Annotated in this window: 47 protein-coding genes and 1 riboswitch (1 of these 48 running past the window's edge); of the genes, 32 read left to right on the top strand and 15 right to left on the bottom strand. The window is 44.8% G+C overall.

The features are described 5' to 3' along the window. From uvsE to M3629_RS26120, 11 genes are all read left to right on the top strand, one after another. Positions 1 to 835, top strand: partial view of a UV DNA damage repair endonuclease UvsE gene (gene uvsE, locus M3629_RS26170; protein WP_251511571.1) — the 3' portion only. Its footprint begins 167 nt before the window's first position; the window shows 835 of its 1,002 coding nt (coding positions 168-1,002); the start codon falls outside the window, past its left edge; the stop codon is at positions 833 to 835. 109 nt (positions 836 to 944) lie between these two features. Beyond that, positions 945 to 1,808 (top strand): inositol monophosphatase family protein, encoded by an 864-nt coding sequence (locus tag M3629_RS26165; RefSeq protein WP_244159478.1) that lies wholly within the window; start codon positions 945 to 947, stop codon positions 1,806 to 1,808. A gap of 291 nt (positions 1,809 to 2,099) precedes the next feature. Next, a complete protein-coding gene (locus tag M3629_RS26160; protein WP_251511570.1) occupies positions 2,100 to 2,417 on the top strand; it encodes a hypothetical protein in 318 nt (105 codons plus the stop codon). Positions 2,418 to 2,686: 269 nt separating this feature from the next. Beyond that, a complete protein-coding gene (locus M3629_RS26155; protein ID WP_251511567.1) occupies positions 2,687 to 4,012 on the top strand; it encodes a stalk domain-containing protein in 1,326 nt (441 codons plus the stop codon). Positions 4,013 to 4,449: 437 nt separating this feature from the next. Further along, on the top strand, positions 4,450 to 6,237 hold the full coding sequence (locus tag M3629_RS26150) for a sensor histidine kinase (protein ID WP_251511564.1): 1,788 nt from the start codon (positions 4,450 to 4,452) through the stop codon (positions 6,235 to 6,237). Then, positions 6,212 to 7,765: a response regulator transcription factor gene (locus M3629_RS26145; RefSeq protein WP_251511561.1), complete on the top strand. Its 1,554-nt coding sequence runs from the start codon at positions 6,212 to 6,214 to the stop codon at positions 7,763 to 7,765. Before M3629_RS26150 ends, M3629_RS26145 begins: the two co-directional genes overlap by 26 nt. Positions 7,766 to 8,021: 256 nt before the next feature. Further along, positions 8,022 to 9,311: an ABC transporter substrate-binding protein gene (locus M3629_RS26140; RefSeq protein WP_251511558.1), complete on the top strand. Its 1,290-nt coding sequence runs from the start codon at positions 8,022 to 8,024 to the stop codon at positions 9,309 to 9,311. 139 nt (positions 9,312 to 9,450) lie between these two features. Further along, positions 9,451 to 10,353 (top strand): carbohydrate ABC transporter permease, encoded by a 903-nt coding sequence (locus tag M3629_RS26135; RefSeq protein WP_251511726.1) that lies wholly within the window; start codon positions 9,451 to 9,453, stop codon positions 10,351 to 10,353. A gap of 2 nt (positions 10,354 to 10,355) precedes the next feature. Further along, positions 10,356 to 11,195 carry a carbohydrate ABC transporter permease gene (locus tag M3629_RS26130; protein WP_090924547.1) on the top strand — a complete coding sequence of 280 codons (840 nt, stop codon included), beginning with the start codon at positions 10,356 to 10,358 and terminating at the stop codon, positions 11,193 to 11,195. 178 nt (positions 11,196 to 11,373) lie between these two features. Continuing rightward, the gene (locus tag M3629_RS26125) at positions 11,374 to 12,549 is read left to right on the top strand and encodes a rhamnogalacturonan acetylesterase (RefSeq protein WP_353056781.1); all 1,176 of its coding nucleotides are present in this window, start codon (positions 11,374 to 11,376) and stop codon (positions 12,547 to 12,549) included. 314 nt (positions 12,550 to 12,863) lie between these two features. After that, the gene (locus M3629_RS26120; RefSeq protein ID WP_251511556.1) at positions 12,864 to 13,259 is read left to right on the top strand and encodes a sensory rhodopsin transducer; all 396 of its coding nucleotides are present in this window, start codon (positions 12,864 to 12,866) and stop codon (positions 13,257 to 13,259) included. Positions 13,260 to 13,400: 141 nt separating this feature from the next. Here the strand turns inward: M3629_RS26120 and M3629_RS26115 are convergent, their stop codons facing one another. From M3629_RS26115 to M3629_RS26100, 4 genes are all read right to left on the bottom strand, one after another. Beyond that, positions 13,401 to 14,555 (bottom strand): Ger(x)C family spore germination protein, encoded by a 1,155-nt coding sequence (locus tag M3629_RS26115; protein WP_251511553.1) that lies wholly within the window; start codon positions 14,553 to 14,555, stop codon positions 13,401 to 13,403. Next, entirely contained in the window at positions 14,555 to 16,030 is a 1,476-nt protein-coding gene (locus M3629_RS26110; protein ID WP_251511541.1) for a spore germination protein, read from the bottom strand. Before M3629_RS26110 ends, M3629_RS26115 begins: the two co-directional genes overlap by 1 nt. Then, the gene (locus M3629_RS26105) at positions 16,005 to 17,120 is read right to left on the bottom strand and encodes a GerAB/ArcD/ProY family transporter (protein ID WP_251511524.1); all 1,116 of its coding nucleotides are present in this window, start codon (positions 17,118 to 17,120) and stop codon (positions 16,005 to 16,007) included. Before M3629_RS26105 ends, M3629_RS26110 begins: the two co-directional genes overlap by 26 nt. A gap of 129 nt (positions 17,121 to 17,249) precedes the next feature. After that, positions 17,250 to 18,185, bottom strand: coding sequence for a DMT family transporter (locus M3629_RS26100; protein WP_251511523.1), 936 nt, complete (start codon positions 18,183 to 18,185; stop codon positions 17,250 to 17,252). Positions 18,186 to 18,346: 161 nt separating this feature from the next. Between M3629_RS26100 and M3629_RS26095 the strand changes: the two genes are divergently transcribed. Continuing rightward, positions 18,347 to 19,738, top strand: a complete 1,392-nt coding sequence (locus M3629_RS26095) for a PLP-dependent aminotransferase family protein (RefSeq protein ID WP_251511521.1) — start codon at positions 18,347 to 18,349, stop codon at positions 19,736 to 19,738. Positions 19,739 to 19,806: 68 nt separating this feature from the next. Here the strand turns inward: M3629_RS26095 and M3629_RS26090 are convergent, their stop codons facing one another. Further along, on the bottom strand, positions 19,807 to 21,123 hold the full coding sequence (locus M3629_RS26090) for a glutamate-1-semialdehyde 2,1-aminomutase (RefSeq protein WP_251511518.1): 1,317 nt from the start codon (positions 21,121 to 21,123) through the stop codon (positions 19,807 to 19,809). A gap of 183 nt (positions 21,124 to 21,306) precedes the next feature. Continuing rightward, a complete protein-coding gene (locus M3629_RS26085) occupies positions 21,307 to 22,347 on the bottom strand; it encodes an LCP family protein (protein WP_251511516.1) in 1,041 nt (346 codons plus the stop codon). A 228-nt stretch (positions 22,348 to 22,575) separates the two neighbouring features. On the opposite strand from M3629_RS26085, the gene M3629_RS26080 reads away from it, so the two are divergent. The 4 genes from M3629_RS26080 (at position 22,576) to bcp (ending at position 25,745) form a co-directional block, all read left to right on the top strand. Further along, positions 22,576 to 23,622, top strand: a complete 1,047-nt coding sequence (locus tag M3629_RS26080) for an ABC transporter ATP-binding protein (protein WP_251511515.1) — start codon at positions 22,576 to 22,578, stop codon at positions 23,620 to 23,622. Between the two features lies 1 nt (position 23,623). Next, the gene (locus tag M3629_RS26075) at positions 23,624 to 24,418 is read left to right on the top strand and encodes an ABC transporter permease (protein ID WP_251511514.1); all 795 of its coding nucleotides are present in this window, start codon (positions 23,624 to 23,626) and stop codon (positions 24,416 to 24,418) included. Positions 24,419 to 24,422: 4 nt separating this feature from the next. Next, on the top strand, positions 24,423 to 25,208 hold the full coding sequence (locus tag M3629_RS26070) for an ABC transporter permease (protein ID WP_251511513.1): 786 nt from the start codon (positions 24,423 to 24,425) through the stop codon (positions 25,206 to 25,208). A gap of 72 nt (positions 25,209 to 25,280) precedes the next feature. After that, positions 25,281 to 25,745: a thioredoxin-dependent thiol peroxidase gene (gene bcp, locus M3629_RS26065; protein WP_251511512.1), complete on the top strand. Its 465-nt coding sequence runs from the start codon at positions 25,281 to 25,283 to the stop codon at positions 25,743 to 25,745. 113 nt (positions 25,746 to 25,858) lie between these two features. On the opposite strand, the gene M3629_RS26060 is transcribed toward bcp, so the two are convergent. The 6 genes from M3629_RS26060 to M3629_RS26035 form a co-directional block, all read right to left on the bottom strand. Further along, positions 25,859 to 26,983, bottom strand: a complete 1,125-nt coding sequence (locus M3629_RS26060) for a GerAB/ArcD/ProY family transporter (protein ID WP_251511510.1) — start codon at positions 26,981 to 26,983, stop codon at positions 25,859 to 25,861. Positions 26,984 to 27,008: 25 nt separating this feature from the next. Then, positions 27,009 to 28,118 (bottom strand): GerAB/ArcD/ProY family transporter, encoded by a 1,110-nt coding sequence (locus tag M3629_RS26055; RefSeq protein WP_251511507.1) that lies wholly within the window; start codon positions 28,116 to 28,118, stop codon positions 27,009 to 27,011. 19 nt (positions 28,119 to 28,137) lie between these two features. Continuing rightward, complete coding sequence (locus M3629_RS26050; RefSeq protein ID WP_154960370.1) at positions 28,138 to 28,374, bottom strand: hypothetical protein; 237 nt, start codon at positions 28,372 to 28,374, stop codon at positions 28,138 to 28,140. A gap of 6 nt (positions 28,375 to 28,380) precedes the next feature. Then, positions 28,381 to 29,580 carry a Ger(x)C family spore germination protein gene (locus M3629_RS26045; protein WP_154960369.1) on the bottom strand — a complete coding sequence of 400 codons (1,200 nt, stop codon included), beginning with the start codon at positions 29,578 to 29,580 and terminating at the stop codon, positions 28,381 to 28,383. 20 nt (positions 29,581 to 29,600) lie between these two features. Further along, entirely contained in the window at positions 29,601 to 31,115 is a 1,515-nt protein-coding gene (locus tag M3629_RS26040; protein ID WP_251511504.1) for a spore germination protein, read from the bottom strand. Between the two features lie 174 nt (positions 31,116 to 31,289). Continuing rightward, positions 31,290 to 31,946, bottom strand: a complete 657-nt coding sequence (locus M3629_RS26035; protein WP_251511501.1) for a DedA family protein — start codon at positions 31,944 to 31,946, stop codon at positions 31,290 to 31,292. Between the two features lie 252 nt (positions 31,947 to 32,198). Between M3629_RS26035 and M3629_RS26030 the strand changes: the two genes are divergently transcribed. The 9 genes from M3629_RS26030 (at position 32,199) to M3629_RS25990 (ending at position 48,284) form a co-directional block, all read left to right on the top strand. After that, positions 32,199 to 33,503 (top strand): polysaccharide deacetylase, encoded by a 1,305-nt coding sequence (locus tag M3629_RS26030; protein ID WP_251511498.1) that lies wholly within the window; start codon positions 32,199 to 32,201, stop codon positions 33,501 to 33,503. A gap of 104 nt (positions 33,504 to 33,607) precedes the next feature. Beyond that, a complete protein-coding gene (locus tag M3629_RS26025) occupies positions 33,608 to 34,594 on the top strand; it encodes an AAA family ATPase (protein ID WP_353056780.1) in 987 nt (328 codons plus the stop codon). 389 nt (positions 34,595 to 34,983) lie between these two features. Next, the gene (locus M3629_RS26020) at positions 34,984 to 36,072 is read left to right on the top strand and encodes a DUF58 domain-containing protein (protein ID WP_251511495.1); all 1,089 of its coding nucleotides are present in this window, start codon (positions 34,984 to 34,986) and stop codon (positions 36,070 to 36,072) included. Next, a complete protein-coding gene (locus tag M3629_RS26015) occupies positions 36,023 to 38,623 on the top strand; it encodes a DUF4129 domain-containing transglutaminase family protein (RefSeq protein WP_251511493.1) in 2,601 nt (866 codons plus the stop codon). The genes M3629_RS26020 and M3629_RS26015 overlap by 50 nt, the downstream gene beginning before the upstream one ends. 689 nt (positions 38,624 to 39,312) lie before the next feature. Next, positions 39,313 to 40,851, top strand: coding sequence for a glutamine-hydrolyzing GMP synthase (gene guaA / locus M3629_RS26010; RefSeq protein WP_090924524.1), 1,539 nt, complete (start codon positions 39,313 to 39,315; stop codon positions 40,849 to 40,851). Positions 40,852 to 41,224: 373 nt separating this feature from the next. Beyond that, a complete protein-coding gene (locus M3629_RS26005) occupies positions 41,225 to 42,772 on the top strand; it encodes a type I restriction-modification system subunit M (RefSeq protein WP_251511491.1) in 1,548 nt (515 codons plus the stop codon). After that, positions 42,769 to 44,010 carry a restriction endonuclease subunit S gene (locus M3629_RS26000; protein WP_251511488.1) on the top strand — a complete coding sequence of 414 codons (1,242 nt, stop codon included), beginning with the start codon at positions 42,769 to 42,771 and terminating at the stop codon, positions 44,008 to 44,010. Before M3629_RS26005 ends, M3629_RS26000 begins: the two co-directional genes overlap by 4 nt. Position 44,011: 1 nt before the next feature. Then, complete coding sequence (locus M3629_RS25995; RefSeq protein WP_251511485.1) at positions 44,012 to 45,151, top strand: AAA family ATPase; 1,140 nt, start codon at positions 44,012 to 44,014, stop codon at positions 45,149 to 45,151. Positions 45,152 to 45,185: 34 nt separating this feature from the next. Further along, complete coding sequence (locus M3629_RS25990; RefSeq protein ID WP_251511482.1) at positions 45,186 to 48,284, top strand: type I restriction endonuclease subunit R; 3,099 nt, start codon at positions 45,186 to 45,188, stop codon at positions 48,282 to 48,284. 111 nt (positions 48,285 to 48,395) lie between these two features. Here the strand turns inward: M3629_RS25990 and M3629_RS25985 are convergent, their stop codons facing one another. Further along, a complete protein-coding gene (locus M3629_RS25985; RefSeq protein WP_251511479.1) occupies positions 48,396 to 48,740 on the bottom strand; it encodes a helix-turn-helix domain-containing protein in 345 nt (114 codons plus the stop codon). Positions 48,741 to 49,098: 358 nt separating this feature from the next. On the opposite strand from M3629_RS25985, the gene M3629_RS25980 reads away from it, so the two are divergent. The 6 genes from M3629_RS25980 to M3629_RS25955 all read left to right on the top strand — a co-directional run bounded on the left by M3629_RS25980 (position 49,099) and on the right by M3629_RS25955 (position 53,263). Next, the gene (locus M3629_RS25980) at positions 49,099 to 49,413 is read left to right on the top strand and encodes a hypothetical protein (protein WP_251511477.1); all 315 of its coding nucleotides are present in this window, start codon (positions 49,099 to 49,101) and stop codon (positions 49,411 to 49,413) included. Continuing rightward, the gene (locus M3629_RS25975) at positions 49,410 to 50,483 is read left to right on the top strand and encodes a helicase HerA domain-containing protein (RefSeq protein WP_251511475.1); all 1,074 of its coding nucleotides are present in this window, start codon (positions 49,410 to 49,412) and stop codon (positions 50,481 to 50,483) included. Before M3629_RS25980 ends, M3629_RS25975 begins: the two co-directional genes overlap by 4 nt. After that, the gene (locus tag M3629_RS25970) at positions 50,484 to 51,080 is read left to right on the top strand and encodes a hypothetical protein (RefSeq protein ID WP_251511473.1); all 597 of its coding nucleotides are present in this window, start codon (positions 50,484 to 50,486) and stop codon (positions 51,078 to 51,080) included. A gap of 137 nt (positions 51,081 to 51,217) precedes the next feature. Continuing rightward, complete coding sequence (locus M3629_RS25965) at positions 51,218 to 51,832, top strand: replication protein (protein WP_251511471.1); 615 nt, start codon at positions 51,218 to 51,220, stop codon at positions 51,830 to 51,832. After that, entirely contained in the window at positions 51,825 to 52,028 is a 204-nt protein-coding gene (locus M3629_RS25960; RefSeq protein WP_016819295.1) for a DUF3173 family protein, read from the top strand. Before M3629_RS25965 ends, M3629_RS25960 begins: the two co-directional genes overlap by 8 nt. A gap of 2 nt (positions 52,029 to 52,030) precedes the next feature. Beyond that, the gene (locus tag M3629_RS25955; RefSeq protein WP_251511469.1) at positions 52,031 to 53,263 is read left to right on the top strand and encodes a tyrosine-type recombinase/integrase; all 1,233 of its coding nucleotides are present in this window, start codon (positions 52,031 to 52,033) and stop codon (positions 53,261 to 53,263) included. A gap of 275 nt (positions 53,264 to 53,538) precedes the next feature. On the opposite strand, the gene dgt is transcribed toward M3629_RS25955, so the two are convergent. Continuing rightward, on the bottom strand, positions 53,539 to 55,020 hold the full coding sequence (dgt, locus tag M3629_RS25950) for a dGTP triphosphohydrolase (RefSeq protein WP_251511467.1): 1,482 nt from the start codon (positions 55,018 to 55,020) through the stop codon (positions 53,539 to 53,541). Between the two features lie 431 nt (positions 55,021 to 55,451). After that, positions 55,452 to 55,551, top strand: a riboswitch (purine riboswitch). Positions 55,552 to 55,734: 183 nt separating this feature from the next. Between dgt and M3629_RS25945 the strand changes: the two genes are divergently transcribed. Continuing rightward, the gene (locus M3629_RS25945; RefSeq protein ID WP_251511465.1) at positions 55,735 to 57,111 is read left to right on the top strand and encodes an NCS2 family permease; all 1,377 of its coding nucleotides are present in this window, start codon (positions 55,735 to 55,737) and stop codon (positions 57,109 to 57,111) included. Between the two features lie 295 nt (positions 57,112 to 57,406). Here the strand turns inward: M3629_RS25945 and M3629_RS25940 are convergent. Then, positions 57,407 to 57,671: hypothetical protein (locus M3629_RS25940; protein WP_251511462.1), on the bottom strand; the 265-nt coding region annotated here is incomplete at its 5' end.

Below are 57,671 nucleotides of genomic sequence, written 5' to 3'. Positions count from 1 at the left end.
CCGGCACAACAAAGGTAGCCATATTCATGTATATCGCTTTTCTTCGAAATTAATTCCACTGGCTACCCATGAAGATTTGAGTGACTGGGACCCGTTTCCGGCACTGAAACCGGATTTCGAAGCCATTGGCGACTTCGTGAAGGAAAATCAGATGCGCGTATCCTTTCATCCGGATCATTTTACCGTACTAAGCACCCCTCGCGAAGAGGTGTTGCGTAACTCGATGAAGGATCTTCGTCATCATGTCCGAATGCTGGATGCCATGGGCCTCAATGCGACAGCCAAGAACAATATTCATATCGGTGGTGCATACGGGGACAAGCCCTCGGCTGCACGGCGTTTTGAGGATAATTTTTTGAAGCTGGACCGAGACATCCAGGAGCGACTGACGCTTGAAAATGATGATAAAACCTTCAATTCACCTGAGACACTGGCGGTATGTCAGAACCTCGGGTTGCCAATGGTACTGGATATTCATCACCAGTGGGTGAACAACGAAGGCGAGCAACCATGGGAGCTGTGGCCGGATATTTTAAAGACCTGGCAATCACCGCTGGCCCAGGCCGACGCATCGCCGGATCGACCTCTAGTCCCCAAAATCCATGTATCCAGCCCGAAGAGCGAAAAGGACCCTCGTGGTCATGCGGATGGAGTGGAGGTTGAGCCCATACTTGATTTTCTGCGCCATATTGCAGCGGATACACCGGCCCTTGATGTCATGATCGAGGCGAAGCGCAAGGATGAAGCCCTGGTGCAGCTGATGCAGAAACTGGCCTTTTATCAGGATGAAGGTGTTGAATGGGTGGACGAGTCCACGGTACGAATTCATCCGTGAAGCCAAAAGGGGCTTGGACAGCAAGAAACTTTACGAATCCTCAGACGTATACTTCTAAAAAGTATTTTTAACTTTTTCGTAGATTGATATAGAAAGTAGAGTGAACGCTTTGAGTGAAAAGGAAAAGGTACCTTATGTCGTGACAAGCAAAAGCTATACTGCCGTTGCCATTAATGCTGCGTCCAAAGCGGGCGAGTGGATCAAGAGCCGTCTGGGTACAGTAAGTGAACTCGGAACGAAGTATTCTCCTCAGGATCTGGTGACCGAAGTGGATAAAGGGGCAGAGCAGATGATTCGCCGCCTGATTCTGACCCATTTTCCAGACCACGCTATTCTCGGGGAAGAGGGAGTTGAACCGGGGCCGGAAGCTTCAGCAAGAGCGCTGAAAGAAGCAGCAGAGGAAGAGTACCTCTGGATTGTTGATCCGGTGGATGGAACGACGAATTTTGTGCACGGATTCCCATTCTATTCGGTGTCTATTGCGCTTGCGCATAAGGGTGAAGTGATTGTGGGTGTCATCTACGATCCTTCCCGAGACGAATTGTTTGTTGCGGAAAAGGGAAAAGGAGCCTATGTGCACGGAAACCGGATGACGGTATCGGGTGAGGAAACCCTAACGCAGAGCCTCGTGGCGGTAGGCTTCCCGGCGGATACAACGTTTGCGTTGCCACTGAATATGGCCGCTGTTCAAGCTCTTGCTCCGCAGGTACGCAATCTGCGTGCAGGCGGGTCAGCTGCCATTCATCTGGCTTATGTTGCTGCTGGTCGCCTGAGTGCTTACACGGAAGTTGGCCTCAAGCCCTGGGATATTGCTGCAGGTGCGCTACTCGTTGCGGAATCCGGTGGTAAGGTGACCGATACGATCGGAACACCATATACGCTAGCCGTGAATCATATCGTTGCCAGCAATGGCAAGATTCATGAGGCGTTGACGGATGTACTTAAAGAAGCTAAGGCTACCGGACTGGAGTAATCTGAAGGCAGCTTTGGTTTGGTATAAGTTACTTATATAATTTGAACTATTCTTTTACACGTTAACGAAGGGGACAGAAAAAACCTGGAAAAGCGAAGCGTTCGCCTAAAAGCTTTCTGCAAGAAAGTTGCATCGGAAGCATACGCTTATCACCGGATTATTCCCTTTGGAAAAGGGAATTCAAAAAATCTGGGGATAACAGCTACCCTCAAGGCTATTCTGTCATCGGAGTGGACTGTGTAAAATCTTTAGTTTAACTTATATACTATTATATCAAAGGAGCGAATAACGATGGATGAATCCAAAGAACTGGAACGACGGCTTAGCGACATGCTGACGGAAGGAGATATGGAAGCGTCCGGTGATGCTGAAGAGCAAGAACGTCAGCTCATTCCTCCGAAGTACGAGGTGCGTATTCAGACAGAACGAGATCCGATTGTGGAGGAAACGTTAAAGTTTCGTACGATGGCTCGTGAACTGGATGATCGATATGACCGGTATTTGGATCGTGCTACCGGACAGAAATCGAAGGCGGACGGCGGACTGAAGCCAGGTCAGCGTGCGGATCGAGAGCAAGTTAGAAATTCAGGATCGGATAGCGAAGCGTAACATACAGGAAACATATGAACATTAATGGACATACCATCATAAGGATATACATTCTCAATAGGATTGCTCTCATACGATAGAGACGGATTCTAAAAATAATAGACTTCCCGGCATAGGGAAGTCTATTATTTTGCGCGCACATTTAGGCAAGAGGACAAAGCTATATTTGTAGTGATAGAATAGAGGTACACAAGCATATGTCATCGGAATGAATGGTGTACTATACAATCGTGTAAATGCTGGATTTAACTAAAGGAGTGTTCACAAGAATGAAGCGTAAACGTATTTGGAAAAACACCGCCGCAGGGCTGAGTGCCAGCATGCTGGCAGGTATGCTGCTACTTACGCCGTCCACATTACCGGCACATGCTGCCGATGCCAAAACGGGCGTATTACCTGTGGCTTCAAATGAAGCATCGCTTACGGCAACCAAGAAAGATGCTACTGCGGTAACCAAAGAGTTCCGGATCGTCACATTGGGTGATTCTATTACCGTAGGATATGAGCCCAAAATGACTACGTTGCCTTACGGTTACGTTGAGCGTTTGCAAGAACAAGGCTTGCTCCATGGGCGCACACAAGTAGATAACTTCGGCATCGCTGGACTTAAAACGAGCGGTTTGAAGAACTTCACCGATGCGATTAAGGAAAGCAAGACGCTGACTTCTGAAGCCATTCAACCGAGTCTGCCTGATCCAAGAGTGGGACAGATCGGAGCTAATACGGCTGCGATCCGTGAAAGCATTGCACAGGCTAACCTCGTTGCGATGACGATTGGCGGCAATGATGTTTCGGAGCTCCTTGGTACAGCGACTACGATGAGCGACCAAGAGCTGCAAGAGAAAGTGAAAGAGCTGCTATCAACGTATACAACCAATGTTACTGCTATCATTAATGATATTCATGAGATTAATCCATCTGCCCGGATTGTTATTGCTGACCAGTATCAGCCGATGCCGGAAGTAGCGGGCAAAGAGCTGTATGCCAAGCTGATGCAGGCTTCCCAAGGATTCACACAAACGATTGATGGCATTGCTGCTCAGTTCACGGCTAAGGGTGCAGATGTGAAAGTAGCCCATGTAGCCAAAGATTTTGTGGGCGGTGAAGGCACGATGACACATATGATCAAAAATCGTGATTTCCACCCGAATCAGCTTGGATATGCTGCTATTGCTGAAGAGTTTGCGAAAACAATCTGGGGCGACTACACGAAACTGACCGCGCCAGATGCAGGCCAGCCGATGAACATCATCGTAAGTGGCAAGATGTTGAACACACCGTATAAACCGGTTATTCGTAACGGCAAAAACTTCGTCGCGATCCAGGATATCGTAAATGCGGTGGGTGCCAAAACCGTTTGGGATAACAAAACGTCAACGGCAACCATTACCTACGGTGACCGCACAGTAGCTGTGAAGATCGGAGCGAATGCCGTGAAAGTGAACGGCGCATCCGTTGCAGTGGACACTCCGGCCTTCCTGAACAAAGTAGGCAAAGAAGCCAAAACGTATGTACCTGTGGCTATGGTAGCCGAAGGTCTGGGCTTTGATGTGCAGTATATCGCGAAGCTCAAAACGGTATTTGTAAATCCATAAAGTTTTTAATAGGGTTAAAAGTGATAAGGTGAACTCGTAAGGAGTGACCTTTATTCCAAAGATATCATGAGTGGCGAGGAGGGACTTGTTCCTGACTCGTCATTTTTTTGTTTTTGTGCTATACCTAACATTGCTCTCCTGAGTAACGCAACTCTCCTGGCATTATAATTCACTCACACGCTAACCAACGTTGCCACGTAGATAAACAAGTTCCACTAAAAAGTGTTATAGTCAGCTATCTTGATGATTGTATACCTTCTCAGATGACCCAAAATGTTGTATAAATATGACTTGTCATCCGACCATGGATGTGTAAATATGAAAATAACTTACAAGTAAACTGCATATGCAACCCAATTCAGACCCTTATCAGCTTCATCGTAGGCCGGTATCCCTCTAATCCAGCAACCCTTCGCCAAGCAAAGGAGCGCTCCCGAGTGAGTAAATTTAAAAACGCTTTCACCACACTACCCATTCACCACAAAACGATGTTGCTGATTGGATTTTTAATGCTGATCAGCTTTGCTTTCTACGTATCTGTCATGCAGTACGTGTTAAATATTTATGACCGCCAGATCTATGAGAAGTCTTCACAGGTGCTGAATATGTCTTCGGTTGGTATCGAGAACAAGCTACGCGAGTTATCCAATCTGTCCTTCAAAGTAATGTCGGATGAGCCACTGCAACAGTATCTATTGCAACTGGAGAAGGCGGAGACCGGATATGAGCGGAATAGTCTTCGTAAAAAGATTACAAACCGACTCGTTGCCTACGCTGGTTCCGAGAAATATGTGTACTCCATGATCTTTATCGACAACGATAACAATGTCATGGCGGCAGGTAATCGGGAAGGCATCTCAGAAGCGAAGCAACAGGAATTGATTTCGCTCGGTGAGCAATATTCAGGTTCCAACGTCTGGCTGGCAAGTGGGGATCAACAGGCGAGGCTACTATCGGTTAGACAGGTGAAGTCTTTTACAGGCGGAGCATTTACGCTGGATAAACTGGGAACCCTCATTATCCGTGTGCGGCTGGATCGGATCGTCCAGGATCAGATGCAGGAACCAGCGGAGGACTCGCAGTTGCTGATCGTTGATGGGACGGAAGTCATCTACCCAACCGAATCCACCGTAAGCAAATCCGAAATTGCGGAAGAAATGAAGCGGACTCAACCTTACGGAATTGCTACGTTGGAGCAGGGTAAATATTTTGTTGCAAGAGCCCATTCATCCTATACCAGCTGGAATTATTTATATACCACGCCATTTGATCAGATGTTCAAACAGATTCAATTTGTCAAACAGTTAGTCATGGTCATTTTTATTATGATCTTTCTGGTGGCTCTTGTGATTGGAGCTAAATTCTCTCGCAGTATCACCCATCCGATTGCGCGATTAATCAAAAAAATGCGTAATATTGAAAAAGGGGATCTGGATAAACTGGAGGAGGCAGCCCTGGGCAACATTCCCGTATCTCCGCAAAATGAAGTCGGACTTCTACATCGAACGTTTAAAATGATGTTACAACGGATTCGAGAGCTAATAGATGAGAATTATGCGAAGCAGCTCGTCATTCGTGAAACAGAATTGAAAGCGCTTCAAGCGCAGATTAACCCACACTTTTTATACAATACGCTCGAATCTATTAACTGGCTTGCCAAAGTGCAGAAACAGCATCAAATCTCCGAGATGGTCGAAGCGCTTGGATTCCTTCTGCGCAGTTCGGTCAATATGTCCGAGAAGTGGATTACGCTGGAACGGGAGCTGGATATCGTGCGCAGTTACGTGACTATTCAGCGTACCCGGTTTGAGGAAAGACTTGATTTTGACATGGATATTGCACCTGAGGTCGGAACAGCTCGAATTCCCAAGTTGACATTACAGCCGCTTGTAGAGAATGCCATTCACTATGCGCTTGAACCAAGCATCGAACCTTGCCAGATTCGAATTCGTGGCAGAGCAGAAGGGGAGCATATTCGGATTGAAGTCGAGGATAACGGGCCGGGTATGACCTCCGAATTCATGGAACGTTTGCAAGAAGGACAGATTCAGACCAGAAGGCAGGGCATAGGGCTTACCAATATTCAGGAACGTCTTAGGCTGACCTTTGGTGATGAAGGTACCATGAGCATAAGCAGCAAGCCTGGATCAGGAACTGTAGTATCGATCAGCATACCTTGGATCAGAGAGGACGATGACGATGTACAAAGTAATGCTCGTAGATGATGAACGTGTCATATTGGAGGGGATTTCTCAGGTGGTTGACTGGGAGGCTGCAGGGACAGAACTTGTGGATACGGCCAGAAATGGAGTGGAAGCACTGGGTAAAATCGAAAGCGCCAAACCCGATATCATCATTACGGACATTTCGATGCCGGGTCTGGATGGTCTGGGTCTAATCGAGAAGGCTTCCGAAGCTTATCCCGCCGTACGTTTCATCATGTTATCCGGCTACAAGGAGTTTGAGTATGCTCGCAAGGCGATGCAATATGGGGTAAAGCATTATCTGCTCAAACCTTGCAACGAGAGTCAGATTCATGATGCCTTGGTTGAGTTGTTACAAGAGCGCCAGGATGCGCAGGTTAAAGAACATGTGGCAGGAGAGATCAAGCAGCGTCTGCAGCGAGTGCTTCCCCATGTGAAGGAACAGTTTCTGCTGGAGTTCATGACCAATCGTACGTATGGGCCCGTGGATTTGGCGTATTACCAGGATTTATTCAATCTGGAGCTTCAACAAAATAGAGTCCGTTTACTGTTGCTTCGGATTGTGGATGAGCATGATTACAGCCATTTATTTGCGATAAAAAATATAGCTTCTGACCTGCTGCCTGAGATTCTGTTAAGCACAACGATTGAAGGCAAGCTATTGATTGTGCTGGCTGAACCAGAGGATGTACATATACTAAAGGAGCGGATTGAAGCGGTTCGCGAGACATTTACGCGTCTGTACAGATTAGAGCTAACGGCTGCGCTCAGCGAAGCGGATCATATGACCCAGTCCCGGCGGTTGTTCCGCGAGGTGATGCAGTACTTGAATCATCGCTTTTTCATTGGAGAGGGCAAACTTATAACCAAGAATGACGTGGTGCTGGCAGGGGAGTGTGACGGTGTGAATGTGGAGCAGGATGCCGAGCAACTGTGCCAGTTAATTAAATCGGGGAATACGGAGGAGGCTGCGGCCGAGGTACATCGTCTGTTCGAGCAACTGGCAGACCAGAAGCTGGATATTGAGGTGACACGTGCTTATGTTGTGCAGTTATACTCTGCCATGATTCAAGTCTGCCCGCCTGAGGAGGCAACCGATTTCACGCAGCGGATGGCAGAACTGACGCATATGGATACGCTAGCTGATTTGAATACGTTTGTGGCAGAGAGTGCTGCCCGTTTAACCGCTGGTTATTATAAAAACTTCATCAGCCGGCAATCATCGGCGGTGGAGAAAATGATGGACATCGTAGACCGTCACTATGGTGAGGCTAACCTATCCTTGAGCGGAGTAGCAAATCAGATGTTATATATGAACCCCGACTATCTCGGCAAAATTTTCAAAAAAGTCACCGGTGAAAATTTCTCCAATTACGTTAATCGGCTGCGCATCGAACGGGCGTGTGAACATATCCGCAGGGGCGGGGATGTGAAGGTGTTTGAGCTGGCAGAACTGTTCGGTTTTGGAGGCAACTCGCAATATTTCAGTCAGGTATTCAAAAAATGGACCGGCATGACGCCTACGGAATACCGCAGATTCGGCATCTAACAGGGGATTAGAAATGGCAAAGCTATGATAATGTGAGGTCATACCGTATCTCAAGAGGAGGATAACCGGCGCTTGGAGCGTCAGGGATGTCCTCCTCTGTTTTTTGAACCAACAAGACGGTTTTGTGTATTCAACTTGGATCGTACTTTTGCGAAAATGACAATATCAAGTTTGTGAAAGCGTTATCAGTATATCGTTAACAAGATGGTGATAACCCGTTCACAATACCATATCAGCATAAAAAGGGGAGATTGGCATGGTGAAAAAGGCAATATTCCTGATGATGGCTGCGTTACTTGTGTTTACAGCAGCGTGTAGCTCAGGTGGAGGCAGCGAACAGGGGTCCGGGAGCAAGGGTGATTCGGTAAATCTTCGTATCGCATGGTGGGGCTCGGATACACGGCATGAATATACACAGAAGGTCATCGACCTATATAAAACGAAAAATCCAAACGTCAAAATTGATGTGGAATATGCTTCTTTTGACGACTACTGGAAAAAGCTCGCCCCGCAAGCCGCAGCCAACCAGCTGCCTGACATTATTCAGATGGATATTTCCTATATCAGCCAATATGCACAGAACGGTCAGCTTGAAGATCTCGCACCGTATCTGGGCAATCAGATCAAGGTGGATGATGTGGCCGAGAATGTCATCAGCACAGGTGTAATTAACGGCAAGCAATATGGTGTACCTGCCGGGGTTAACGTACTAGGGTTCCAATATGATCCTGCGTTGCTCAAGAAAGCTGGCGTAGATGCCATGCCTGAGAATCTGACATGGGAATCTTACGAAGCGCTTGGTAAACAAGCAGCAGAGAAGGGACTGTATCTGGATGGCGGCGTAGCTCCGGATATCTTCTTCCACTATTTCCTGCGTACCAAAGGCAAATCGCTCTACAACCCGGAAGGAACCGGGCTTGGATATGATGACGATGCTCTGTTCGTAGAGTTCTTCGGATTAATGCAACGCATGATCGAGCAGAAGGCAGCGCCATCACCGGATGTAGCTAACCAGACGAAAGGCATCATTGAAGAGTCGGATCTGGTGAAAGAAAAAGGCATCGGAGTATGGCAATGGTCGAACCAGTTTGTCGCTCTGCAACAGGTAGCTAACCGTCCGCTTGCCTTTGCACCAATGCCGGGACCGGATATGGAAAAAGGACTTTATATGCAACCAAGTATGTACTGGGGTGTAACGTCCAACTCCAAGGTGAAGGAAGAAGCAGCGAAGTTCATTAACTTCTGGGTGAATGACGAAGAAGCGAACAAACTGATCAAAGGGGAGCGCGGTGTGCCGATCTCCGGAAAAATCAAAGAGGCTATTGCTCCCGAACTGAGCGATGCAACGAAACAGGTATTTGAATTCGTGGCATCGATGGAGCCGAAAGCTTCTCCAATGAGCCCACCACCACCGGTTGGATCACCTGAGGTAATCTCCTCCTTGGCGGATGTAGTGGAAGAGCTGAACTTTGGCAAAATTACAGCCGAACAGGCAGCACAGACCTTCCGCAAAAATGCAGAATCCGTGCTTGCCAACAACAAATAACAATTGAATGATGGCTTGCTCGTCCCGCTTGCAGGGATGGACGGGAACCGGGCTGCTCGCTGAAGGCGAGGGCCTTTCCCCGTCCTGTCTGCAACATGAAGACGGTAGCAAGCTGATCCATGAAGGAGGTACGTTCCACTTGAGGCAGTATTCTTCGTTGCGCAGAAACTTGACGGGATATGCTTTTATCAGCCCATTTATTATTGGTTTTCTTGGATTTACGCTCATCCCGATGTTTGTTTCTCTCTACATGTCGTTCACGAGTTATAACCTGTTCACCTCTCCCAAATGGATCGGGATGGACAACTATACCAAGATGTTTTTTGATGATCCGAAATACTGGAATTCGGTTAAGGTTACGTTTTTATATGTATTTATCGGGGTGCCGTTAAGGCTGATTTTTGCCCTCTTTGTCGCAATGATTCTGAACACGGGCTCTCGAATGGTGGGAACGTATCGTACATTGTACTATCTGCCTTCCATCATCGGCGGTAGCGTGGCCGTATCCATTATGTGGCGTAACCTGTTCAGTAACGAAGGTGTCATTAACAGTGCGATGACCGCCATCGGCATTGGGCCAATCAGTTGGTTCGGTGACCCGGATGCGGCGCTTGTTATGCTGATTTCCCTGTCCGTGTGGCAGTTCGGTTCATCGATGCTGATCTTTCTGGCAGGACTCAAAAATATATCTCCCGAGATGTATGAGGCCGCAGGAGTGGATGGTGCGAATCCCATTCGGAAGTTTTTCAGCATTACGTTGCCATTGCTCAGTCCAATCGTGCTGTTCAATCTGATCATGCAGACAATCGGTGCATTTATGACCTTCGTGCCTGCGTACATCATCTCCAAAGGGGAGGGCGGCCCGATGGATGGTACGATGCTGTACTCGTTATATCTGTTCCGTCAGGCGTTTATGTTTAACAACATGGGTTATGCTTCTGCCATGGCTTGGGTGATGTTGATCATGATTGGTGTGCTTACAGCGGCTGTGTTCCTGACATCCAAGTTCTGGGTATTTTATGAATCTGAAGGAGGGAAGTAATCATGGTGTGGAGAAATGTAAAATGGCCAATCTATCACCTGTTCGTTGCCGCACTTGCCCTCCTGATGCTCTACCCGGTGCTGTGGATGTTATTCAGTTCTTTCAAGGAGAGTCGCACGATCTTTGTAACGGCAGAAAGCCTGTTTCCGACCGAATGGATCTGGTCCAACTATGTGGATGGCTGGAAAGGAACAGCCGGACGGCCATTTATGGATTACATCACCAATTCACTGATCATTGTGGTGATCTCTACCATTGGGGCAGTGCTGTCGTCGTCCCTGATTGCGTTTGGCTTTGCCAGACTGAATTTCAAAGGACGTACCTTCTGGTTCTCGCTGATGATGCTTACGCTGATGTTGCCGCATGACGTCGTATTGGTTCCGCAGTATATTATCTTTACCAAGCTGGGCTGGCTGAACACGATTCTGCCGATTGTGGTGCCTACTTTCTTCGGGATGCCGTTTTTCATCTTCCTGATGGTGCAGTTTATTCGCACGATTCCGAAAGAGCTGGATGAAGCCGCAACGATTGATGGCTGTAACAAGTTCAGGCTGTATATCCAGATCATCATGCCCCTGATCAAGTCTTCGCTGGCGACAGCGGCAATCTTCTCCTTTTACTGGAGATGGGAGGACTTGCTCGGACCGGTACTGTATTTGAACTCGCCTGACAAGTATACCGTATCCATGGCACTCAAAATGTTCCTCGATAGTGAATCTGCCTCCAACTGGGGTGCGATGTTCGCGATGTCGATAGTCAGTCTGGTGCCGGTTGTGGCTGTATTTTTCATCTTCCAGAAGCAGATTGTGCAAGGCATGAGTACGAGTGGTTTGAAGGGGTAACGAGGCGAGCAGCTATTGGGTGAGGACGCGCACGAAATAGGTAAGGTAGCCTGTTCCGCAACAAACAGCATATACATTGCAAGGAGGACACAAATTGCAGGAAGTACAGGGTAACGAAGGATTACGCGGGGGATATCATGTGGTGGACTCTGCGGACGAACAAGCGGATGAACAGAGTGTGACCTCCTGGAAGTTTAGCTTTGGCCCAAATGCAATTCTGGAAAAAGCAGATGGCTATTTGGCTGTTTCGTCAACAACGATATACGATGAGAGCCAAGGATTCGGATTTGAATCCGGTTCACTGGTGTATGAAAAGCAACGGGTTGAAGAGCAGGAAGATGGGGCGCCTTCTTCAAATGGGGGTTATCCATCGCAAGGGCAGGCAACAATGTCTGCCCGCTTGCGTTCCAGCTTTTGCATCCCGCTTAAGGCATCGTTTGTCGTCGATGTGCCCGACGGGACGTATCAGGTGTTATTGATTGCCGGAGATCCGCTTGCGGATACAATCACGCGTGTCAAAGCAGGAGAAGGCCGGCTGATGTTACCCACGATTCGCACGGTGGCTGGGCAATGCGCAGAAATGCGGTTTGCCGTTGTTGTTCGCGGGGGAAAGCTGCGTCTAACCTTCTCGGGACCTGCACCTCGGATCAATGCAATGGAAATAACGCTGGCCAATCAAACGATGACCGTGTTTCTCGCGGGCGATTCAACGGTAACAGATCAGCCAGAGAGCGGATACCCGTATTGCGGCTGGGGACAACTACTGCCTGCACAGTTCAAACATGATGTTGCCGTGGATAACCATGCACAGTCAGGGCGGAGTTCCCGTAGTTTTATTCATGAAGGCCGCTTGGATGCGATCATGAAGCGAATAAAACCGGATGACTTTTTGTTCATTCAATTTGGACATAACGACGAGAAGCCTGACCCGGAACGGGGGACAGATCCTTTTACCACTTATAAGCAGTATTTGAAAAAATATATTGATGCCGCACGCGAGGCTGAGGCGCGTCCGGTGCTGATCACACCAGTGCATCGCCGATACTTTGCGGAAGATGGCATATTGACCGATACACACGGCGATTATATCACTGCCGTACGTGAACTTGCGGCAGATGAAGAAGTGCCGCTAATCGATCTGGCCGAACGCAGCCGCCTGATGTTTGAGCAGGCGGGTGAAGAAGGAACCAAGGATGATTTTATGTGGGTGTTGCCTGGCGAATATATCAACTTCCCAACAGGGATGGAAGATAATACACATTTTCAGGAGCGAGGCGCAAGCCGCTTGGCAGAGCAGGTGGCTGAAGCTATCCGCGAGATGCATTTGCAACCATTGGAAATGTATTTGCGTTGAAACGCGAGCTATACAATTGCTTATATATTATAAGCGAGTAGAGCGAAGCAACGAGCGCAAAAAGTGGCCCAGCAAAGCGAAGGCCATGCTCTTTAAAAGCAGTGGAGGGTGAGCGAGGCAGCGAGGAGGGCGGAATCGGGAAAAGGGAGCAAAGCGCCCGCGTTTGGCACGGGATTTCCCCCTTGGAGGGGAATAGAAGAAATCCCGGACCAACAGCGGCCCAAAGCCCGATCCGCCCACCGAGCGTCCGCCCGCGAGCCACGTAATAGGTTTTAACTAGCACCATCTTCGCAATGAGCGAAAGGAGGAGAATCATGCCAGATCAATCAAGCCTTCCGAAATCCTCTTCCCACGGTCATACGTACTGGGTTATCCCGGATGGGTACATCCCGCCGGATAGCTCAGGTGCACTGGAGAGTCATGAGAGCATCTGTGTGTTAAACACGGGAGATGAGGATGCAACGCTGGAGATTACAATTTACTTTGAAGACCGCGATCCGCTGGAACATATGCAAGCGGAAGTCCCGGCTAGAAGAACAAAACATATCCGTACCGCATCGCTACGTGCCGGGGATGAAACTATCCCTTCCGGTGTACCATATGCGATCACGGTTTCAAGTAATGTACCCGTCATCATTCAGTACAGCCGCCTGGATACAACCCAGCCGGAACTGGCCTTAATGAGTGTCATGGCGTACCCTTTGGCATAAACGAAGTGAGCCAACAAAAAATAAATGAATATTGTACTGTGCCTTAATCATCTTGCCAAGCTAACAAGCACTGACCAAGCACAGAAAGACCTGTAATCTGCATCTGGTTTGATGCCGGATTACAGGTCTTTGCTCTTCGGTTTACTCCCCATATTTATACGTACTGGCATTCAGAATCTTCACGTCGACCTCAACTTTGCCGAGGTGAATACGAGCAAGGGGTTCTGCCCGCTGGGCAACCTCAGCTCTCCACCAATCGGGATGATGCCGGTAGAGTTGCTCTACAAGACCGAATGAATCTACTTTGCGCGCTTTGGTTGTGGCAAATGTGATCCGAATTTGAGCTTCCATCTGCTTGCCTGCCTCTTGCTCCATTACACGGGGAGAACGAAAAGAGCCATGATCCTCAGCAATCGTACCTTTCACCGAAGTGAACAGATCAAAGGTGATACCGCTAGCACTTTTTTTCGCCTTTATACGCGTTTTGGGTTTGTGAAGAGTCAAAGTAAGGTCAGGAGTACCGCCATGCTTCCCATAGACGTACAGCGGATATTGGTACACATGGTCATAATTTACGTAACGGGCGCCGTCTGCTTCGGCACCAGAGACTTTCCCCTGACTTTTTCCATTGCTCACGACGTAAAATCCATCCATTCGAATCAGCGGCGGGGTCTCTTCGCCGTTATGCCACGTCTGATTTTTAGTGGAAACGGAAGGCAGTAACACCACAGATGAAGGTTCTCTCAGACTATCAAGTAACTGATGCAGGCGAATGGGCTCATACCCGGAATGCTGCCTGTACAGTCTCATCGGTTCGAACAACTCAATCGTTTGAGCCGACTGGTTCAGGATCGCGGAGGGAGAGAGCAAAGTGGACAGATCTTGTTCTGTCGCATAGATCCATGGTGTATATCGCAGTTGTCCGGAATGAAGTAACGTGTTAAAAACATCCTCCAGTCGCCCTTCCAATGCATTTTTGGATAGCACAATTGCTTTCACGTGAGTCCACAACGTTTGCTGCTGCGATGTCTCATACAGATTGTTGATTGCCATACTTAACGTTGTGCCGGTGCCTTTTCCAATCCAGATTTGACTACCTTCTCTTGGTGTCGGCCCTTCCTGCTTTGCAATGCTGGAAAAATCGATTAACTGGGCGTACGTCGTATATTGATTATCCGCATAATCGATGCCAATGGCTGTAATAAAGTTAATGCTTTGCACTTCCTTGGAATCCCAGCATCCTGTCAGCAGCATGACACAAACTGCAACGATGCTACTTACGCAAGTCCATCTCATCAAGGTTTGTCCTTATGGCGGGTAGAATCCTGTGTGCGTAATACAGCTGGGCGTTTGGTGCGTGTCATGGAAGGTGGCATCGATACGGCCTGTGTGAAATCTCCTGGGATGTAAGGTGATACAGGGGAAAGGTAGGATACGCCGTAACACTCCAGAGATACGAGATGAACTAACAAGGCAAACAGAGCAACCATAAATCCGAATAACCCCAAGATCGAAGAAGCAATTAACATTCCGATGCGAACCTGGGATGTGGCTCCCCCCAGAACCGTATTCACCAGAATGTAGCTGGAGATGACGGAGATCGCTACCGTGACAATTATTGTGGGAGATGTAATTCCGGCACGAATGGCTGCATCCCCGATAATTAAGCCACCAACCACACTGACGGTCTGTCCCAATGCACGGGGTAGCCTTCTTCCAGCCTCATTGAACAGTTCAAACATAAAGATCATGAGGAAAGCTTCAAGTGTAACCGGCATGGGCAATCCCATCCGCGTCCCTGCAATCGTTGCGAGCAGGGGCAGTGGAATCTGCTCCAGATTAAAGCTGGTCAGACCGATGTAGAAGGCCGGAAAAAAACAGGCAATGAGCAGCCCGGCAATTCGTAATATCCGTTCAAAGGTCACGATGAAAAAGGGAGTGCTCTCGTCTTCAGGTGATTTTAACTGATTGAACAGTGTTGTCGGTGCGATGACGGCTACAGGTGACCCATCCGTGAGCACAGCAAAACGCCCGTTGATTAAGGAGTCCGCGACATAATCTGGACGTTCGGAATTATCCGTGAGCGGAAAGATGCTTCGCACGCCTCCCATGACCGCGCGTTCCATGATGGACGTGCCCATGATTCCGTCGACGTTAATCTGATTCAGATTGCTACGGGCAGTCTCTAGAATTTCGGGGTTAATAATATCTCTAACGTATAAGAGACCGATCGTTGTCTGTGTGCGATCTCCTTTTATGATTTTCTCATAACACATGGATGACGTTTTTAACCGTTTGCGAACCAGGGCGATGTTGGTGGATAGTTCTTCGGTGAAACCATCGCGCGGTCCTTTTACGGACGTCTCGATGGCAGACTCTTCTGGTGTGCGTCCCGGAATATTGGCAATATCCAGACTGCAAGCCTGTACACCATTTTCAAAAATAAGTACAAGCTGCCCGCTAAACAGGAGCATGTTTATGTTTTGGAGATCGGTAATGTCATCTATGGGTTTCAGGGTTAGCCCAAGCTCCTTGGGTACAGCCTCTTCCATAATCAATGTATGTTTTTCTAACCGTGGAATGATGAACTGATTGATTTGTTTACTGTCCACCAGCCCGTCGCAATAGAGCAGAATGACAGAACGAACAGTCTCATCTTGGGCAGAAAACGTCTGGATAACCACATCCGCACAGGATTCAAAGTTTTTTCTCAGGGAGGCAAGCAGGTTCTCGTAGGATGTTGTGTCAATCGGGTGTTTCTCCTTCTCCATGGCGTTGTTTCCTCCTCTGCTGGCGTGAATGGATGAAGGCAACGATTGTTGCCAGAACCGCAAATCCGCTCAGATACACGAGATTATATGGAAAGATGTAATCAACCAGAATCTTCGTGAAAGTAATATCATCCAGAGGGTACAGCATGGATAGAATAAAAAATATAGCCAAAGACGCACAAGTAACCATTCTTCTGGAAGTGCTCTTAATATTCCATATTTCTACCACAATATACATGGCCAGACTAATCCGGGTGAAAGAACCTGCGAGCCACTGATAGATGGAAAAGAAATCGGTCTGCGCAATATATTTGCCCAGGGAGGCAATGCGCCATTCTTCAAAAGCAGGGTATCTCATTTTGGCTGCTTCATAAGGGTCAAATTCTACGATCGCTCCAATGAGCGGACCTGTCGTTAAACCAACCATGATCAATGCAAGCATTAGATACTGCCATAGCTTGATACGTTTGGCGAGATGAGGCTGAATGTACCAGAGGAAAAGCAGTTCAAACATGCCTGCAAGACTGTAAATCATGCCATGAAATACAGGTGACCATCCATGCTCCAGCACAGGCAGAAGACGGTTGTAATCTTTATACTGGGAATTGACAATGGCGACGTAGAAGCCGAGCAACACAACTAATGGCAGAATCAGTCCTGCTGTGAAGGCGAGCGAACGCATACCCTTATAGGCAGCATATCCGCACAAAGCCATAAGTGCGATTGTTGTTGCGATCACAGGTGTTTCGGTCAGATAGTTCGTTTTGGCCCAAGTCGTGGTATCACGTAACGTAAAGTAGATGACGCATAGAAAAAAGAGACTGTTTCCCACCCGCAACAGAAAACCTACGGGTTTACCAAGATGGGAAGACAGCCAATCATGTAGAGTCTGATGTTGTAGAAAGCGTGACACGTAGGCCAGCATCAGTACAAAGATCACGAGTGGGCCGGTAGATAGCAAAACTGAGATCCATGAGTCCCTTTTGGCCGCACTCAGAAGGGCGGGAATAATTAATACATGGCTGATGAGGCCTACAGATAACATGATTAACATCATGGCTTGCAAGAACGAAGGTTGTGTACGCTTCATGCGGAGGAACTCCTTTTCAGAGTAGAGTATCCTCAGCAGTGTTAACGTGTTTGGAAAGCTTCATACAGGATCATCGCCTCAGGTACGTTAATCATCGTACCTTTTGCGGTATTTCTGGCTTGACGGATATCATGCTTTAGCATGACTGACCAACATACGTTTGCGGCCGCTCATGTTGGTGCCAAGTACACCGATAATGATCAGGATTGCACCTACATAGTGATAACTCCGGACAGGTTCATGTAGAATCAGAGCACCCCCAGCGATCGAGATGAGTGTAGACAGATTACTAAACACACTGACACGTGAAGCCTCCAGATGAGTCAGGGCGTAGCTGGACAGGAGGGTGGATACCATGGTAGATAAGATAGCCAGATACGCAAGTGCGCCCAAGTAGGAAATATCTCCCAGAGGCTGAACGTAATCAGCCATCGAGCCTGTAAATGCATGACGTATTAGTGCAATCGCATTAAACACAACACACCCTACCATTAAGGTCACCCAGGTCAGTTCCAACGGTTTATATTGCCGAGTAAGTGGTCTAGCCAGTACCCCATATCCTGCAAAACTGACGGCTGATAGAACCAGTAGCACAATGCCTTGCATATTACTCATCGACATGCCGCTACCTTTCATGGCAAAGATAAAGATGACGCCAGCGACAGAAAGGAGCAGAGACATTTTTTGCACAATAGACGTACGTTCCTTCAAAAAGACCGAGGCCAGAACAAGGGTAAACACAGGCACCATCGCCTGAATTATTCCCGCTTCCGAAGAATTAGAGGTTACCAGTCCGAAGGCTTGAAAGGCAAAGAAGAGCACAGGCGAGAGCAGTCCTAGCGGAATGATTCGCCAGAGGTCAGCTAAACGGAGATTAATTTTAATCCAGCCGAACAGCACAGGAATGCTGACCACAATAAGTGACAGAGCGAAACGGTGTGCAAGCACATCTAAGGGATGAGCAATGGTGACGGTCATTTTCACGAATAAAAAAGATAATCCGATAATCGCAGCATAAACAACAGATGCAATATAAGCATAGGTTCGGTTACGTGTAGTATTCATTCCTTTTTCCTCCAGTAATGCGATATGAACTAGACTTACTGATTACCTATCAAGTGATGGAACATATGAGCCTTATTTAATATACTTCTACTTCCGCTGTGCTACAATACAGAAAACAAGTGATTGTACCGGTACAGTTTTGTGGAGGAGGGGTGGATGGGGTGAAAAAATACGAGGTAATCGCTCATGCATTGCAACAGTGGATACAGGAGCAAATGGTTCAGCAGGGGAGCCGCCAGTGGGATGACAAAGGAATAAGGTTGCCAGCGGTTCGCCGTGTGGCGGAACAATTTCAATGCAGTGTGAGCACAGCGATTCGTGCATATGAATGGTTGGAACAGCGACATTTGGTGTATGCCGTACCCCAATCCGGTTATTATGCCGTTCAGAACGGCTTAGGTATACAGGATATGGATTGGCAGGAGCCGCTAGATTTTGCGTCGGCGGCTCCTGACCCAAGGGTATTTCCTTATGCCGATTTCCGGCATTGCGTGGAAGTGGCGATGAAACAGAAGCAAGACGAGCTTTTTTTATACGGCACCCCGCAAGGATTGCCCTCGCTGATTGAGCTATTACAGAAACAGTTTGCGGATTATCAGGTATTTGCGCGAGCGGAACAGTTTTTCATCACATCGGGTGTGCAGCAGGCGCTTGCGGCGCTGGCCTTGATGCCTTTTCCCGGTGGAAAAACCAAAGTCATGGTCGAACTGCCTACTTATCACAATATGCCTACCTTGCTGCAGAGCTTGAACGTGCCGATTGCAGGTGTACGAAGAACGTTCGAGGAAGGACTGGACTGGGATTCGCTTGAACGCCAGTTTGCGGAGGGGGATGTCAAGTTTTTCTATGTGATCCCGCGGTTCCACAATCCCATCGGAACTTCCATGGGGGCGGCGGAAAAGAAGAGACTTCTTCGGCTTGCCGAGCGATATGAAGTTTATCTGGTCGAAGATGATTATCTAGCCGATTTGGAGGACAGTGCTAGACAGGATCCTTTGTGGGCTTATGATACGCATGACCGGGTTATTTATCTGAAAAGTTATTCCAAGATTCTGTTCCCCGGGCTTCGTATGGGTGTAGCCATTTTGCCTGTGGCCTTAATTGCTTCTTTCGGTTCAATGAAAAGAATGCTGGATATCGACACCTCACTGCTGTCTCAAGCTGCGCTGGAAGTGTACATCCATAGCGGAATGTTTGCCCACCATGGCAAAATCATTCGTAGCCGTTATGCCGCGCGAATGGAAGTTGTGCATGAACAGTTGGCAGCTTATTCCGATTTCGAACCGTTTCGTGCTGCGCCACGAACCGGCGGGGAACATACGGTTCTCCCTTTGCCAGGGAATATACCTATCCGCACCTTACTGTCCCGTTTACAGAACCGCGGAATTATTGCCGATACAACAGAACGATATTATCCCGAAGGGACGTACCGTACCGATATCGATAAGATGTTGCGACTGAACATCTCTAATGTTCCGAAACAACGTATTGCAGAGGGGATGCAGATCATTCGGGAGGAGATTCTGAAGTTGCAGGTTAGATCCACAACATGAAGATAGACCAGCCTTTAATGGGCTGGTCTATCTTGAATTTTAAATGATGTTGCCGCCGGCTCCAACTCTTACTCCTGTGCCATTGCTTTAAAAGAAGCTTCAGCCGCTTCAAGCGTTACAGCAATGTCTTCGTCCGTATGAGCGGTGGTCAGAAACCAAGCTTCATACTTCGAAGGAGCCAGATTGATGCCACGGTTTAACATGTGGCGGAAGAGGGACGCGAAGCGTTCGCCGTCCGTGTCTTGTGCGTGGTCATAGTTGGTCACCGGATGATTGCAGAAATGCGTGGAGAACGCACCACGAATGCGGTTGATCGTCAGATCAATGCCGTGACGGTCCGCGGAAGCCTGCAAGCCAGCGGTAAGATTGATGGCGAGACGTTCCATCTCTTCATATACGCCAGCACCTTGCAACACTTCCAGACAAGCGATACCCGCCGAGATGGAGGCGGGATTGCCAGCCATTGTTCCGGCCTGATACGCCGGGCCGAGTGGAGCAACCTGCTCCATGACATGTTTACGTCCGCCGTAGGCACCGATCGGCAAGCCGCCGCCAATGATTTTCCCAAGTGCAGTGAGGTCAGGTTCAATCTCCGCATGATTGTCCAATCCGGCATATGTCTGAGTGGAACCGTAGTGGAAACGGAAGGCGGTAATAACCTCGTCATAAATAACGAGTGAACCGTTCGCGCGTGTCATTGCACAGAGGCCTTCCAGGAAGCCTGGTTCTGGCATAACCATACCGAAGTTACCGACAATCGGCTCTACCATAACCGCCGCTACATCGTCACCCCAACGTTCGAGCGCTTCCTTCAGACCATTCAGGTCGTTATATGGAACGGTAATGACTTCATGAGCAATGCTTGTCGGAATACCTGCACTGTCGGGAATGCCTAGCGTAGATGGGCCTGAGCCTGCAGCGACCAGTACGAGATCGGAGTGACCATGATAACATCCGGCAAATTTTACGATTTTATTCCGTTTCGTATATGCGCGAGCTACGCGAATCGTCGTCATCACGGCCTCCGTACCGGAGTTCACGAAGCGAACCTTGTCCATGGACGGGATCGCTTCCTTGAGCATTTTGGCAAGCTTGATCTCGAGCTCCGTTGGCGTACCGTATAGGACACCGTTTGCAGCCGCTTCCGTTATGGCTTTGGTAATATGAGGGTGGGCATGTCCAGTCACAATCGGTCCGTATGCCGCGAGATAATCGATATACTTGTTGTTGTCAACATCCCAGAAGTGAGCGCCTTGCGCTTTTTTCATAAAAACGGGTGCCCCGCCGCCCACCGCTTTGAATGAGCGAGAAGGGCTGTTTACGCCGCCTACAATATGTTCCAGCGCTTCTGTATATAACAACTCTGAGTTCGTACGTGTATTCATGAGATAACTTCCTTTCGTAATTCCATTAGTTTAAACCAGCAAAACAATGGCATGATATGATTATTTTCGCATACTTTGGCGTACAGGCATAGCGAAAGGGCAGCATATAGGCTGCCCTTCTGAGATTGAATGAGATCATCGTTATCGTATTACCAAGTTAGCTCAGAGTGTATTACTGGTCATTTACTCTGCGGGTTGCTGTGTATTCTTCTCATTACCGCTGGCCGTCTTGTCTTCTTTGTTTTTTTCGTCTTCCGTCTTGGCTGGCGGGTGAATGATGTCTTGAACATGTTGTTTCAATTTTTCTTCACTGGTGACCGTCAAGACTTGTGCACCGCCAGGGGTGCGTTCTTCTTTCAACAAGTTCATTGGTGGAACCTGCTCACTGCCATTCATGCTGCTTTGGTAACCAAGTCCGCCCAGCTTCCACATGTCGGAGAGCGTAAGGTTGGTATCCACAAATGGGCTAACTTCTTCCAGGATGGAAGGTAACTTGGCAATCGTTGTTGTCGACTGCATTTTGGCCGTCACAGCTTTGAGCAGCTCCCGCTGACGTTCCGAACGTGCGAAGTCAGACATCGCATCATGACGGAAACGAACATACATCAAGGCTGTTTTGCCGTCGAGATGCTGGTATCCTTTTTTCAGATCAATATCGTACTCGTTGTTGTCGGCTTTACTCACATAATGCATGTCCTTCTCGACATCGAAGTCTACACCGCCAACCGCATCGACCAGTTTGATGAATCCTTGGAAATCGGTATACACATAATATTGAACAGGGATGCCGAGCAAGTCGCTCGCGGCTTCCATGGCTACGTTAGGGCCATGGGTAATCGCTGTGTTAATCCGGTCTTTACCATATCCGTCGATGGTCACGTAAGTATCACGCAGGATCGAGAAGAGGTTGATTTTTTTGGTCAGCGGGTCAAGTGATACCACCATCATGCTGTCGGAACGGGGGACTTCACCCTTCTTCAGACCGCGGGCATCAACACCCATAACCAATATGTTCACGGTTTCGGTACCTTCCCATTTTGGAGGGTCAGGTGTCTTCACTTTCTCTACGTTCTCAATATTGGCAAATGGCGAATCCTCGCCTTTCTTCTGCAATCCGTCCAACTGATTAAGAATAGAACCGAAATAGTAGGCCGCTGCCCCTCCAACAATTAACACGAAGGCGGCAAGAGAGATCCATAGGGTCCTCTTCGTCTTTCTGGTCATGCTAGCGCTCCTTTGTATTTGAGATAAAAAATAAACGATTTCAGTACATGTAAAGTTGCGTTAATTAGCGTATAAGTCGAAGCTTTCCGTTCGCCTTCCCTCCAAACTTCAAGGCAGAGGAGGCCACTTCAGACTATTTTTTTAAAGCTTGCTGAATTTTGACTGTTACTATTATAATTTCTTTTTGGGCTACAAGCAATTTCAACAAAATCCAAGTGAGGTATAAACATGCTGGCGATTGATGTCAAAGATTTGCGAAAGTCGTTTAATGTCCAGAAAAGCCGCGGTGGGCTGAAGGGCGCGTTTCAGGATCTGTTCAAACGTCAATACCAGGAAGTATTGGCTGTGAATGATATTTCATTTCAGATACCGCAAGGTGAAATCTGCGGATATATCGGAGAGAACGGCGCCGGCAAATCAACAACGATTAAGATGCTGACCGGCATTTTGGTGCCTACATCCGGGCATTTATCGGTAGGTGGGTATGTTCCGTATCAGGAACGGGAGAAGTTTGTTAAAAATATTGGTGTGGTGTTTGGGCAGCGTAGTCAGCTATGGTGGGACATCGGTGTAATTGAATCTTTTCATCTTCTGCGCAAAGTATACCGGGTAGGAGAGCAGGACTTCCGTAAACGGCTGGACGAGCTGGTCGAGCGTCTGCAATTGCAGGAGTTGCTGAGTCGTCCGGTACGCAAGCTCAGTCTCGGTCAGCGGATGCGCTGTGAACTGGTGGCGGCCTTACTGCACAATCCAGGCATTGTGTTCCTGGATGAGCCGACCATAGGTCTGGATATCGTGGTGAAGTCGGAAATCCGAGAGTTCCTGAAAGACATGAATGAGCAACATGGTACAACCATCCTGCTTACGACACATGACTTGCAGGATATCGAAGCCTTATGTTCGCGAGTCATTATGCTAGATGCAGGAAGTATCATCTATGATGGAGGTTTGGATCACCTCAAGTCTCAGTGGGGCACGGAGCGTGAGGTTCGGTTCAAGTTTGGTACAGGTCACACGATGACTCAGATGCAGGAATGGACGGCGGCGATGCCTGTGCGGTGGACCGTGGAGAATGACTTGTCGGCGTCCGTGTGGATTCCGCTGGAACTGAACGTTTCGGATGTGCTGGCACGTGTGGTGGGACAGGCAGATATCACCGATATTCAGATCATTGAGACGAACACGGATGAGATTGTGCGCAGCATCTACCAGTCTGGTTCCGCCGAGCGTCCAGAGATCGTGTCCGCAGGAAATGAAGCGGTAGGTGTATCCTAAAATGAATAGTGCATTTATCGATTTCATGCGCATTCGTTTTCTGACGATGCTTGCGTATCGGGTTAATTATTATTCCGGCATTTTGATATATACGCTGAATATTGGCGTGTATTACTTTACGTGGCAAGCTATTTACGGAGGCAGCGGAGAGATTGGCGGTTTTACGGCAGCACAGATGACAACGTATGTTGCCGTTTCTTGGATGGCGCGTGCTTTTTACTTTAACAATCTGGATCGGGAGATTGCCGCCGACATTCGGGATGGCTCCATTGCGATTCAGTTTATAAGGCCAATTAACTATGTGATGGTCAAAATGATGCAGGGGCTTGGCGAAGGTATTTTCCGCTTCTTGTTGCTCATGATTCCGGGCATGATTATTGCCATCCTGCTGTTCCCGGTGGAGCTTCCAACAGCGCCTTCGGCATGGATCGGTTTTCTCGTTATGCTGTTCTTGAGTTTCATCATTAATTCCCAGATTAATGTAATTACGGGACTGGCGGCGTTTTTTGTGGAAAATAACGAAGGTATGATGCGTATGAAACGTGTCGTAGTCGATCTTTTTTCGGGTCTGATCATTCCAATCAGTTTGTACCCGGACTGGTTGTCCACAATTATGAAGGTATTGCCGTTTCAGGCAATCACGTATCTGCCCGGCTCGGTTTTCACTGGCAGGGTGGAAGGCACAGGCATCTGGAATGTACTCGGGATTCAGGTGCTCTGGTTTGTCCTGCTTCTCATACCCATGGTGCTGATCTGGCGGCAGGCTCGCAAGCGTCTGTTCGTGCAAGGGGGATAAGCGAATGTACTATATGGGTTTAATCTGGGAATATCTAAAAAATTACATGAAGACACGTCTCACCTACCGCGCCGATTTCTGGGTCGAAATCATCTCGGATCTGCTGTTTCAGGCGACCAATCTGATCTTTATCTTTGTCGTATTCCGACATACGGACAATCTCGGCGGCTGGAGTGAGGCAGAAGTATTGTTTGTGTACGGGTACTTTATGGTGCCATACGGCATCTTTAGTTGTTTTATCAACCTGTGGGGGTTCAGCGAGCGTTACATTGTCAAAGGTGAGATGGATCGCATTCTGACAAGACCGGCACACAACCTCTTTCAGATTCTGCTTGAAAATGTGGACCCGCCCTCCCTTGTAGGGTCGTTCATCGGGTTAATCATTATGACCATCAGTGGTGCAGAGATGGGGCTTGTCCTGGAATGGTGGCACATCCCTGCATTGATGATATTGGCACTAAGTTCAGTCCTAATCTATGCGGGCATCTATACGACATTGACATCACTATCCTTTTACTCCGATGCGCCGACAGGTATTTTGCCGCTAATGTACAATATTCAAGGATATGGACGTTATCCGGTAACGATCTATAACAGAGCCATTCAGGTGCTGCTCACCTGGATCATCCCGTTTGCCTTTGTTGGCATCTATCCGGCAGCGCTGTTCCTTGATCGAGCAGAGATGCATCGGATGGCTTTGCTCACTCCAGTCATGGGGATGGTGTTTGCAACGATTGGGCTTACCTTGTGGAACTTCGGTGTGAAGCGGTATCGGGGAGCGGGGTCATGACCTGCTTACAGGATGATTTATAACGTAACGTCAATTCCATCATATAACTTGAATTCCAAGGAGGACAAGAAAATGAATTTAACAGAAGGTGTACAGGTTCCGGATTTTGAACTGCCATCGAGTACGGGTGAGTCTGTGAAGCTTTCTGATTTTCGCGGCAAGCGGGTTCTGATTTACTTTTATCCGAAAGACATGACTTCGTCCTGTACGCAGCAAGCCTGTGATTTTCGGGACCGACACGAGGAGTTTCAGGGGCTGAATACGGTCATCCTGGGGATCAGCACTGATCCGATGAAGCAACATGATAAGTTTATTGCCAAATACGGATTGCCTTTCATCCTGTTATCGGATGAGGAACACACGGTTGCCGAGCAGTTTGGTGCGTGGCAGCTGAAGAAGATGTACGGCAAGGAGTACATGGGCATTGTGCGTTCCACTTTCCTGCTGGATGAAGAGGGCAAGCTGATCAAGCAATGGACGAAGGTGCGTGTAAAAGGGCACATTGAAGAGGCGCTGGACACGGTAAAAGGGCTGTAATTCGTCGGTTCCGATCCTGTGAAAATAAAACGAGCGATGCACGAAGTGTGTATGGTCAAAAATAATAAACAGGCTACATCTATGGACACCACTCCCATTGAGATGTAGCCTGTTTATTTCTGCGAAAGAGTACCTGCATTATTACGTTGTTTAAATCGATTTTTCATAAGCTGAATCAGTAGTAGGAAAGCAGGAATGACAATACTGACCGTAAAATCCCAATTGAACCAGGCGTACATGATGCCGAGGGTGTAGAAGAGGACATCCGGCGAAATCACAATAGCCATACCGAATAATAAGAGCATCGTTGGCAGAATTAACGGCTGGTAAGATTTGAGACGACACAGTTGTGCAAGTCCAAGAATGAATCCAAACGTGTATAGCGAAGTTTTAAAGTAGGTAGACACAAGCCAAGCTGTCGAAGAGATGGCTTCGATTCGTTGAACGAAGCCGCCAATGTTAATCTTTTGTGCAAGAATATACGATACATAAATATTATGCTGAGTCAGTTCAGCCCCAAGTACAAGTAGCGAGGTAAGGAGTATGAGGGTTAGCATGATTCCTGCAAGTAATGCGGCTAATAATAGGTCTCGCCGCTTATGCACACCGTGAGTGATATAGGGGTAAATCATGGTGATGATAATGAGTTCTCCATATGAAGCTGTAGCCCCTCGAACGCTCCCGCTTATAAATGAAAACAGGGGAGTATCAAAGAAAGGCTGGATGTTCGCTACTTCCATTTTGGGAAGCAAACAAAGCATTAGGATAATCAAACTGATCATAACAAAGGGGGCCAGAATCTCTGCCATTTTACCGAACGTGCCCAATCCTTTCAGTGCGGACCAACCTAGGGTTATAACAAAAAGAAGAATGATAGCCCGAATGGGGGTATGGAGATAAACCTGAGTTGTCATAAAATCTCCAACTTCACGGATACATATAGCTGAACCCATCAGAAAATAAAACAGATATGCGGCAGCCAAAATTGCACCTATCCATTTACCAAGTGCTTTGGAACAGATCTCGATGAGTGTAAGTCCGGGGTAAGCTTGATGCAGCTTATAGGAAAGCCATAAGATCGACATGCCGATACCTTGGGAGACGATCGAGCAAATCCAGGCATCTTGTCTTCCAGAGTAAGTAAGTAATGTCGGGTAGATTAGCATCATATCTCCAATCATGCCCATAAAGGCAAGGACTGCAAATTGCCGCACGGTAAGTCTCTCTTTGATGAGCATGATCTGTACCCTCCTTCGATTATCTTTAAGTTCTGCCTTTATTAAATGATAATTTGGACTTGATTTGATGAATGATTAACAGCAGGACAGGTAAGATCAGACTCACCGTTAAATCCCACTCCAGCCAATAGGGAATGACCGTTGTGTTAAAAAAAACGATATTGGGTGTCAAAAGGTTAGATAGCGCATATACGATCAGTACGGATGGCAGAATGAGAAAATGGTAGCTCTTAAGGCGAAAAAGTTCAGCGATACCAAGAACAAAGGCATACAGATAAACGGTGGATTTAAAATAGGTGGATATCAGCCAGGACGAGGCCATGAGCACTTCAATTCGTTGAAAGAAGTTGGCTATATTGATTTTTTGGGATAATACAAATGAACCAAAGATCGTGTGCTGTGTAAGAAAAAGTCCCATAACCAGCATGGAGATCGTCACCAGAATAGCCATGAGCAGATTGCCAAATCCGGCAGATATCATAAGATCACGAGTACGATGGGCTTGTTGATTTGCATAGGGGAGGATCATCAGAATGGGAAGGGCTTCACCAACCGGATAGATAAAACCGATCACAATCCCATGCGTAAACTGGCTGAAGGTGGTGTCCGTAAAGGGTACAAGTTGGTTTAATTGTACCTCGGGCAACAAAAAGACCACTAAAACAAACATAAAAGTAGTAATGATGGGCACGAGAATTTCACTGCTTCGTCCAATGCTTTCTAGTCCGTTATACAGTGCCCAACCGATGGGAATGAGAAAAATCAGAAGTACAGCCCGAATGGGGGTATACAAAAAAATCTGACTGGTCATGAAATCACCAACGACCCGTGATTGTGCTGCAGAGCTAAAAATAAAATACATCAGGTAGAACAGGGCTAACACCGTACCTGGCCAAAATCCAAGGATTTTGCGAAATACGCCTATCAAATTTTCATTGGGATACGTGTCTGCAAGTTTGACGAAAAGATACATCAACCCCATGCCAAGAGGAACACCGATAAAAGCATAAAGCCAAGCATTTTGCCCCGAAAAGGTTGCGATAACCGAGGGGTAGATCATCATCATGTCACCGGCAATGATCAAAATGGTCAAGATACATAATTGTCTAATGCCAAGGCGACCTTGTTCCAGCATGTTGTCAACTCCCTTTTGGCTAACTCCCTGTAATATAGGCCAGTAATTGATTCACGGGTTTGTAAATCCAGATGATAATGTATAGCGGGCTAGGAAACTCCCATAGATTCACCGCGACAATACCAAAAAAGATGCTTGTCAGCAGTAAACAGGAATAGACGGTGACTTCTTTCCATTCCTTCTTTCTCCATAACTTGGGTAGATCAATCACCCCCATCAGGCACCCGACAATGACAACTGCAATCGTTAGCAGCAAGAGTGCTCACTCCTTGGCTTTTTTATTAAATGAATTATCCAACGTCCCTATACGACGGATCTGTACGTTTGCTTCATATGTGACGTCTAAATTTTGAAAGTACTTGTCCCAGTTCTTTTCTTCTCTTTTGTAAATTTTGGGGTACTTGTGATAGATGTCTTGTCCAAAACCGAAGATGTCCACTTTATATTTACTGCGAACGAGACTCACCGTACCTTTCATCAGTTCGATAATCCGATCCTGTGCCAGTTGTTCCAATTGCTGAATGGCCTCCATTGAACCGATCTCCATCTCACAATCTACGGAACCAATGACAGAGACCGTGTTCACTTTCAGACTGATTTGAGGTTCGCCCCGCACCATTTTGACTTTGTGATCCGTGGAGGTACGCAATGTTTTTAGTGTGACATAACCCCCTTTTGGACATTGGGTGGGGCCAATCGTTGTTTTCACGTTGTCACGAATATAGTTGTAGCCTTTAGAGTCATCCTGATTCAGCCAACCGATCAGTTTGTCTTTCTGGAACACGCTGAGACCAGCGAATTGAAGAGTAGCCGGAGGTTCGATACTCTGGACATTTTTGGTCTCACCGCTTGTCTCTTGATCTCCAATAAGCTCAATACCAGTAATAACAGGGGACATGCTGGGTGTGAGAATATACTGCATCAGCTTGTCACTGGTCACGGTTGTCGTTGGAGCCCAGCTTTTAGCAGAAATATCGAGTGCATTGAACAGCTTTTCTGACGGAAGATTTTCTAGTGGTGTGAGTACGTTCAAAATGTTAGAGGCCGTTGTTTTACGAGCTATCATTACATAATAGTCCGGACGCACGTCAGGCTCTCTCAAAAGAGCTTCGATCACATCATATATACCGTTTTTACGTGCAAATTCTTCTCCGAAAACCAACACCCGGATATGAGCCATAAAAATGGCACGAGGGCTTGTCTGGGTAAGCTTCTGAATAGCCTCCAGCAGTGTACGAGCGCTGGCTTGATATTGGGTAACGGGTGTTCCATTGCCGCCTTGACCTTTGGCGACTTCACGAGGCACAACAACCTGTGCACTAACCCTGATCTGGTCACCGTCTCGATCTACACCCAGACCCAGCATAATCCCGAGCTGATTCAGCTCCTGGCGATCCCAACACCCGCTTAGTAACGGCAGTATAACGATGAGGGATAGCATGATACGTAAACATTTCATCATAACCTTTTCTCCTGCCTTCATTACCGCTTGATTTTTTTACGTTTCTGCCTTGTTACGTTTGAAGTGCCGTTTGATAATGGGCGAGTTCTCATATGTGACCAGGGAACACGGAACAGCGTATCTTTCAGATCATTCTGAATGAAGGGCGCAAAAGGAGACATGTAAGAGATCCCAAAAGAGCGCAAGCTGCAAAGGTGAGTCAGCGTAATGAGCAGCAGAATCAGAATGCCATAGAAACCAAACGCTGCCGCTGCTATCATCAGAATAAAACGCAAAATACGAACCGAAATAGATAATCCGTTCTCCGGAATGACATAGCTGGAAATGGCAGTGATAGAAACAATAATAACCATCGCTGCAGACACAACGCCTGCCTCTACCGCGGCCTGCCCGATAACAAGTGTGCCTACGATGGATACGGCCTGTCCGACCGTTCTCGGAATTCGAATGCCTGCTTCTCGCAAAATTTCGTAGGTCAGTTCCATCAGAACGGCTTCAATAAAAGCTGGAAAGGGGACACCTTCCCGTTGTGCAGCCAGACTGATCAACAAGGTAGTTGGTAACATCTCCTGATGAAATGTCGAAATAGCGATATAAAAGGATGGAGCTAGCATGGCGATCAGAAACGACAAATATCGCAACAAGCGAACAAGAGAGCTGATGTCGGCACGCTGATAATAATCTTCAGGAGATTGAAAGAAGTGCATGAATAATGCAGGCACAAGCAGTACAAAGGGTGTACCATCTATAATGATTGCAACACGTCCTTCGAGCAGTGCTGCAGAAACAGTATCTGGACGTTCGCTATTGTAAACTGTCGGAAAGATTGTCGTGGTTTTGTCCTGAATAAGTTCTTCGATGTACCCGCTCTCCAGAATACTGTCGATATCAATCTCACCCAATCGTCTGCGAAGCTCATCAACGACATCTTCATTGACGGTATGTTCCAGATATACGACAGCCACTCGGGTTTTGGTTACACGTCCAATCTCCCGCTCCTCAATCCAGAGTTGCGGATCACGAATCCGCTTGCGAATCAGTGCGGTATTCGTACGCAAGTTTTCCGTAAAACCTTCCATTGGACCACGCACAACGGTCTGGGAAACGGGTTCACCTACAGGACGGTCTTCCCAACCGGCAGCGCCGATTTTGAGTCCCCGAGTAGAGCCATCCAGCAGCAGAATGGCTTCACCGGCCAGCATCGCTTTCAATACATCATCCATGTCATCAATGAACAGTACTTCGCTAGCGGTAAGAACATCGTTCTGAAGGTAACTCAGGTGTTCATTGTCCGCTGAGAAATCAGGCAGGTTGCGCTCTTGCATCAAGGGTTGCAGGACAGCCTGATTGATCAACTGCGTATCGACGAGCCCATCAATGTATAACAGCATCGAAGGCCATTTGTGCAGGCTTTGTAATGGACGAATCATCAAGTCATTGCTATTTCCCATCATCTTTTTGCAATAAGCAATATTATCAGCCAGATTCGGATGAATGGCATGCGTTTCGTGTGCAATTTGAGTATCTGTAGCCATCCATTTCTCCCCCTCAAACATCCTTTATTTGCAAGTAGTATGACCGGGAGTGTTTTAGTTTATGAAAAAAATATGAATGAAAGGATATTTGGTCTTCATATCCCAATAAAAGCAAACAAAAAGAAGCCGTATGTTCACGGCTTCTATATTTATAAAGGGGAAATGGACTCATCATTAGTCCGCATTTTGTTTTTGACGCTGACGAGCAGGGGATTGCTTGTGACGGGAACGAGCGAACAAGGCGTTGCGGTAACGATAGACGATGCCAGCAATCACAAGCAATGCAACTAGGGCAAGAATGTATGCTGTATATTGATGGGCGAGTGTGAATACAGCGCTCCAGCTAGGACCGAACACCTTACCGATCCCAAGGAATAACACAACCCAGAACAAGGCTCCAGAGTAAGCATATAGGGCGAATTTGCGAAACGGAATTGCAGCAACACCAGAGAAATACCCTGTGAAATGACGAACACCGGGAATGAAATATCCGATAAAAATCAGACCGTATCCATACTTAGCAAACCATTTTTGCGTTTTGTCCAGCTTGTCCGGTTTAAGTAAAAACCATCTTCCATACTTCACAATAAAAGGTAGACCGGCTTTGGCTCCGATGAAATACGTAATAGTCATGCCAATCGTTGTCCCGAGAAACGCTAAGACGACAAGTGTACCAAAATCAAGCTGACCTCTGTAGGACAAATAACCCGCATATGCCATCGTCGTTTCGCCTGGGAAGGGAAGTGCAATAAACTCCAGTAGCAGGCCGAAGAACAATACACTGTATCCGTAAGACCCAAATAGCTGCTGGACCTTCTCAAGTAATTCCAATAGATTCACACTCCTGATGGTGTCATATGAATCAGGCTTTAGAAGTAGATGGTTGCCCGTTTCATGTTCGTTATTTCCTAATGCTACCGAATTGCTGATTAAGAATCAATGATCCCATATCGAAGCCAAGGTTATTTGTTGCAAAATAATAGATAAAATGATGTCTTTTTTGCGATCTGCCTCCATATAATTCTAACAAATCTGCTGAAGTCTATCAGCAAATTCAATAGAGTGTTGGAGGTTGATTTACAGATGACGCAGGGATCTCACCAATTGATGCAACGAAATGGGCAGCTTATTGAGCAGCAGACTTTTACCCATTCCTGTGGGAGAGTACGTGTGTGGAAGCGTATATCAATATGGTTCACACTCGCTACATTACTGCTAACAGGTATGTTTGGAGCTAACATGCCTTCCGCCGCAGCAGCGGGGAAAGGCAACACATCAGACAAGGTTGTCTACTTGAGCTTTGACGATGGCCCAGGCAAACATACGTCCGAGGTATTGAATATTTTACGCGATGAGGATGTTCCGGCTACTTTTTATGTGCTGGGAGAGCATGCGGAACGCATGCCAGGAATGATCAAACAAATCGCGAGTGAAGGACATGCCATCGGCAATCATACATATAACCATGAGTATACCGAGTTATACCGTGAATTTGAAACGTTCTGGCAACAGATTAAGCGCACGGAAGATATCATTAACAACACTGTAGGCTTTCGCCCTGCACTTGTCAGAGCACCTGGTGGAACATACGGACATTTTGACCATACCTATTTTGATCTGTTGAAAAAGGGAGGATACGCTGTCATGGACTGGAACGTAGACAGCGGTGATTCCAAGCGGAGAAATGTGCCGGCTCGGGACATTGTCGCTCAAGCAACAGATGTGCCTGCAGGAATGTCATCTGCTGTTGTGCTCATGCATGATGGGGGTGCACATGCCGAGACCGTCAAAGCATTGCCGGAGATTATTCGATACTACAAACAGGAGGGGTATCGTTTCGAAGTGATGCAAGCTTCGGACAAACCTGTGCAATTCCAGGTCAAACCTGCGGCAAAATATAAATATCGCGAGTCTCCTTCCGCAAGCTGGATTGCCAAACATGTAAGCACAAATGCAGAGCAATGGATCACAGCAAAACCGCTCAAAATTCATTTGGGATATATGACCGTTGAACTCAAGCCGGAAGAATATCGCTTCAAAGACCGGACAATAATGGTTCCCTTGCGTAGTTATATGAACAAGCTGGAAGGAAGTATAAGCTGGGATCAAACGTCAGGTACGGCAACCACATGGTGGAAAGATCGCATAGTGCAAGTTAATCCGGCGCTGGGAACATTGACGTCCAAACGATTGCATGATCAGGAGGGCCGAACGGTTCAAGCTGTGATGGAGAGCCGCGACGGTACGATCTGGGTGTCAGCGGGTGATTTGATAGAGCAACTTGGAGCGAAGCAGTACACGGTCCAATCCAAGGACAGTGAGTGGGTAATCACCGTGGAGCCGCCCTGGACGTCTATGGAGCACAGGCATTTTTATAGCATAATTTGAAAGAAACAACAGTTCAGCTGACTATTCTCTCTACTTCCGGGCAACAATGAATCATAGATTATGATAATCACGATTCATAGGCAAGGAAGGAGAGTGTGGTTCAGGTGACCAGAATAGAGCATGATCATGCTACCGAACTGTTAAACAGGCTCAGGAAACGAATTGCTGATGTGGTCATAGGCAAGAAACAGGAAATTCAATACATCATTGCAGCTATGCTTAGTGAAGGCCATGTTCTGTTGGAGGATGTACCGGGTACGGGAAAAACGATGCTGATTCGCACCGTGGCTTCATCCTTAAGCTGTGCGATGGGGCGTATTCAATGTACGTCGGATGTCATGCCAGCCGATGTGACGGGTGTATCTATATATCACGCTTCTACAGGAGAGTTTAGCTTCAGGCCCGGGCCGCTGATGAACAATATCGTGCTTGCGGATGAGATTAATCGGGCATCTCCCCGTACACAGTCTTCGTTATTGGAAGCCATGGAGGAACGCAGTGTGACCGTAGACGGCACAACTCACGTATTGCCGAAGCCGTTTCTGCTGCTTGCAACACAGAACCCATTGCAGTTTGAAGGCACCTATCGTTTGCCGGAAGCGCAGTTGGATCGCTTCATGATGCGGATTACACTGGGATATCCTGAGCCGGAGCAGGAGGTAGAACTGCTTTCTCGTGAGCGTAGCCAGGATATGTTAGAGAACATGCGTCCGATTATGCTGGCTGAAGAAGTGGTGGCCATGCAACGTGAAGTAAGGCAGGTACATGTGGATGCCGTGATCAAGCAATATCTTGTCGCTGTCGCTGTGGCTACGAGAAGTCATGACGCCGTAAGACTCGGCATCAGTCCCCGGGGAACGCTGGCCTGGATGACGGCTGTGCAGGCATATGCCTACTTACAAGGTCGCAGTTACGTTGTGCCAGATGATGTGCAATCCCTCGCTGTACCGGTTCTCGCCCACCGAATTCAGTTGAAATCAATGAACAGAGCGGACGGAAGCGCAGTGCAAGAGCAAGTCATCCGTGAAGTGTTGTCGTCTGTGCCTGTGCCCGTACAGATGAGTGGGCAGGGAAGGGGACGACGCGCATGAGCGGGTTTCGCGGAAATATAGTTCAAGTGCTGATAGCTCTACTTTTGGGAGGGCTCTATTTCTGGCATGGCGGAAAATCGGCGTTGTTTTTAGTAGCGATATCGGTGCTTGTTCTCATATATGGAATACTCCTGCGAGTGATTGGCCCCCGTCATGTCGATATACACAGACATTTACGACAAGGACAGATCACAGCAGGAGAAAGCATCCGTGTTCGGGTTGAGTTACAGATAAGGTGTCCGCTTCCACTATTATGGCTCGTGGTATGTGATAAGACTCCTGGGGGTATACATCGCAAGTTGCTATTTCCAGGCTTGAAAAGACGATGGTCTTATCATTATGAGATCACAGGTCTTACCCGAGGAGTCCATGCCTGGGAGGAAGGGCGAGTGTACTGGGGGGATGTTTTTGGTTGGAACAGAGTCCACACCGTAATTAAAGGTGAGGAGCCTCTTGTTGTTGTACCGGGAACCGGGAATGCTGGAACATCAATCTGGCCGGAAGCTTGGACAGATCATGGCGAAGGCATGGGAGTGCTACATCCGTTGCAAGGTGTTCCTGGAACAGAAATTCGTGAATATCAACCGGGGGATTCGTTTAACCGAATTCATTGGAAGAGCTCAGCGAGAAGCGGAAAGTTGCATACGCTGATTCCTGACATGCCGCAAAGTACCTCGCTCGCAATTATGTTATACGAAGAGAGCTCAGGATACGAGAGGTTCGGGGCAGAAGAACGTGATCAGGAAGTGTTCGAACGAGCAGTAATGGGTGCGGCGAGTGGGTTACGTGAAGCAATAGACGCACAACGTCCTTGTCAGCTTTGGTTAAGTGGAGATGAACTGGCAAGTAAACTGGACATGCCTTTAGAAGGAAATGCAGGGTACGGAACTCAAACCAACCGTAACAGTCATACAGTTCGTGGAAGCCAGAGGAGTGGAGGAGAACATGCGGACAGTATGGACTATGCGCTAAGGCGACTTGCTTATGCCAGATTACATCAGGAGCAGGTATCAATCGAAAAGCGGCTTGGCGTTGACGGACTGGAGCATCTTCCATATGGATCAAGTATCATGGTCTTCACCGGACAACTGGATGAATGTTTGGTTGAATGGCTCGAATATGCGGCAGCACTTGGCCTACATGCCAGCGTCTATCTATCGGGGAATTCCGTAACAATGGATGGGGACTCTGGAAGTAGCGGATATTTGTCTTCTCAGTCAAAGGCGGATCAGGCTGTAGGGAAGAAAGCGAGTCGGCAAGTTAACATGAACGGACGGATGAGGGGCACGGCGGGTGAAGGGAAGGAACATTCCGGGGTATCGGCGGCGCGGAATTCGTCAGTCGAGCAAGGGAGGCGTTCGCAAGCGTGGACTGAACGCCTTGTATCCAAAGGGGTAAAGATGTTCTATCAGGAGTCTGTTACAGCCGTTGGAACTTTGGGTGGCGGAAAGGCAGGGATTGCTGATGTGGGGGCGTAAAATAAAACAGCAACCCGGCTCTGCAGTTCTTCCAGGACAGGTAGTTCAGGCACGGCAATCGGAAGTGAGTCTGTCGTTATGTTCGTCGATGTCTCTATCGAGTCCCGTGTTATATCAATGGCTTATCACATTTGGATTGCTCGTATTGTGCATGGAATGGATATATCCTGTGACTTCTGAGGGTCAGGTTGGCGGTGAGCGATTCGCCACTGTCATGGCTGGCTATTCAGCCATCCTTCTATCCGCTGGCCTGCTACGTTCAGGCTGGATGGCCAGTATCGCCTTACGCATCCCAATGATATACGTTGCACTGTGTGTGATGTACGGGGGTAGTCATCCGGTAGAATGGGGCTTATCTTATCCTGGGGTGCTTAACGCTGATCTGGGAGAATGGATCGACACAGGGCGTTTTCGCGTGATGAGCAGAGAAACCAGAGGGTTATTTATGTTGTGCGGCTGGAGTATGCTGCTAGCTTCGGTACAGTACTTGGTGTTGCTTCGTCGCAGCATATCCTTGTTTGGCGCTGGAACATTAGTTTATCTGATCCTGCTGGAGAGTGTTGTCGGATATAATGCTTATGGTTCGGTGGTTCGTTCGGTTTGCTGGCTGCTGTGCATCCAGGGCATACTTCATCTGTTACGGCTTTTGGAAGGAACAGGGCACGAACGGAATGGGCAGGATCACGAAACTGAACATGTGAGTGAACACCGAGGCATGATCCAAGGTATACTTCAAGGTACAAAACAAGGTACAAACGAAGGTGCAAACCAAAGTGAAACCCACGGTGTATATCCAAGCAATCACAACAAGGCAGCACGACGTAAAAAGAACAGCTCCCATCGGATACGGAGTAAGATTTATCTATATTGGATGGTTGTAACTGTGGGCACGGCGGTCTGTGTGGTGTTGATATCTACGCTTCCTGCTCGGTGGAGTATCGTGTCACCTGCCGGACAACTCTCTGTTATGGATACGGTCGAACGTTTGGCTAGATGGGCAGGATACACGCCTTCTGGCAGTGTACCGGCTTCTCTAAGCGTGACGGGATATAGCACGGTTGATGCGCCTATGGGGGCACCGCTGGTGCAGGGGAATGAACCTGTATTTGTAGCAAAAACACCTGTCGCTACGTATTGGCGCGGGGAAACCCGTTCTTACTACAATGGGAGTGCTTGGAGTGATACGGAGCAGCGCTTCCGTTATGTCAACACATCAGATCTGCTACGCTCTGATGGATGGGAGGACCATCCGTACTGGCAACGTGTTCGTCAGATCATCACGATGCAGCGGGAGTGGCGTGGTCCGAATCCGCTTTTTACGGGAGGATTACCGGTAAGTTTGTCTTTTCAGGATGGTGATACTCTTAATAAGAAGAATGACAAGCGACTGCTGTCTAATGAAGATACGGGCACTTTGTGGCTTGCAGGAGGAAGAGACCGGAATGAGCTTGTAAGGAATTATACGGTAGATGTCATGGTGCCGAATGTGAAGCCAGAGCAGTTACGGCAACTTGAGAGTATAGAAGGGAAGAAGAACTCTGGCGTGAGCGAACTGAAGCAAGCTGGCGGGGGGAATACATCCGATCCTGCCTCTATTCGTCGAAAAGAGCTACAGCTTCCTGATACATTGCCCCAACGGGTAAGGGAACTTGCCGGGGAGATTATCGGTTCCAGTTTAACACGGTACGATGCTGTACAGGCTGTGCGCAGTTATCTGAAAGCGAACGCCCGTTACTCGCTGGATACCCGAATGCCGCCACGGGGAACGGATTTTGTGGATGATTTTCTGTTTGTGACCCGAGCGGGGTATTGTAACCATTTTTCCACCGCCATGGTGGTGTTGCTCCGTGCCGAGGGTATACCGGCACGCTGGGTGAAAGGTTACGCCCCAGGACAAGCGGACCCGCAGGACCCGGGGCGTGTGGTCGTTACCCAGGGAGATGCCCATTCCTGGGTAGAGGTGTATTTTCCCGGCGTGGGCTGGGTGCCTTTTGAGGCTACGCCGGGGTTTGATGTGGCGCAGGCTGCAGATGCCAGCGCCGCGGGGGTCGCCTCGGCTCAGCCAGGCGACGGAGTCCCGCTGCCGGGTGTAGGCAGCGGGCTGGAGCGTGCGGGCGCGTGGCTTGCCGCGCAAGCACGTGCCCTTGTCGCGGCGCCGTGGCCGGCCGCGACGGCACTTGCGGCAGCGGCGCTGCTGTGCGCCGCTGCATGGGCCTGCGCGCTGCGGCTTCGCCCCGCGCTGCGGCTTGGGCTGCTGCTGGCGTGGCCGCGCAGCAGCTTCCCGGACCGCGAGCGGCTGCTGCTGGCTGCCGCTCCGGTCTGGCGCGCGCTTGCGCGCCGGTACGGCCCGCGGCCGCTGGGCATGACGCTGCGGGAATACGCAGCGTCACCGGCCGTGGCCGCAGGCACGGACGGCGCGGACATCGCGCGCTTTGCAGCCGACTGGGAGCGGCTGCTGTACGGGCCAGACCGTCCGCTACGCGCGGACAGTCTCGATTTCTTGCGCCGGGCACTTCGCCTCGCAAAGCGTTCTCCCAGACGCCAGCGCTAAGTCCGGACCAGTCTCGTTTGCCTAAGGGTGAACGAGATTTTTTAATTTACACCGCTGCACTCAATAGAGCTGCAACGAAGCGAATGCAAACGAACCTGGCTTGAGGTGAACAGGAAGATGACAATAGTCTGTTTTCAAACCTCAGTGTACCTAGATTAGACTTCGCAATTTGCTAACGATCACCAGAAACCTTATTTACTTTAAAAGACGAATTTTTGCTGGATTTCGAAGGTTTTATTCCCAAATAGCGCTTCTGAGGATCGTTAGAACTTCAAGCACTGCCCAGAGCGCAAGATAAGTTTCGGTGTGATCGTTAGCGTGTTTCCAATTCATGTTTTGTTGCCGATTGCATATTTGCTTTTCAAACTAGCCACTCGAACTTAAATACCGACTTATCATATCCGCTGATAACCATGTCTTTAAGCTTTAAGGTGGCTTTTATTCTACCCATCCGGCGGATGAAATCGGTTCTTTTATCCAATTATAAGAGGACATAAGAGGTAGAGCATACGTGTAGACGATGTTGGACAAAAGTGCATCCGAAGAGTTTCAAGTCCAGGAATGGGTGTAGTTGTCGCCTCATGTCACATCTCTGCGTAATATGCTCGAAAAATGGAGTTTTGTCTTTCCTTGACGGTAGGTTTTGTCGTTGCGTATAATTAGTTTCATTAATTGAGGGAGGCACGGTAATGAATAAGCAGAATGAAATTGTGGTTGTCCTTGACTTTGGAGGCCAATACAACCAGTTAATCGCCAGAAGAATCCGGGATCTTGGCGTATACAGCGAGCTTTTGCCGTATAACACACCAGCGGAGAAAATTGCAGAAATGGCACCAAAAGGGATCGTATTCTCAGGTGGCCCATCCAGCGTATATGCTGAAAATGCACCACACGTTGATCCGGGTGTCTATGACCTGGGCTTGCCGATCTTTGGTATCTGTTATGGTATGCAGCTCATGGCTCAGCAGCTTGAAGGGAAAGTAGAACGTTCCGAGAAGCGTGAGTATGGTAAAGCAGACCTTGAGTTTGCTGCAGGTGCAGCACTCGCTCAAGGTATCGAAGGTGAGCATACCGTATGGATGAGTCATGGTGACCACGTTGTCACATTGCCTCCGGGCTTCAAACTGGATGCAGGTACGGAAAGTGCGCCAATCGCAGCGATGAGTAACGACGAGCGCAAATTGTATGCAGTTCAGTTCCACCCGGAAGTACGTCACTCCGTTCGCGGTAATGACATGATTCGCAACTTCCTGTTCGAAATCTGTGGATGCGAAGGCAACTGGACGATGGAAACCTTCATTGATGACACGATTAGAGATATTCGTGAAAAAGTGGGCGACGGCAAAGTGCTGTGCGCACTCAGTGGCGGTGTGGATTCTTCCGTTGTCGCAGCATTGTTGCACAAAGCGATTGGCGATCAGCTGACATGTATGTTTATCGACCACGGCCTGTTGCGTAAAGGTGAAGCAGAGAGCGTAATGGAGACATTTGTCGGCAAGTTCGATATGAAGGTTGTCAAAATCGATGCACAAGAACGTTTCATGTCCAAGTTGGCTGGCGTGGATGATCCGGAGCAAAAACGTAAAATTATCGGTAACGAGTTTATTTACGTATTTGATGAAGAGTCCAAGCAATTCGATGACTTCGAATTCCTGGCGCAAGGTACACTGTACACAGACATCGTAGAGAGTGGTACAGCTACAGCTCAAACGATCAAATCCCACCACAACGTGGGCGGTCTGCCAGAAGACATGAACTTCAAACTGATCGAACCACTGAACACCCTGTTTAAGGATGAGGTTCGTAAAGTAGGTACGGAGTGTGGACTGCCAGACGAAATCGTACACCGTCAGCCTTTCCCTGGTCCAGGTCTTGCGATCCGTGTACTTGGCGAAGTGACGGAAGAGAAACTGAAAATTGTTCGTGATTCCGACTACATCCTGCGTGAAGAAATCGCCAAAGCCGGTCTTGACCGTGAAATCTGGCAATACTTCACCGCCCTGCCTAACATGAAGAGTGTTGGCGTTATGGGTGACGCACGTACGTATTCCTACACCGTGGGTATCCGTGCCGTAACATCCATCGATGGCATGACTGCAGACTGGGCACGTATCCCTTGGGATGTGCTGGAGAAAATCTCCGTACGGATCGTTAACGAAGTGGATAACGTAAACCGTATCGTTTATGATGTAACATCCAAACCACCTGCAACGATCGAGTGGGAATAATTAAGCGACAGTTTATACACTGAAAGACGTTGATTTTACGCCGTTTAGGTAAAACTCATAAGACTTTCTGAGACCAAATTTCTTTTGAATTGTCTCCAAGATTGTCGCCAAAAACTCTCACCGAATGATTGTCGGTGGGGGTTTTTGGTTTCCCCGGTAGAGTGCGTGAAACGTGCGAAATATAATAAAGATGTCAAGAGATTTCCTTAGGTATATTTCAGTTCGATCAGCCTCACTACATTGGCATGGTGTATATAATATAGAGGTACAATCGGTCATTAAATGTGTAGGAACTAAAGGTGGAAGGAAACTACAAACCCATCTAGAATTACTGATATAATCATTGTATTGAAGCAAAATTGGAGGAATATAAATGTCAAGTTCAACACAACGTGCCGAATTACAATCTCAAATCTGGAAAATAGCCAATGAAGTCCGTGGCTCAGTAGATGGATGGGATTTTAAACAATACGTTTTAGGAACGCTATTTTATCGTTTCATTAGCGAAAATTTTTCTAGCTATATTGAAGCGGGAGACGAAAGCATCAAATATGCAGAACTTGATGATGATATTATAACGAAAGAAATCATAGAGGACGCCATTAAAACAAAAGGTTATTTCATATATCCGAGTCAGCTGTTTTCTAATATTGCGAAAACCGCCAACACAAATGAAAGTTTGAATACTGATCTAGCTGCTATATTTTCTGCTATTGAAAATTCAGCAAATGGTTATCCATCTGAACTAGATATTAGAGGATTATTTGCTGATTTTGACACGACAAGCAATCGTTTAGGAAATACTGTAAAGGATAAAAACAGTCGTTTAGCTGCTGTGATTAAAGGAGTTGAAGGGCTTAACTTTAGAGGTTTTGAAGATAGCCAAATTGACCTTTTTGGTGATGCCTATGAGTATCTAATCTCTAACTATGCTGCCAATGCTGGAAAATCTGGAGGGGAATTCTTCACACCGCAGAGTGTGTCTAAGCTTATTGCTCAATTAGCCATACACAAGCAAGCAACTATTAATAAAATTTATGACCCTGCAGCCGGTTCAGGTTCATTGCTATTACAAGCGAAAAAACAGTTTGATGCTCATATTATCGAAGATGGCTTTTATGGACAGGAGATTAACCATACAACTTATAACCTTGCCCGTATGAATATGTTTTTACACAACATAAATTACGATAAATTTAATATTGCTTTGGGAAATACGTTATTAGACCCTCACTTTGGTGATGAAAAGCCTTTTGATGCCATCGTTTCTAATCCACCTTATTCCGTAAATTGGATTGGTAGTGATGATCCAACACTTATTAATGATGAAAGATTTGCTCCTGCAGGCGTATTAGCCCCAAAATCTAAAGCGGATTTTGCCTTTGTACTTCATACACTTAGTTATCTTTCTAGCAAAGGTCGTGCTGCTATCGTTTGCTTCCCCGGTATATTTTACCGTGGGGGTGCAGAACAAAAAATTAGAAAGTATCTGATTGATAATAACTTTGTTGAGACGGTTATTTCATTAGCACCTAACCTCTTTTATGGAACTTCCATAGCGGTTAATATTCTGGTTCTTTCTAAGCATAAACTCGATAACAAAACTCAATTTATTGATGCAAGTGGAGTAGATTTTTATAAGAAAGAAACAAATAATAACATACTTACAGATGAACACATTGAGCTAATTATGAAAATGTTTGACAGTAAAGAAGTTATTGATCATGTTGCAAAATCTGTTGATTATGATGCAATCGTTCAAAATGATTACAATCTATCTGTGAGCTCCTATGTGGATGCAAAAGACACAAGGGAAGTCATTGATATCAATGAGCTGAATGCGGAGATACAAACGACTGTAGCAAAGATACACCAACTTCGTGCTGAAATTGATAGCATTATTGAGGTGATTGAATCGTGATTAAGCCAAAGTTTATGGAGAAACTCCTTGAGGGAGTTGAAGTTGAGTGGAAAACATTGGAAGAAGTAGCAGAACTTTATGGAGGTCTTTCTGGCAAAAAAAAGGAAGACTTCGGTAATGGCAACGCTCTATATATTTCATATAAAAACATATTTGATAATATAGAAATAAATTCTGATAAGCTGGAATCTGTAAAAGTATCCGATTCAGAAAATCAACATGAAGTAAAATATGGGGATATTTTGTTTACAGGCTCATCAGAGACAGCTGAAGAAGCAGGAATGTCTTCGTCTGTTACAACAAAATTTGAAGATAAAGTTTATTTAAATAGTTTTTCATTTGGCGTAAGATTCAAAGATGATATTCTAATGATTCCGCAATTTTCAAAATATTTATTTCGCAGTCACTTTATACGGACGGAAATTGCAAAGACAGCTAGTGGTGTTACGCGTTTTAATATATCTAAAGCAAGATTTAAAAAAATCCCAATTCCCATCCCACCTATCAAAGTGCAAGAAGAAATCGTCCGTATTTTGGACGCTTTCACAGGACTCGCAACAGAACTTACAGCAGAACTTACAGCAGAACTTACAGCAAGGAGAAAGCAATATGAATATTATCGGAATGAATTACTGACTTTTGATGATAGTGAGATCAAATGGCAGACCTTGAGGGAGACTGCTGATTTCAGAAATGGTAAAGGTCATGAAAAAGTAATCAGTCAAGATGGGAAATACATTGTGGTTAATTCAAAATTTATATCAACAAATGGTGAGGTCAAAAAATATTCTGAAATTCAAATTTCTCCTCTTTTTAAAAATGACATTTTAATTGTAATGAGTGATTTACCTAATGGTAAAGCCTTAGCTAAGTGTTATTTAGTCGATGAAGATGATAGATATACTTTGAACCAGCGAATTGGTGCATTAAAAGTAAAGGATACAAGTGTTATTGATAGCAAATTTCTTTTTTACGTTTTAACTCGTAATAAGCAACTATTAAAATATAATAATGGTGTCGATCAAACAAACTTAAAGAAAGATGAGATACTCAACATTCTAATTCCGATCCCATCCCTTGAAGATCAGCAACACATCGTTGCTCTCCTTGATCGTTTTGATACCCTTACTGACAATATTACAAAAGGTTTATCTGCTGAAATTGAGGCACATCAAAAAAAATACGAATACTACCGTAATATGCTACTTTCATTTCCGAAAAGTGAGGTAGAAGCATAGTATGGGAAAGAGTTTAAATGAGATTGCACAACTGCTAAAGGATAAGGATAAAAAAGTTCAATTAATTTATGCTTTTAACGGAAATGGAAAAACAAGACTTTCAAGGGAATTTAGATTATTAGTAGAACCTAAAACCGATATTGATACAGAGGAAATAGGGCTAGCGAGCAAAAAAATTATTTATTATAGCGCCTTTACAGAAGATTTATTTTATTGGGATAATGATTTAGAAAATGATGTTGACATTAAACTTAGAATCCAGCCGAATTCTTTTACGGGATGGGTGCTTAAGGAACAAGGACAAGATCAAAATGTTATTGATAATTTTCAAAAATATACCAATCATAAATTAACACCAAAATTTGATCTAAATTTTACCGAGGTTACATTTTCTTTCGAACGTGGAAATGATGAGCATTCTCAGAATATTAAAATTTCGAAAGGTGAGGAAAGTAATTTTGTTTGGAGTGTCTTTTACAGTTTGCTTGAACAAGTAATTGACGTATTGAATATACCAGATCCAAGTGATAGAGAGACAGATAAACTTAATCAGTTGGAATATGTATTTATTGATGATCCTGTAAGTTCTTTAGATGATAACCATCTAATCTGGCTAGCTGTAAATTTGGCAGACTTAATAAAAATGAGTCAATCTAATCTGAAATTTGTCATTACAACGCACAATCCACTTTTTTATAATGTACTTTACAATGAACTTAGTAGAGATGATAAACGCTATAGTTACAAAGCGAAGAGAGATTTTGTAAAACATCGACTGAAAAAGCTAGATGATGGATTATTTTTACTTGAGGAACAGACAAGTGATTCTCCTTTTGCATATCATCTTTATCTCAAGAAAGAGATTGAAAAGGCTGTTGAATCGGGACAGATTAAGAAATACCATTTTTCATTTCTAAGAAATATTTTGGAGAAAACCTCAACATTTCTTGGTTATGATAATTGGGTTGACTTGTTACCATTAACAACTGATGGCAATTCTAATTCATATGTGAAAAGAATTATTAATCTTTCAAGTCATTCAAAACATTCAGGAGATGAAATGGCTGAATTATCTGATGATGACAAACGTGTGTTAGATTATTTGTTGAGAGAAATTATGAGTACTTATAAATTCAAATAATTAATACATGAAATACCTTTTATGGAGGAAGCTAATGAATGATTATAAACCCATCGCAGAATCAAACAACTACATAGTTCTAGATAAATATAGCAAGATAGCAGAACAAGGGGTAGGCTATCAAACGGAAGCTAATTTAGAACGAGAACTGATTCAGGATTTGCATAATCAAGGGTATGAATATCTTCCTAATTTAACCACCCCAGAGCAGATGCTTGTTAATGCGCGTGTGCAACTGCAAGACCTTAATAAAACACAATTTTCAGAAGCTGAGTGGCTTAGATTTTGTGAACAGTATTTAGATAAACCGAGTGACAATCACATTGATAAAACTCGTAAAGTTCATAACGATTATATATATGATTTTGTTTTTGATGATGGACATATTCAGAACATCTACCTAGTAGATAAAAAAAATATTGCCAATAATAAAGTGCAGGTTATTTCGCAATTTGAACAGAAAGGAATGCATGCGAATCGATATGATGTTACCATCTTAGTCAATGGCTTACCGTTAGTTCAAGTTGAGCTTAAAAAGCGTGGGATCGCGATTCGTGAGGCCTTTAATCAGGTTCATCGATACAGTAAAGAGAGTTTCAATTCTGAGAACTCTCTATTTAAGTATTTACAGATTTTTGTGATTTCTAATGGTACAGATAGCCGTTATTTTGCAAATACGACGAAACGTGATAAGAATAGTTTTGATTTTACGATGAATTGGGCCAAAGCGGATAATATCCTAATTAAAGATATAAAAGATTTCACAGCTACATTTTTTCAGAAAGATACTTTATTGAATGTACTACTGAAATATTCCGTATTTGATGCGAGCGACAACCTGCTGGTTATGCGACCTTATCAAATTGCTGCGGTGGAAAGAATATTATGGAAAGTTAAAAGTGCAAACCAAGCAAAAAAATGGAGTACTATTGAAAGCGGTGGATATATTTGGCATACAACAGGGTCGGGAAAAACGCTTACGAGTTTTAAAGCAGCTCGTTTGGCTACTGAACTGGAGTTTATCGATAAAGTGTTTTTTGTTGTAGATCGGAAAGACCTGGATTTTCAGACGATGAAAGAGTATCAGCGTTTTTCACCTGATAGTGTGAATGGTTCGGAAAATACCGCAGGTTTAAAACGTAACATCGAAAAAGATGATAATAAAATTATTGTGACGACGATTCAAAAACTGAATAACCTAATGAAAAGCGAAACGGAATTACCTATATATCATAAGCAAGTGGTATTTATTTTTGATGAAGCTCACCGTTCACAATTTGGCGAAGCTCAAAAAAATCTCAAAAAAAAGTTTAAGAAGTTCTACCAATTTGGATTTACAGGCACACCTATTTTCCCGGAGAATGCGTTAGGATCTGAAACGACTGCTTCTGTCTTTGGTCGAGAGGTACACTCTTATGTCATTACGGATGCCATTAGAGATGAAAAGGTTTTAAAGTTCAAAGTAGATTATAACGATGTACGTCCCAAGTTCAAAACGATCGAAAAAGAACAGGACGAGAAAAAGTTATCGGCAGCAGAAAATAAAGAAGCATTGCTACATCCTGAACGCATCAAAGAAATTTCTCAATATATTCTTAATAATTACAGAGTAAAGACCCATCGTCTAAACGCGAATGGAAAAGGATTTAATGCGATGTTTGCTGTGAGCAGTGTCGATGCAGCCAAACTCTACTATGAATCATTAAATAAATTACAACAGGGAAGCGATAACCCCCTTAAGATTGCTACAATCTTCTCCTTTGCTGCTAATGAAGAGCAAACTGCGATAGGTGAAATTCTTGATGAAACTTTTGAACCTTCAGCAATGGATAGTAGTGCAAAAGAGTTTTTAAGTTCAGCCATCAAAGACTACAATGCGATGTTTAAAACTAACTATGGAGTAGAAAGTAAAGAGTTTCAAAATTATTATCGTGATCTTGCTAAACGAGTAAAAAATAAAGAAATTGATTTATTAATTGTGGTAGGAATGTTTTTAACTGGTTTTGATGCACCTACATTAAATACTTTATTTGTTGATAAAAATCTTAGGTATCATGGTTTAATACAGGCTTATTCGAGAACAAATCGCATTTATGATTCCACCAAAACTTTTGGGAATATTGTTACTTTTAGAGATTTAGAACAAGCAACCATAGACGCTATTACTCGTTTTGGAGATAAAAATACTAAAAATGTGGTTTTGGAAAAAAGTTATAAAGAGTATATGGAAGGATTCGCTGATGTGGCGACGGGTGAAGCACGTCGTGGTTATGCAGATGTAGTAAATGAATTAAAGGAACGTTTTCCTAATGTTGAAGAGATTGTTACTGAAAAGGATAGGAAAGAATTTACTAAACTATTTGGTGAATATTTGCGTATTGAAAATATCCTACAGAACTATGATGAATATTCAGCTTTGAAAGCTTTACAAACAGTAGATATGACTGATCCTAAAGCTTTAGAAGACTTTAAGGCTACTCACTATGTAACGGATGAAGATATATCTGTAATGCAAGAGACTCAAGTGTTAGAAGAAAGAGCTATTCAAGATTATCGTTCTTCATATAATGATATTCGTGATTGGTTTCGTCGTGAGAAAACTGGAAAAGAAAAAGGAAATGCCTCTATTGATTGGGATGATGTCGTCTTTGAGGTAGATCTTCTGAAATCCCAAGAGATCAACTTAGATTACATTCTTGAACTTATTTTTGAGCATAACAAAAAGGTGAAAGATAAAGCATTCTTGGTTGAAGAAGTTCGTCGCTTAATTCGTTCTAGTGTAGGAAACCGTGCAAAAGAAAGCTTGGTTGTTGATTTTATCGACCAAGCTGATTTAGATAGTATTCAAGATAAAGCGAGTATTGTTGACGCCTTCTTCTCATTTGCTCAAACTGAGCAAAAACGTGAAGCAGAAGAATTAATTAATACTGAAAAACTTAATGAAGATGCTGCAAAAAGGTATATTTTAAATTCATTAAAAAGGGAATATGCAAGTGAAAACGGAACAGAGCTTAATGAAATTCTTCCTAAAATGAGCCCGCTTAATCCTCAGTATTTAACAAAAAAACAGAGTGTTTTTCAGAGAATCTCTGCATTTGTAGATAAGTTTAAAGGAGTAGGCGGAAAGATTTAATCATGGATAAATATGTAATCTAACAACGATTTTGAGAATAACCAGAATCCTTGATGCTCCTGCATGTAGATTCTTGGATATTGATTGATATTATCATAACGCCTTTGGATTTTAATCCGAAGGCGTTTTTTTGTTGATTTTTAAGCGTATAGGAGTTGAGATACTTTCTTGCATACAATTAAAGGCTTCTTGCAAATTTACTTGACGCTTAGGACTTAACTTTTCATCGCCACGAAAAAAAAGCCAATCAAGGCTAACTCCGTATATATCACCAATTTTCAGGGCTATGTCAGATGAAAGACTCATTTCTCTACGCTCAATGCGACTAATTGTGTTGGATGAAACATCAATACTTTCTGCAAATTCGAGTTGTGAAAGATTATTCTCTTCTCTTAATTCCTTAACTCGCCCAAGTACAATACTTTTTATACGCTTAGTGCCTTTTTTGTTGTTCATTTTGTCGCTCCTTTCGTAGTTCGTAGCATTATTTTACTATACAAAGTCGTATAATGACAATCGCGGGGAATTATGCCCTAGATTAGCCGTTTAGGTTCTCGTTATTGGAATATGGCTCCTTTACAATAAAGCTACGACATGGCCATGTTGAATTTAATTACAAGGTGATGAACAAATAATAAAAATATGTTTACTAGATGCTAGGGAGCTTGGCTTAAGGTAAGTGATGGTTCAAAGGTAAAAAGAATACAGATTTTATGTAGCTTACACAGCTGAAAATAAAGAAGTCAAAGGAATCACGAGCTCAAAGATAAATAATCTATGCACTATTCATATTTGTAAAAAAAAGGAGAAGTTCATGAAAACGAAAAATTCGCAAAACGCATACAACGAAGAAACGGCACGTCATTATATTTCTGACGACAAGCCAATCATCAGTGTTTCTTCTGAAGTAGAGACACAATATAACTGGATTGATGGAAAACGGACTGATGAAGTAACAGGATACAAGCTTTATTTTGTACAGGAAGGATTTAACCCCTTTGCGGTTAAATTTGTGAAGAAACCGTCATTAGCACCGTTTCTATCAGAGGTGAAGCTAGACAAATTCGAAGCAATCGAAATTAGATCCAATGTGTATTTCCGTTCAGAAGGGGTACGGCTTGTTAAATGATGACAAACGTAGAACTTGAATGCTACTTGCTCCAGGCTCTGAACATGGCATTAGAGATAAACGGTGAGACTTCTTACACCAATTCATTTGATGTAAGGGTAGCGGACGAAGGTTTTTACTTCGTCCCTCGCCTTCCTGCCAGCTATGTCGTTGACAATGTGCTTTATCAAAAAATCTATCTTATTAGCAATGCGGTCTTGTATCCAGATTTCACCTTATTAAAACAAGCGGGAGCTTATTTTGTACCATTAAAGACAAATGATATTCATGTGAAACGAGCTCTTTTCTTTCCATGGATAAATGGTATTTCTAAGCGATTGATTATTCAAGACATAGATGAATTTGTAGCAGAATTATCAGAAAATAAAGTACCCGTCATGGAAAATTTCGAATTCAATCTAAACAAGGTTACAAGTATTGCTATCGCAGGAAACTCAGGTTCAGGAAAATCCTATGCCCTTACTTACTTTCTATGCGTATTGAAAAAGAATTCAAGGCTCGTAATTATTGACCCGAAATTTGATATGCCGAGTAGATGGGGCAGGGAAAACAATGTCAAAGTCATAGCGCCAAGTGATAACAGAAATAAGAATGATTTTGTCTCAAGTGTGAATGCAGAGCTTAGCCAGTGCTTGGAGCTAATTCATCAACGTCAACAGGTGCTTTACAGTAACCCTCAAGCTGACTTTGAACACTATACGGTGGTAATTGACGAGGTTCTTGCATTGAGTGATGGAGTGGCAAAACCAATTAAGGAAGCCTTCTTTAGTCTACTGTCCCAGATCTCATTGTTAGGTAGAGCTTCAAAGGTTCATTTGCTACTGGTATCACAGAGATTTGATAACAATGCGATTCCTATTTCTTGTAGAGAGCAGCTTAATGTACTAATTCAAGTAGGCAATATAAATAGCAAAACGACACAGTTTTTGTTCCCAGACTTATCACTTGAAGGAATAGTCATACCGCAAGGAATTGGGACGGGACTAATACAGGTTATTGACTCCGAGCACCCATTTCAAATTGTTCCATTACTAACACCAACATTTAATGATTTGAAAGGAATCATGTAGATGAGAAAACCAGGTAAATCATTCTTCATTCGGACGTTTCATATTAACGGATTTCTGTTACTTATTTCATTGATACTCCTCTTAGTTCGAGTTTCGTTCAAAATGATAGAAAGTTTTTTACACAATGAGACAAGTTCATTCCTGACAGAATACTCAGAATTTATGTCTAAAGCAGTGGGGGCAATATCCGATGCATTGGATGGGGGGATTGTGCTATCCTTCGCAACATTGCTACTAATGGTAGTTCCTGAACTGGTAACAAGGATTGTTAATGATTCATTAGCAAATTGGTTCTCTTCAATATGGGTCAGCCTCCGTTTGAGAAAATTCTTAATAAGACAGGCAGACAATGAAGGTGAAGGGATTTTCAAGATTCAACACCATAACAAATCAATACGAAAATCTGTCATAGATATTAGGAATAAAAAAATCACCTATCTCGTTAAATTGCCAAATGATGTTATGGCACAAAAACTACTCCTTGAATCAAAAGAAATTCTTCGTGAAGAAATATCAAGTCGCTTTCCAGCCTACTCATTCTCGAATTTTGAGCGGTACAAACACTGGCTGAGGATTGAAGGAACAAAAATAAGATAAAGAATAGCGGAGCTTTTGCCTGCCTTGGGCAGAAGCAAAGGAGCTCCGCTATTCTTGAAAGATGGTAGAAAACGATATTCCACGGGGCTACTACGACCCCCGTGGAATCAATAATCAATAATCGAGGGAAATGAACTATGGAAAAGAAAAAAGAGCAGAGAAGCAATAAATGGGCGTTCATTTTCTATCAAGAGAGTGCCCCGAAGAACTATTTAGAAATTTTAGAAAAAATGCACATACCCTTTGTGTTGAGCCCTTGGCACGATAAGGACGTGAATAAAGAGACTGGGGAAATTAAAAAGGCACACAAGCACGGTGCACTATACTTTGATTCTTTGAAAAGCTATTCGCAGGTTTCAAGCCTGATTAGCGAAAAGCTTAATGCCCCAAAGCACGTTGAGGTTGTGATGTCTCCAAAAGGAATGTATGAGTATTTCACACACGCAGAAAATCCAGATAAGACACCCTACCAAACAGAAGATGTTGAGTGGGGGTGTGGATTTGAACTTGGAAAATTCCTTGTTGAGCATAATACGGGTGAATTTTTGAACAGCATTATTGATATGATTGCAGAACAAGATTTTAAGGAATTTGAAGAACTTGTAATGTACGCAAGAAAAAATGATTATTTGTTGCTTGAGTTGATCGTAGATAAAACGTATTTCTTCTCAAGGTTACTAGACTCAAGGCGATACAGTTCAGAAAGACCGATTAAGAAAATTTATAAAGAAATGGGGGATGGCGATGAGTAAAACAATGGTGAACTCAGAAGACTTAAAGCGTGCTGGCTTCTCACCTTACACGGCTTCCAATATCATTAGACAAGCAAAACACTATATGGTACAACAAGGGTATGAGTTTTACGAGGGGCGGCGTATTTCTGTTGTCCCCTTACAGGCAGTAAAATCCGTTATCGGTGATGTTGAGTTGTCCGAAACGGAGGATTAAATTTGCCAAAAACTAGCTACCAAGATATCTATCAAGATGAAAATGGGCAATACTATTATGAGGTAAGCTTAGGTACGGACAAAATCACAGGAAAACGTATCAAGCGTAAAGGTCGCAAGTCGCAATCTGGAAAGAAATTTGAGTCAGCGAAAGAAGCTTATACGGAAGCTATCCGTGTAAAAAATGACTTTCTGCAAACTCAAGGATATTCTGATTATGGTATGACCTTTGAACAATTCATGAATAATGTCTACATTCCACATTATAAGACTGAGGTGACAGAAAATACATTTGAGTCACGGAATCCATCGTTGAAAATTCTGTTCGAACGTTTCGGAAAGAAGCCATTACGGAAGATTACTTTGCACGATATTCAATTTTTCAGAACGTGGCTTCTAGATAAAAATGCGGCAGGATATTCACAGGCATACGCTTCATTGGTCTTTGGAATGTTGAAGAAAATTCTTGAATTTGCCGTAACCCTCAATTACCTTGATAAGAATGTTGCTCGACAAGTGAAACCAATTGCTAAAGTGAAAACGGATGTTGCATACTGGACGAAAGATGAATTTGAGAAAGTAATCTCAAAGATTTACACCGAAGATTTTTATGAGCATTTGTGCTTTGTGATGTTGTGGGTCTACTATATGACAGGTGTTCGTGTGAACGAAGGAACAGCTCTCTGGTGGAATGATGTTGATTTTGAGAAAAAACAGCTTCGTGTTCATCATATGCTAGTTACTAAGAGTCGAAAGAATTACATTCGGAAGAATCACACGAAAACAGTTGATGGAAAACGGGTGCTCGCTTTAGATAATGATACGCTTGAAGTATTGCGTGTATGGAAAGAACGACAAGCAAAACACGGGAATGTGGATTTCATTTTCTCCTATGACGGCTTACCCATGATTAAATCAACGATAGCCCGAATTATTGCTCGTTATGCGAAGCTAGCAGGTTCTCCAGTAATACAGGCTAAAGGTCTACGTCATTCACATGTAAGCTTTCTCATCAATGAATTAAATGCGTCTGTCTTGGTTGTCTCAAAACGTCTCGGGCATAGTTCGCCAGAAATTACGCTAAAACACTATGCACATTTGTGGCGTGGAATTGATGACGCTGTCGCAGAATCAATGGCAGGCATTATCAAAATTAACACTGCAACAAGTAAGCAATTTGCATTTGTCGGTAATCAAACGGTGAAACGATTGTCGCCAAAACTGTCTCCAAGATAAGGGAGACACCTTATAAATGTGATAACAACAGGCTTTACAAGTCCTATCCGCTCCATCGAGTGGGAATAGGTTTAGTACAGCGCGTTAAAACTTAATATCATGAAATGCCGAAAGGCTTGGTTATCCAAGTTTTTCGGCATTTTTTATTTATTTAGAGCACGCAATATTACTTCACAAAATACAGGACTCAAAGACTCCCTTTCGCTTTATCGCACGTGAAGGGAGTCTTTTTCATATTCAAGTGAAATTTATATCAAACTTGATTAAGGAACATTTTAATCTATTCCTTGTAATTTGTTATATAAATCCCGGGCATAAGTGTCCGTCATACCTGCGATAAAATCTATAGCTACAAGAATACGATGATATAACTTGTGCATTTCTAGTTCTCTTCCTGCATGTTTCGTTTCTAAATCTTTAGCTATAAGTTTATAATTCTCAAGATAGTTATCCGATATCAGTTCAATAAACTTCTTGTCCACTTTTGACATTGCATCTGTTCCATAATGAATGACGGCTGGTACAAGTTTATCTAAAAAATAAACTATGATTACTTCAGAGGAAAGCTCCAGAACATTTACATCTCTATTGGAGAAAGCGAATTTTACAGAGACATCCTTCAGAATTTCCATCGTGTATTCGTGATAGGTGTTTTTGAATAAATCATCATTGTACGTTCCTGCCATAATTTTAGAATAATTTCTTGTGAAGCTGAACTTGGCTACATTCATCAGATGAATCTGAACATCAAATAACCACTTGTTCAGGATGTTATAATCGGTGTTTAGATCATCCTCTAAATGTAGGCGAGTTAATTCCTCAATTAATTCGGTTGTCTTGGAGAGTGCTCCTTCCTCCCTGGAAGATGCATAATGATTTAATTGTTTATTCATATAATTTATTAGATCAGTCAAAGAGACTAACCCTTTTTTAAATGTGTCCTCCAAGTCAGCTAGCCGATATGCAATATCATCTGCAGCTTCTACAATAAATGAAAGGGGATGGCGGTGTATTGTTTGATTATCTTCAGCAAGGGTCCCAACATCTCGAGCAATATCGAGAATATCTTCTTGCTCCGAGTATAAATAGCCCATCTTTTTAGAAGTAATTCGATCATCTTTTTTAATTTCCTTACTTGGTACTGTATACTTTCCGATTGAGCTCAACACCGCATTAGTGAGATTTAAACCGGATTGCCCCCGATCTATATGCAGACGATTGACAATTCTGAATGTATGAGCATTTCCATCGAAGTTGCAGAAATCGGTTGCTAAATAATCCTCAAGAATACAATTCTCTTTTTCGGTGTAGAGTGGGATCTTATGTATGTTAAGCTCAGAAAGATTTTTTTTAAACCATGTCTGAATAATATGCTCACCAAAATGCCCAAAAGGTGGATTGCCTAGATCATGAATAAGACCGGCGCATTTTAGTATATTCGGTATGTCGTCAATATCAACCTCATTTTTTTTCAGAAGATGTTCTTTTAAATTTTTAACGACCATTTGCCCGATCCCTTCGGCAATAGCAGATACTTCGATGGAGTGGGTCAAGCGTGTTATTACAAAATCGATTTTTTCCAGCGGGAAAACTTGCGTTTTATCTTGGAGACGGCGAAATGAAGCGCTCTGTACAATACGGCGATAATCAAAATCAAATGGGTTAATAAAAACGTTACTTTCTATCTTTTTAATTCGGGTAATATCACTATCATTTTTTCTTTTTGTACTTAGTAAATCTTCCCACATCATAATCATCTCGTCTCTCCTCTAACAATATATTGTGTTTTGAATACGTGACCCATTTAAATGAATTACATCCTATATATCGGTAAATAAACAATATTAATGAATTAAATAGAACACATTGGATCAAATGTAAAAATCGACTCAAGGCATGAGCGGGAAATCGTACGAAGAAAGTGATAACGGATAAAGATGTAGTTTTCAATATAAGTTTATGACGGAAATCCTGTTGTTCCATAATCGATACACTAATTAATAATGGTTGAAACTATGTACATATACAGCGGGAAAGTTCCTATAAATTACATGATAATTGGATTGTAAATCGCTGAACTGGTTTGATTTGTTAAATAATACGAACATTTTTTGTTGTTTTAAATATAATATTCGTTTTTTTTGTTGACAAAATAGAAACCCCCTCCTAAAATGGGTGATGGGAAACAAACAAATAGCGCATACTAATTCGTATAATCCTGGGGATTGGCCCGGGAGTCTCTACGAGATCACCCTAATGATCTGGCTACGAAGAGGAGCAGGCTAGGCACATGAATTCTACATGACTGCGGTGGGACATCACTCGCGCACATTAGAATTTTTTTTGTTCTTGGTCAACGGGCTTATGCCTGCTCCTGGTCAAGCTGAACTCTGGGGAAAATACTTCTCAGGGTCATTTGTCGTTTTTCAATAAATATGGCTTCAACATCTCTAAGGAGGAGTTAGTGTATTATGGATCGTTTCTTTAAACTCAAAGAAAACGGAACAAACGTTAGAACGGAGATTGTTGCGGGTCTGACCACCTTTATGACAATGGCTTACATTCTTTTTGTAAACACATTATTCCTGGGTTCAGCTGGGGCAGGTATGTCTGATAATGCAGTATTTTTTGCGACAGCCGTCGGCGCTGGATTAATGACAATTATTATGGGATTGTTCGTGAACGTGCCGATTGCACTCGCTCCGGGTATGGGTTTAAATGCATACTTCATGACCGTGGTTCTGAGCTCTAACGGCGCGATCAGCTGGCAGGCGGCACTTGGTGCTGTATTCCTATCAGGTATCGTATTCATTATTTTAACCGTGACTCGGGTTCGGCAAATGCTGCTTGTTGCGGTTCCACAATCCATTAAAATGGCAATTACCGTAGGTATCGGTTTATTTATTACAATCATCGGTTTCAAACTTGCTAATCTAGTGGCAGTAACCGTAAATGTTGCTCCGGATGCAGATTTGAGTCAGCCGATTCCAGGTAGCAGCTTCAACTTGTCTCTTGGAAACTTTATTACACATCATGATGCTCTTCTCGCTTTAATTGGTTTACTATTGATTGCGATCCTCATGGTAATGCGTGTTAAAGGTGCATTGCTAATCGGTATCGTGGCAACAACATTGATCGGTATACCGATGGGTGTAACGAATCTAAGCGGCCTGACCAGTGCAAGCTGGCTGCCTAACTTCAGCGACCTCGCTGTCGGGCAGCTTGATCTGAAAGGCGCAATCAGCCTTGGATTGTTTGAAATCATCTTCATTTTCACATTCGTTGAGCTTTTTGACACTTTTGGTACGATGGTTGGAACGGCAACACGTATGGGGATTATGAAGGATAAAGCTAAAGGTGAGAAAACGATTGGTAAAGCCATGCTCGTTGATGCTGTCGGTGTCAGCGCAGGTGCGGCACTGGGTACAAGTACGATTACGGCTTACGTTGAAAGTGCTTCGGGTGTTGAAGCTGGTGGGCGTACAGGGTTAACCTCGGTAACGACAGGTTTGTTGTTCATTCTTGCTTTGTTTATCGCGCCACTTGCTTTGGTTGTTCCTTCTGCTGCGACGGCTCCAGCTCTGATTATCGTAGGGGTACTGATGATGAGCCAAGTTCGCAGTATTGAGTGGGATGATTTCCTGCAAGCTTTCCCTGCATTCCTTACGATTGTACTGATGCCATTTACAGGCGGAATCGCAAACGGGATCTCTGCAGGTATTGTATCCTACGTTATCTTGGCTGTGTTCAGTAACCTGGTTACTGAGCGTAAAGTGAAAATACACTGGCTGATGTGGGTGCTGGCCATTATCGTTGTGTGCCGGTACGTATTTATCGGTGGAGAATAAGTCTGGTTTGTATTTGAAGAAAGCGGAGCTACGATATCACATCGAGCTTCGCTTTTTTTGTTTCTTCTATAGTAAGAGTTTGAAACGTGAGATGAAAAGTGGCTCAGTTCAGAACATTTTAGTTGCTCTAACTCAGAGATAAAGAGTCGTGTATGAATTAAATGGCATTTAACCAAATGATCAAAATGATTCTCACTATTGCTGCTACATTACATTTCCAAATTAGGGTATCAATTGATGTAAAGTTAACCTGAAATGCACGTTCTCGTGAAAAGGATGAATTGTTCAGATGTTTTCAAAATAATTCTTTACAAGCGGAAGCGAACCATGGTATATTCTTATTCCGGCCAAGAAAACACATCTTACATGGTGCGGCAAGCAAATGAAAATAAGCTTCGAAAGAAACTAAAAAAAGAGCTTGCAAAGTTGGTTCGGACATGATATTATATAAGAGTTGCTGAAACGAACTGATTTCGGTGGCGAGAACAAGTTTGATCTTTGAAAACTGAACAACGAGTGAGTAACGATCTTGCTTGCAAGATCGACGCTGGAAAAATCGG

This window comes from Paenibacillus polysaccharolyticus, assembly GCF_023714295.1.
GTDB lineage: Bacteria > Bacillota > Bacilli > Paenibacillales > Paenibacillaceae > Paenibacillus > Paenibacillus polysaccharolyticus_A.
Note: the sequence above shows the minus strand (reverse complement) of the source record. Positions and strands in the feature narration are given on the sequence as shown.

What these genes read in the sequence shown, in the direction of transcription:
- M3629_RS26160 (WP_251511570.1), top strand. Translation starts at nt 2,100, where the DNA reads ATGGATGAATCCAAAGAACTGGAACGACGGCTTAGCGACATGCTGACG.
- M3629_RS26155 (WP_251511567.1), top strand. Translation starts at nt 2,687, where the DNA reads ATGAAGCGTAAACGTATTTGGAAAAACACCGCCGCAGGGCTGAGTGCC.
- M3629_RS26145 (WP_251511561.1), top strand. Translation starts at nt 6,212, where the DNA reads ATGTACAAAGTAATGCTCGTAGATGATGAACGTGTCATATTGGAGGGG.
- M3629_RS26140 (WP_251511558.1), top strand. Translation starts at nt 8,022, where the DNA reads ATGGTGAAAAAGGCAATATTCCTGATGATGGCTGCGTTACTTGTGTTT.
- M3629_RS26130 (WP_090924547.1), top strand. Translation starts at nt 10,356, where the DNA reads ATGGTGTGGAGAAATGTAAAATGGCCAATCTATCACCTGTTCGTTGCC.
- M3629_RS26120 (WP_251511556.1), top strand. Translation starts at nt 12,864, where the DNA reads ATGCCAGATCAATCAAGCCTTCCGAAATCCTCTTCCCACGGTCATACG.
- M3629_RS26115 (WP_251511553.1), bottom strand. Translation starts at nt 14,555, where the DNA reads ATGAGATGGACTTGCGTAAGTAGCATCGTTGCAGTTTGTGTCATGCTG.
- M3629_RS26110 (WP_251511541.1), bottom strand. Translation starts at nt 16,030, where the DNA reads ATGGAGAAGGAGAAACACCCGATTGACACAACATCCTACGAGAACCTG.
- M3629_RS26105 (WP_251511524.1), bottom strand. Translation starts at nt 17,120, where the DNA reads ATGAAGCGTACACAACCTTCGTTCTTGCAAGCCATGATGTTAATCATG.
- M3629_RS26100 (WP_251511523.1), bottom strand. Translation starts at nt 18,185, where the DNA reads ATGAATACTACACGTAACCGAACCTATGCTTATATTGCATCTGTTGTT.
- M3629_RS26090 (WP_251511518.1), bottom strand. Translation starts at nt 21,123, where the DNA reads ATGAATACACGTACGAACTCAGAGTTGTTATATACAGAAGCGCTGGAA.
- M3629_RS26085 (WP_251511516.1), bottom strand. Translation starts at nt 22,347, where the DNA reads ATGACCAGAAAGACGAAGAGGACCCTATGGATCTCTCTTGCCGCCTTC.
- M3629_RS26080 (WP_251511515.1), top strand. Translation starts at nt 22,576, where the DNA reads ATGCTGGCGATTGATGTCAAAGATTTGCGAAAGTCGTTTAATGTCCAG.
- M3629_RS26075 (WP_251511514.1), top strand. Translation starts at nt 23,624, where the DNA reads ATGAATAGTGCATTTATCGATTTCATGCGCATTCGTTTTCTGACGATG.
- M3629_RS26070 (WP_251511513.1), top strand. Translation starts at nt 24,423, where the DNA reads ATGTACTATATGGGTTTAATCTGGGAATATCTAAAAAATTACATGAAG.
- bcp (WP_251511512.1), top strand. Translation starts at nt 25,281, where the DNA reads ATGAATTTAACAGAAGGTGTACAGGTTCCGGATTTTGAACTGCCATCG.
- M3629_RS26060 (WP_251511510.1), bottom strand. Translation starts at nt 26,983, where the DNA reads ATGCTCATCAAAGAGAGACTTACCGTGCGGCAATTTGCAGTCCTTGCC.
- M3629_RS26055 (WP_251511507.1), bottom strand. Translation starts at nt 28,118, where the DNA reads ATGCTGGAACAAGGTCGCCTTGGCATTAGACAATTATGTATCTTGACC.
- M3629_RS26045 (WP_154960369.1), bottom strand. Translation starts at nt 29,580, where the DNA reads ATGATGAAATGTTTACGTATCATGCTATCCCTCATCGTTATACTGCCG.
- M3629_RS26040 (WP_251511504.1), bottom strand. Translation starts at nt 31,115, where the DNA reads ATGGCTACAGATACTCAAATTGCACACGAAACGCATGCCATTCATCCG.
- M3629_RS26030 (WP_251511498.1), top strand. Translation starts at nt 32,199, where the DNA reads ATGACGCAGGGATCTCACCAATTGATGCAACGAAATGGGCAGCTTATT.
- guaA (WP_090924524.1), top strand. Translation starts at nt 39,313, where the DNA reads ATGAATAAGCAGAATGAAATTGTGGTTGTCCTTGACTTTGGAGGCCAA.
- M3629_RS26005 (WP_251511491.1), top strand. Translation starts at nt 41,225, where the DNA reads ATGTCAAGTTCAACACAACGTGCCGAATTACAATCTCAAATCTGGAAA.
- M3629_RS25995 (WP_251511485.1), top strand. Translation starts at nt 44,012, where the DNA reads ATGGGAAAGAGTTTAAATGAGATTGCACAACTGCTAAAGGATAAGGAT.
- M3629_RS25990 (WP_251511482.1), top strand. Translation starts at nt 45,186, where the DNA reads ATGAATGATTATAAACCCATCGCAGAATCAAACAACTACATAGTTCTA.
- M3629_RS25985 (WP_251511479.1), bottom strand. Translation starts at nt 48,740, where the DNA reads ATGAACAACAAAAAAGGCACTAAGCGTATAAAAAGTATTGTACTTGGG.
- M3629_RS25980 (WP_251511477.1), top strand. Translation starts at nt 49,099, where the DNA reads ATGAAAACGAAAAATTCGCAAAACGCATACAACGAAGAAACGGCACGT.
- M3629_RS25975 (WP_251511475.1), top strand. Translation starts at nt 49,410, where the DNA reads ATGATGACAAACGTAGAACTTGAATGCTACTTGCTCCAGGCTCTGAAC.
- M3629_RS25970 (WP_251511473.1), top strand. Translation starts at nt 50,484, where the DNA reads ATGAGAAAACCAGGTAAATCATTCTTCATTCGGACGTTTCATATTAAC.
- M3629_RS25965 (WP_251511471.1), top strand. Translation starts at nt 51,218, where the DNA reads ATGGAAAAGAAAAAAGAGCAGAGAAGCAATAAATGGGCGTTCATTTTC.
- M3629_RS25960 (WP_016819295.1), top strand. Translation starts at nt 51,825, where the DNA reads ATGAGTAAAACAATGGTGAACTCAGAAGACTTAAAGCGTGCTGGCTTC.
- dgt (WP_251511467.1), bottom strand. Translation starts at nt 55,020, where the DNA reads ATGATTATGATGTGGGAAGATTTACTAAGTACAAAAAGAAAAAATGAT.
- M3629_RS25945 (WP_251511465.1), top strand. Translation starts at nt 55,735, where the DNA reads ATGGATCGTTTCTTTAAACTCAAAGAAAACGGAACAAACGTTAGAACG.